Source organism: Stenotrophomonas sp. SMYL41, assembly GCF_036319965.1.
In the GTDB taxonomy this organism is placed as follows: domain Bacteria; phylum Pseudomonadota; class Gammaproteobacteria; order Xanthomonadales; family Xanthomonadaceae; genus Stenotrophomonas; species Stenotrophomonas maltophilia_R.
Genome location: NZ_JAWIRX010000020.1, coordinates 1 through 56561, shown reverse-complemented (window position 1 = coordinate 56561; position 56561 = coordinate 1). Strand labels below are relative to the sequence as shown.

The 56561-nt window shown below is 67.2% G+C and carries 48 protein-coding genes, 1 other RNA gene and 1 pseudogene; 19 read left to right on the top strand and 31 right to left on the bottom strand.

Annotated elements, in window-relative coordinates:
• Positions 1-107 precede the first annotated feature (107 nt).
• The 4 genes from V3B30_RS19270 to V3B30_RS19255 all read left to right on the top strand — a co-directional run bounded on the left by V3B30_RS19270 (position 108) and on the right by V3B30_RS19255 (position 3332).
• Positions 108-860, top strand: coding sequence for a lysozyme inhibitor LprI family protein (locus tag V3B30_RS19270; RefSeq protein ID WP_262083318.1), 753 nt, complete (start codon positions 108-110; stop codon positions 858-860).
• Positions 861-910: 50 nt separating this feature from the next.
• Positions 911-2245 (top strand): peptidoglycan-binding domain-containing protein, encoded by a 1335-nt coding sequence (locus V3B30_RS19265; RefSeq protein WP_262083319.1) that lies wholly within the window; start codon positions 911-913, stop codon positions 2243-2245.
• Between the two features lie 110 nt (positions 2246-2355).
• Positions 2356-2829: a Cys-tRNA(Pro) deacylase gene (gene ybaK, locus V3B30_RS19260; RefSeq protein ID WP_262083320.1), complete on the top strand. Its 474-nt coding sequence runs from the start codon at positions 2356-2358 to the stop codon at positions 2827-2829.
• Complete coding sequence (locus tag V3B30_RS19255; protein ID WP_262083321.1) at positions 2829-3332, top strand: hypothetical protein; 504 nt, start codon at positions 2829-2831, stop codon at positions 3330-3332. Before ybaK ends, V3B30_RS19255 begins: the two co-directional genes overlap by 1 nt.
• Here the strand turns inward: V3B30_RS19255 and V3B30_RS19250 are convergent.
• Both V3B30_RS19250 and V3B30_RS19245 read right to left on the bottom strand, forming a co-directional pair.
• Positions 3329-3961, bottom strand: coding sequence for an energy transducer TonB (locus tag V3B30_RS19250; RefSeq protein WP_262083322.1), 633 nt, complete (start codon positions 3959-3961; stop codon positions 3329-3331). The genes V3B30_RS19255 and V3B30_RS19250 overlap by 4 nt on opposite strands.
• A gap of 68 nt (positions 3962-4029) precedes the next feature.
• Positions 4030-4587, bottom strand: coding sequence for a DUF3228 family protein (locus tag V3B30_RS19245; RefSeq protein WP_262083323.1), 558 nt, complete (start codon positions 4585-4587; stop codon positions 4030-4032).
• Here V3B30_RS19245 and V3B30_RS19240 point away from each other — a divergent pair.
• The 3 genes from V3B30_RS19240 to V3B30_RS19230 are packed head-to-tail and all read left to right on the top strand — an operon-like array spanning position 4474 to position 7804.
• Positions 4474-5823, top strand: a complete 1350-nt coding sequence (locus V3B30_RS19240; protein WP_329809767.1) for a type 1 glutamine amidotransferase domain-containing protein — start codon at positions 4474-4476, stop codon at positions 5821-5823. The genes V3B30_RS19245 and V3B30_RS19240 overlap by 114 nt on opposite strands.
• Before the next feature lie 2 nt (positions 5824-5825).
• Positions 5826-6515: a response regulator transcription factor gene (locus V3B30_RS19235; RefSeq protein ID WP_032129701.1), complete on the top strand. Its 690-nt coding sequence runs from the start codon at positions 5826-5828 to the stop codon at positions 6513-6515.
• Positions 6512-7804 carry a HAMP domain-containing sensor histidine kinase gene (locus tag V3B30_RS19230; RefSeq protein WP_262083325.1) on the top strand — a complete coding sequence of 431 codons (1293 nt, stop codon included), beginning with the start codon at positions 6512-6514 and terminating at the stop codon, positions 7802-7804. Before V3B30_RS19235 ends, V3B30_RS19230 begins: the two co-directional genes overlap by 4 nt.
• 47 nt (positions 7805-7851) lie before the next feature.
• Here V3B30_RS19230 and V3B30_RS19225 read toward each other — a convergent pair whose 3' ends face one another.
• Genes V3B30_RS19225 through V3B30_RS19215 form a run of 3 tightly spaced genes read right to left on the bottom strand, consistent with a single transcriptional unit; the run spans position 7852 to position 10579 of the window.
• On the bottom strand, positions 7852-8583 hold the full coding sequence (locus V3B30_RS19225; protein WP_262083326.1) for a LytTR family DNA-binding domain-containing protein: 732 nt from the start codon (positions 8581-8583) through the stop codon (positions 7852-7854).
• Positions 8580-9626 (bottom strand): histidine kinase, encoded by a 1047-nt coding sequence (locus V3B30_RS19220; protein ID WP_262083327.1) that lies wholly within the window; start codon positions 9624-9626, stop codon positions 8580-8582. The genes V3B30_RS19225 and V3B30_RS19220 overlap by 4 nt, the downstream gene beginning before the upstream one ends.
• 26 nt (positions 9627-9652) lie before the next feature.
• On the bottom strand, positions 9653-10579 hold the full coding sequence (locus tag V3B30_RS19215; protein ID WP_262083328.1) for an alpha/beta hydrolase: 927 nt from the start codon (positions 10577-10579) through the stop codon (positions 9653-9655).
• A gap of 203 nt (positions 10580-10782) precedes the next feature.
• Here V3B30_RS19215 and metF point away from each other — a divergent pair, with 203 nt between their 5' ends.
• Both metF and V3B30_RS19205 read left to right on the top strand, forming a co-directional pair.
• On the top strand, positions 10783-11610 hold the full coding sequence (gene metF / locus V3B30_RS19210; RefSeq protein ID WP_262083329.1) for a methylenetetrahydrofolate reductase [NAD(P)H]: 828 nt from the start codon (positions 10783-10785) through the stop codon (positions 11608-11610).
• A 40-nt stretch (positions 11611-11650) separates the two neighbouring features.
• The gene (locus V3B30_RS19205; RefSeq protein WP_262083330.1) at positions 11651-12235 is read left to right on the top strand and encodes a DUF4124 domain-containing protein; all 585 of its coding nucleotides are present in this window, start codon (positions 11651-11653) and stop codon (positions 12233-12235) included.
• 105 nt (positions 12236-12340) lie between these two features.
• Here the strand turns inward: V3B30_RS19205 and V3B30_RS19200 are convergent, their stop codons facing one another.
• From V3B30_RS19200 to V3B30_RS19190, 3 genes are all read right to left on the bottom strand, one after another.
• A complete protein-coding gene (locus V3B30_RS19200; protein WP_262083331.1) occupies positions 12341-13294 on the bottom strand; it encodes a Nudix family hydrolase in 954 nt (317 codons plus the stop codon).
• Between the two features lie 102 nt (positions 13295-13396).
• Positions 13397-16129, bottom strand: coding sequence for a preprotein translocase subunit SecA (gene secA, locus V3B30_RS19195; protein WP_100471294.1), 2733 nt, complete (start codon positions 16127-16129; stop codon positions 13397-13399).
• A 287-nt stretch (positions 16130-16416) separates the two neighbouring features.
• Positions 16417-17373, bottom strand: a complete 957-nt coding sequence (locus tag V3B30_RS19190) for a M23 family metallopeptidase (RefSeq protein ID WP_100471293.1) — start codon at positions 17371-17373, stop codon at positions 16417-16419.
• A gap of 12 nt (positions 17374-17385) precedes the next feature.
• On the opposite strand from V3B30_RS19190, the gene V3B30_RS19185 reads away from it, so the two are divergent.
• Entirely contained in the window at positions 17386-17835 is a 450-nt protein-coding gene (locus V3B30_RS19185) for a DUF721 domain-containing protein (protein ID WP_014035989.1), read from the top strand.
• A gap of 280 nt (positions 17836-18115) precedes the next feature.
• On the opposite strand, the gene lpxC is transcribed toward V3B30_RS19185, so the two are convergent.
• The 15 genes and pseudogenes from lpxC to mraZ all read right to left on the bottom strand — a co-directional run bounded on the left by lpxC (position 18116) and on the right by mraZ (position 34978).
• Complete coding sequence (gene lpxC / locus V3B30_RS19180) at positions 18116-19027, bottom strand: UDP-3-O-acyl-N-acetylglucosamine deacetylase (RefSeq protein ID WP_008267619.1); 912 nt, start codon at positions 19025-19027, stop codon at positions 18116-18118.
• A gap of 205 nt (positions 19028-19232) precedes the next feature.
• On the bottom strand, positions 19233-20468 hold the full coding sequence (gene ftsZ / locus V3B30_RS19175; RefSeq protein WP_100471292.1) for a cell division protein FtsZ: 1236 nt from the start codon (positions 20466-20468) through the stop codon (positions 19233-19235).
• Between the two features lie 170 nt (positions 20469-20638).
• Positions 20639-21874 carry a cell division protein FtsA gene (ftsA, locus tag V3B30_RS19170; RefSeq protein ID WP_005408083.1) on the bottom strand — a complete coding sequence of 412 codons (1236 nt, stop codon included), beginning with the start codon at positions 21872-21874 and terminating at the stop codon, positions 20639-20641.
• 71 nt (positions 21875-21945) lie between these two features.
• Positions 21946-22620: pseudogene (locus V3B30_RS19165) on the bottom strand (cell division protein FtsQ/DivIB); the annotation flags it as partial.
• Entirely contained in the window at positions 22617-23579 is a 963-nt protein-coding gene (locus V3B30_RS19160; RefSeq protein ID WP_262083332.1) for a D-alanine--D-alanine ligase, read from the bottom strand. The gene V3B30_RS19160 and the pseudogene V3B30_RS19165, both read right to left, overlap by 4 nt.
• Positions 23576-25012 carry a UDP-N-acetylmuramate--L-alanine ligase gene (murC, locus tag V3B30_RS19155; RefSeq protein ID WP_014035986.1) on the bottom strand — a complete coding sequence of 479 codons (1437 nt, stop codon included), beginning with the start codon at positions 25010-25012 and terminating at the stop codon, positions 23576-23578. The genes V3B30_RS19160 and murC overlap by 4 nt, the downstream gene beginning before the upstream one ends.
• A 40-nt stretch (positions 25013-25052) precedes the next feature.
• Positions 25053-26141, bottom strand: a complete 1089-nt coding sequence (murG, locus tag V3B30_RS19150; RefSeq protein ID WP_262083333.1) for an undecaprenyldiphospho-muramoylpentapeptide beta-N-acetylglucosaminyltransferase — start codon at positions 26139-26141, stop codon at positions 25053-25055.
• Positions 26138-27475: a putative lipid II flippase FtsW gene (ftsW, locus tag V3B30_RS19145; protein WP_262083334.1), complete on the bottom strand. Its 1338-nt coding sequence runs from the start codon at positions 27473-27475 to the stop codon at positions 26138-26140. Before ftsW ends, murG begins: the two co-directional genes overlap by 4 nt.
• 1 nt (position 27476) lies before the next feature.
• On the bottom strand, positions 27477-28562 hold the full coding sequence (gene mraY / locus V3B30_RS19140) for a phospho-N-acetylmuramoyl-pentapeptide-transferase (RefSeq protein WP_100471288.1): 1086 nt from the start codon (positions 28560-28562) through the stop codon (positions 27477-27479).
• Positions 28552-29946 (bottom strand): UDP-N-acetylmuramoyl-tripeptide--D-alanyl-D-alanine ligase, encoded by a 1395-nt coding sequence (gene murF, locus V3B30_RS19135; protein WP_262083335.1) that lies wholly within the window; start codon positions 29944-29946, stop codon positions 28552-28554. Before murF ends, mraY begins: the two co-directional genes overlap by 11 nt.
• Positions 29943-31451, bottom strand: a complete 1509-nt coding sequence (locus V3B30_RS19130; RefSeq protein ID WP_262083336.1) for a UDP-N-acetylmuramoyl-L-alanyl-D-glutamate--2,6-diaminopimelate ligase — start codon at positions 31449-31451, stop codon at positions 29943-29945. The genes murF and V3B30_RS19130 overlap by 4 nt, the downstream gene beginning before the upstream one ends.
• Positions 31448-33292 carry a penicillin-binding protein 2 gene (locus tag V3B30_RS19125; RefSeq protein ID WP_100471285.1) on the bottom strand — a complete coding sequence of 615 codons (1845 nt, stop codon included), beginning with the start codon at positions 33290-33292 and terminating at the stop codon, positions 31448-31450. The genes V3B30_RS19130 and V3B30_RS19125 overlap by 4 nt, the downstream gene beginning before the upstream one ends.
• On the bottom strand, positions 33289-33552 hold the full coding sequence (gene ftsL, locus V3B30_RS19120; RefSeq protein ID WP_005415286.1) for a cell division protein FtsL: 264 nt from the start codon (positions 33550-33552) through the stop codon (positions 33289-33291). The genes V3B30_RS19125 and ftsL overlap by 4 nt, the downstream gene beginning before the upstream one ends.
• Positions 33549-34517 carry a 16S rRNA (cytosine(1402)-N(4))-methyltransferase RsmH gene (rsmH, locus tag V3B30_RS19115; RefSeq protein WP_262083337.1) on the bottom strand — a complete coding sequence of 323 codons (969 nt, stop codon included), beginning with the start codon at positions 34515-34517 and terminating at the stop codon, positions 33549-33551. Before rsmH ends, ftsL begins: the two co-directional genes overlap by 4 nt.
• Positions 34518-34531: 14 nt before the next feature.
• Positions 34532-34978, bottom strand: coding sequence for a division/cell wall cluster transcriptional repressor MraZ (gene mraZ, locus V3B30_RS19110; protein WP_004143635.1), 447 nt, complete (start codon positions 34976-34978; stop codon positions 34532-34534).
• Between the two features lie 324 nt (positions 34979-35302).
• On the opposite strand from mraZ, the gene V3B30_RS19105 reads away from it, so the two are divergent.
• Positions 35303-36079, top strand: a complete 777-nt coding sequence (locus tag V3B30_RS19105; RefSeq protein WP_100471283.1) for an NRDE family protein — start codon at positions 35303-35305, stop codon at positions 36077-36079.
• A gap of 247 nt (positions 36080-36326) precedes the next feature.
• Positions 36327-36806: a DM13 domain-containing protein gene (locus V3B30_RS19100; RefSeq protein ID WP_100471282.1), complete on the top strand. Its 480-nt coding sequence runs from the start codon at positions 36327-36329 to the stop codon at positions 36804-36806.
• Positions 36807-36894: 88 nt separating this feature from the next.
• On the opposite strand, the gene rnpB is transcribed toward V3B30_RS19100, so the two are convergent.
• Positions 36895-37246, bottom strand: an RNA gene (gene rnpB, locus V3B30_RS19095) — RNase P RNA component class A.
• Between the two features lie 155 nt (positions 37247-37401).
• Positions 37402-38220 (bottom strand): 16S rRNA (cytidine(1402)-2'-O)-methyltransferase, encoded by an 819-nt coding sequence (gene rsmI, locus V3B30_RS19090; RefSeq protein WP_262083338.1) that lies wholly within the window; start codon positions 38218-38220, stop codon positions 37402-37404.
• 81 nt (positions 38221-38301) lie between these two features.
• Here rsmI and V3B30_RS19085 point away from each other — a divergent pair, with 81 nt between their 5' ends.
• The 4 genes from V3B30_RS19085 to V3B30_RS19070 are packed head-to-tail and all read left to right on the top strand — an operon-like array spanning position 38302 to position 42412.
• Entirely contained in the window at positions 38302-40023 is a 1722-nt protein-coding gene (locus tag V3B30_RS19085; RefSeq protein WP_262083339.1) for a penicillin-binding protein activator, read from the top strand.
• A complete protein-coding gene (locus V3B30_RS19080; RefSeq protein ID WP_262083340.1) occupies positions 40013-40381 on the top strand; it encodes a YraN family protein in 369 nt (122 codons plus the stop codon). The genes V3B30_RS19085 and V3B30_RS19080 overlap by 11 nt, the downstream gene beginning before the upstream one ends.
• A 40-nt stretch (positions 40382-40421) precedes the next feature.
• Positions 40422-41030, top strand: coding sequence for a metal-dependent hydrolase (locus tag V3B30_RS19075; RefSeq protein WP_100471278.1), 609 nt, complete (start codon positions 40422-40424; stop codon positions 41028-41030).
• Positions 41027-42412, top strand: coding sequence for an FAD-linked oxidase C-terminal domain-containing protein (locus tag V3B30_RS19070; protein WP_262083341.1), 1386 nt, complete (start codon positions 41027-41029; stop codon positions 42410-42412). The genes V3B30_RS19075 and V3B30_RS19070 overlap by 4 nt, the downstream gene beginning before the upstream one ends.
• A 23-nt stretch (positions 42413-42435) precedes the next feature.
• Here the strand turns inward: V3B30_RS19070 and V3B30_RS19065 are convergent, their stop codons facing one another.
• Positions 42436-44457: an acyltransferase family protein gene (locus V3B30_RS19065; RefSeq protein ID WP_315973624.1), complete on the bottom strand. Its 2022-nt coding sequence runs from the start codon at positions 44455-44457 to the stop codon at positions 42436-42438.
• Between the two features lie 164 nt (positions 44458-44621).
• Entirely contained in the window at positions 44622-47861 is a 3240-nt protein-coding gene (locus V3B30_RS19060; RefSeq protein ID WP_262083343.1) for an autotransporter outer membrane beta-barrel domain-containing protein, read from the bottom strand.
• A gap of 330 nt (positions 47862-48191) precedes the next feature.
• Between V3B30_RS19060 and V3B30_RS19055 the strand changes: the two genes are divergently transcribed.
• Positions 48192-50603 carry an autotransporter outer membrane beta-barrel domain-containing protein gene (locus tag V3B30_RS19055; protein WP_329809766.1) on the top strand — a complete coding sequence of 804 codons (2412 nt, stop codon included), beginning with the start codon at positions 48192-48194 and terminating at the stop codon, positions 50601-50603.
• Positions 50604-50896: 293 nt separating this feature from the next.
• Here V3B30_RS19055 and V3B30_RS19050 read toward each other — a convergent pair whose 3' ends face one another.
• Entirely contained in the window at positions 50897-51154 is a 258-nt protein-coding gene (locus tag V3B30_RS19050) for a hypothetical protein (protein ID WP_262083450.1), read from the bottom strand.
• Positions 51155-51316: 162 nt separating this feature from the next.
• Here V3B30_RS19050 and V3B30_RS19045 point away from each other — a divergent pair, with 162 nt between their 5' ends.
• Positions 51317-53203 carry an autotransporter outer membrane beta-barrel domain-containing protein gene (locus V3B30_RS19045; RefSeq protein ID WP_329809765.1) on the top strand — a complete coding sequence of 629 codons (1887 nt, stop codon included), beginning with the start codon at positions 51317-51319 and terminating at the stop codon, positions 53201-53203.
• A 495-nt stretch (positions 53204-53698) separates the two neighbouring features.
• On the top strand, positions 53699-54109 hold the full coding sequence (locus V3B30_RS19040) for a hypothetical protein (protein ID WP_100471271.1): 411 nt from the start codon (positions 53699-53701) through the stop codon (positions 54107-54109).
• Between the two features lie 253 nt (positions 54110-54362).
• On the opposite strand, the gene thiL is transcribed toward V3B30_RS19040, so the two are convergent.
• The 3 genes from thiL to ribH form a co-directional block, all read right to left on the bottom strand.
• Entirely contained in the window at positions 54363-55325 is a 963-nt protein-coding gene (thiL, locus tag V3B30_RS19035) for a thiamine-phosphate kinase (RefSeq protein ID WP_262083105.1), read from the bottom strand.
• 120 nt (positions 55326-55445) lie between these two features.
• Positions 55446-55925 carry a transcription antitermination factor NusB gene (nusB, locus tag V3B30_RS19030; protein WP_005408062.1) on the bottom strand — a complete coding sequence of 160 codons (480 nt, stop codon included), beginning with the start codon at positions 55923-55925 and terminating at the stop codon, positions 55446-55448.
• Positions 55922-56389: a 6,7-dimethyl-8-ribityllumazine synthase gene (gene ribH / locus V3B30_RS19025; protein WP_100471269.1), complete on the bottom strand. Its 468-nt coding sequence runs from the start codon at positions 56387-56389 to the stop codon at positions 55922-55924. Before ribH ends, nusB begins: the two co-directional genes overlap by 4 nt.
• Positions 56390-56561: the final 172 nt, after the last annotated feature.

The following is a 56561-nucleotide window of genomic DNA, read 5'->3' as shown; positions in this document are numbered from 1 at the left end:
TTGCTAGGCTTTACGCCCCCATGGACTGCCAACGGCAGGCCATGCGCCGGGACGCAGACACCAAAGGACAGGACATGCCGCGCAACCGTGACCGAATGATCCGGGCGATGAAGCCCCTGATGACCCTGTGCTGGGTGGCCCTGCTGGCCGCCTGCACCCCTCCGGCCGGCGATGGTGGGGCCACCGCTCCGGCAGCGGCCACCGGACAGGCCAGCGCCGACAAGGCAGCCGACGCCCCGGCAGCGGCCACGGGCAGCAACACGGCCTGCACCGAGGGGGCATCGCCGGTGCAGACCCTGATCTGCAACGACCCCGCCCTGCTGCAGCAGGAAGGCGAGCTGGCCAAGGCCGAAGCCACTGCACGCGAAACCCTTGATGCCGCCGGCAAGGACAAGCTGCAGGCCGAGCAGCAGCGCTGGATCCAGCACACGCGCGACCTGTGCGGTGACGCGCACTGCCTGCAACAGGTATTTGCCGACCGCCTGAAGGTGTTGTCGGCCACGCGCGACGGCCTGGTCGACCAGGACGCCTGCGAAGTGCCCGACGGCCAGCAGCAGTGCGTGGACCTGCTGGTGCTGCGCGACCCCAACAGCCAGCTGGCGAACTTCAACACGCTGCTGCGGGAGAACGGCCAGGAAGGCCGCCTGCTGGGCTGCACCGCGGCCACCAACATGGGCGGCGGCCCCAACGCCCTGCTGGCCGCCCACTGCACCCAGGAAACCACCGCCGGCAAGCGCACCGTGCAGCTGTGCAGCAACCAGATGGTCGGCCAGTTCGCGCTCGAACCGGCAGCGGCCGCTTATGGCGCCCAGGCCACCCGCCAGCTGCTCGGCTTCACCCAGCAGCACTGCGCCGGTTGAGATCGGCTGGGCATGCCCGGCTCCTTTTTCCTCATTGAAGGACGATGACCATGGCAACGGATTCCACCCTCACCCGCGAGCAGCTGTCCACGCTGTTCCTGCATACCGAACTGGGCGGCAACACCCGCCACCTGGACCACTTCTCATACGCCCAGAAAGGCGCCAGCACCTATTCGTTCGGGCTGGTGCAGTTCGATGTCGGCGGCAACCCCCAGGCCAGGCGCTTCCTGCGCGACAACGGGTTCACCGCCGCTGACATCGAGCTGTTGTCGCAGCAGGGAGGGCTGAGCAGCCAGCAGCTTGCCGCGCTTGATGCCAAGTTGCAGGCCATTCCGCAGGCGAAGATGGACCAGCTCACCAACGCCAAGCTGGACGGCGCCATCGTGCGCGTCGATGAAGCCATCGCCAAGGTGCGTGCGACCAACCCGGCCGCTGCCGATGCCATCGTGGCCAACCCGGAACTGCAGCTGGCCATGGCCGACTATGACAACCAGTTCGGCAGCATGGGCCCGCAGTTCATCAACTACCTGGCCGGCAATGCGGAGAAGCTGCAGGGCGGTACCGTGCAGGCCGGCAATCCGCCGACCCGCGCCGACGTGCAGGCCTTCGTCGATGCCACCCAATACGGCATCCAGTCGCCGGCCGCCGTCACCAGCCGCGATGAGCGCTTCGACCGGGCCATGACCCAGCTGGGCATCACCCCCACTCACGCCCCCTCGCATGGCTCGCCCGGCGGCAACGGCGTCCTGGTCAGTGGCGCCAGGGGCGATGAGGTACAGGCGATGCAGCAGAAGCTGGCCGACCTGGGCTACCTGGGCAAGGACGGCAAACCGCTGGTGGCCGACAGCGATTTCGGGCCCGGCACCCTGGAAGCGGTCAAGCAGTTCCAGCGTGAGCACCAGCTCACCGTCGACGGCAAGGCCGGTGCCACCACGCTGGGTGCGCTCGACAAGGCCATCGCGCAACAGCAACAGCAGGCCGCCGAACCGACCATGGCCACCCCGGGCCACGCCGACAACCCGCGCTACCAGCAGGTCGTGGAGAAGCTGGAGACGCTGGAAGAACAGCGCCGCCAGGGCGGCCTGTCGCCGCTGTTCAATGACCGCGGCCAGCTCGAGAACGCCGCAGGCCAGGTGGCTTACGAGTCCAAGTTGGCCGGCATGAGCCAGGTCGATCTCGTGCTGGCACGGCCGGACAACCAGGGCGTCTTCGCGGTGCAGGGCCAGCTGGGCGATCCCGCCATGCACCGCACTTACGTCGATCTGTCGCAGGCGGTGAACCGCAACCTGCAGGACAGCACGCGGCAGAGCCAGGCGCTGGACAGCGAACTGTCGCAGCGGCAGACCCAGGAACAGATGCAGACACAGCAGTCGATGTCGCGCTGATCCTGGATGCCGACGATCACAGCCGGAACGGGCGCCTGCGGGGGCCCGTTCTGCGTTGATGCGCGAGTCTCGGTCAAGGCAACACCCCTGCCCCGCGCTAGGATGCGCCCATGACCCCGGCCATCAACCTGCTCAAGCGCGAAAAGATCGCCCACACCGTGCGCAGCTACGTGCACGACGCCCATGCCGAATCGTATGGCGGCGAAGCCGTCGACAAGCTCGGCCTCGACCCGGCCCAGGTGTTCAAGACCCTGCTGGCCAGCACTGAGGCGCACGAACTGCTGGTGGCGATCGTGCCGGTCGCCGGCCAGCTCGACCTGAAGGCGCTGGCCGAAGCCGCCCGCTGCAAGAAGTGCGAGATGGCCGCCGCCGATGCCGCACAGCGCGCGACCGGCTACCTGGTCGGTGGCATCAGCCCACTCGGGCAGAAGAAGCGCCTGCGTACCTTCCTGGACGCCAGCGCCGAAGCGCTGCCCGCGCTGCATGTCAGCGCCGGGCGCCGTGGCCTGGAGGTGGAACTGGCACCGGCCGACCTGCTGCGGCTGACTGCCGGCCACTACGCTGCCATCGGCAAGGCGCGCTGATGCGCTGGCCGTGGCCTGCAGCGCAGATACCCCGGCTCGAAGATGCACAGGCCGACGTGCTGCTGCAGGACCTGCTCTCGCGCGACGCAACGCGCATCACTGACGCCGCGCGCACCGTCGCGCGCCTGTTCGATGCCGCATCGTTGGACGCGTTGGCCGTGCATGTGGATCTGATCGAGCGCACCTGCCAGGGCATCGCCCTCGGCGGCATGCTGATCAGCAACCAGGCCCACCTGAAGGCGGCCCTGCGTCGGTTGCGCTACTGGCAGGCGCGCGAAGGTTGCCTGTGCGCGCTCAACCCCGGCTACCCGTTCTTTGATCCCCGTCGCCTGGTTGAACAGGGCCAGATGCAGCTGCGCTCGGTGGAAGAAGCCGAAGGCGGTTGGGGCGACTGCCATACGGTCTCGTGCGTACAGTGCGGCCGGCACTGGCAGGCCATCGACCGCGAGTACCACTACCCGTGGTGGGAGTGGACAGCGCTGACGTCGTCGCACGGCAGCTAGTTGGCGGCGAACGCCACCGTCGTCCGCACCAGGCTCATGCGCGTGGTGCTGAACGCCCACCACTCCCGCTTCGATCGCCATCCCAGCGCGGCCTTGCCCGCCGCTTCATCAAGCAACGGGTGGCCGCTGGACGTGGCCACGATGGCCGCCTTGACACGCCCCTCGTCGTCCAGCAGCAGGCGCAGGTGAGCGATGCCCTCCTGCCTGTCGGCACGCGCCGCCGCCGGGTAATCCGGCATCGAAGGACGATCAAGCGTCCAGCGTGGGTCGTCCTGGACGAACAGCGAGCTGCGGGCCGAGAGCGGGCAACGCGGCGGCATCTGCAGTTCGAACCCTGCTGTGCCCGCCACCGGCTGTACCTGCGCAGGCTGGCCACACGCGATGACGGCGAGGGCATCCAGCATGCGTTGCTGGCGCTGCAACGCTGCCGCATCGCGCCCCTGTGCGCGGAAGGTGCAGCGTCCGTCGTCCTGCGAAGCCTGCAACTGCTCGACACCGGCATCCCGGACCGGCGCCGGCTCGGCCAGGCTCCCGCATGCGGCGCCGGCATCGTATCCCGGCGAGCACCCGCCACCGGCAAGCAGCATCACTGCCAGTGCACTCCATCGCATCACGCGTTCCATCATCATCCGGCGCTCCGTGCATCGTTGTGCTGCCATGGTAGCGCGGTGCGCAACCGGCACGTTCACCTGTTGGATCACGGCCGCCAGTTGGCGTTGTTCTCCCAGAACGCCACCGAGCGCTGGTAGGCCTCCCGGTCCAGCGGCACGCCGGAACCGCCTTCCTCCACGCCCAGCGCATTGCGCATCATCGTGATCGGCGCCATCGGCACTTCTTCCGGTTCGGCGGTGTAGATGCAGCCGACGATGCCCCAGTCGGCCTCGATCGGCGAACCTTCCTTCGCCAGCTGCCCGGCGCTGTACAGGATCACCACCAGGTAGTTCGCGCGCGGCGATTCCACGCCCTCGAACCAGCGCACCAGCACCGGCAGTTCCTCGCGGTTGCGCGCCTCGTAAGCGCTGCGCAGATGGTGGCGGTTGGCCTCGGTGATCGGCAACGTCAGGCAGCGCGTGCTGGTCCAGTTCTCGTAGACGAACAATTTGCAGAACGGCGCGTAGCCGTCGAGCACCTTCAGCGGCGCGTGCGCATTGAGGTGTGCCTCGAACTGCTCGGCAGTGCAGTCCTGGATGGTATTGCCGCGCGGCACGCGCGGGAACAGGCGGGGACGGGCGAAATCGGTGAGGACGATGGACATGGCATGCACGAACGGGAACAGGCGCTCAGGGTAACGGTCGATGCGCTTGAAGTCTGCTTCACATTTGCCGGCCACAGTACGCGCACATCTCCCGGAGAGTCCTGCATGAACCGCTTCCGCTCCCCCCTGCTGTCCGGCCTGCTGGCCGTCTTTCTCCTCCCTGCCATGGCCCCATCTTCCGCGTCTGCCGCACCATCGCGCGTGCTGCTCGTCGTCAGCAGCGAAGGCCGGGACCAAGGGAAGACCCGTCCGGGCTTCGAGATGGACGAATTCGCCCAGGCATGGCTCATCCTCAAGCAGAACGGCTTCGACATCGACGTGGCAAGTCCCCGTGGCGGCGCCGTCGAGGCTGACAAGTACAGCCCCTCCGAGGCCTTCAACGCAGCCGTCCTTGCCGATTCCCAGGCCATGGGCAAGCTTGCCGCGACCGTGCCCACTGCACAACTGCGTGCCAGCGACTACCAGGGCGTCCTGGTGATCGGCGGTAAGGGTGCCATGTTCGACCTTCCTGCCGACAAGGCACTGCATGCCACGATTGCCGGAATCTGGCAGCAGGGTGGACTGGTCGCGGCGGTATGCCATGGTCCGGCCGCACTGGCGGGTGTTCGCCTTCCCGATGGCCGGGCCATGGTGGAAGGCCGCGCCATGACCGGATTCACGGAAGAGGAAGAAGCACTGTTCGGCAAACGTTGGGCGAAGGAGTTCGCGTTCCAGCTTGAACCGCGCATGCGCGAGCTGGGCGCACGCTGGCAGGAGGCACCGCTGATGATGCCCAAGGTCGTAGTCGATGGACGCCTGCTGACCGGTCAGAACCCGTTCTCGACTGCCGCACTGGCTGACGCCTTCGTGCGCGCCAGCGGGCGTGTGCCACTGGCACGCCAAGCATGGCGCGATGAGCGCAGCATGGCGCTGGTGGAGCAGCACCTGCAGCAGCGCGATGGGCAGGCGGCGCAGGTACTGGCGCAGCGCCCGTCCGACCATCACGTCGAGCTGATCGGCATGCTGGGTTTCTACCAGCTGAAAGCGGCAAAGGACGCCACTGCGACCGCCGACGCGCTATCCATCATGCAGTTGGCCAGCCCGCATATGGACGAGCCGAGGCTGCAGGTCGCGATGGCAGAAGCGCACTGGCGCCTGGGCCGGACCGACCTGGCCCGTTCGCAGGTACTGGCTGTGCTGGAAAAACAGCCCGGTCTGGACGAAGCTAACGCTCTCCTGGCCCGCATGCAGCCCTGACCATGGACGCCGAGCGCCTGCGCCTGCTGTTGATTGAAGACAACCTGCCGTTGGCCTCGGCCATCATCGACATGCTGCAGGCGCATGGCCATCTGGTCGATTTCGCCGCTGGCGGACACGTCGGGCTGCAGTTGGCGCTGGCGTCACCGCCGGATGTGCTGCTGCTCGATATCGGGTTGCCGGGCACCGATGGTACGACGGTCTGCCGTCGGTTGCGCGAGTGCAGTGATCGGCACGTCCCCATCCTGATGCTGACCGCACGCGATGCGATCGACGACAAGCTGCAGGGCTTCGCTGCGGGCGCGGATGACTATCTGGTCAAGCCCTTCGACGATGCCGAGCTGCTCGCCCGCTGTCTCGCCCTCGCCCGCCGCCATCGCGTGGGTCAACCGAACCTCCTGCAGATTGGACCGTTGAGCATCGACCGCCGCAGCGGCCAGGCCTGGCGCGCGGGATTGCTGCTGGAGCTGGCACAGGTTCCGCAGCGCATCCTGCTCGTGCTGGCCGAGGCCTGGCCGCGAACCGTCACCCGCAGCGAGCTCGTTCAACGCCTGTGGGGGGATGAAGCACCTCCTTCCGATCCGCTGCGCTCGCATCTGTACCTGTTGCGGCAGGTATTGGACAGGCCGTTCGAAGGCGAGATGCTGCGCACCGTCCACGGGGTCGGCTTCCGTCTGGAAGCTTCGCCATGAAACCGCGGCCCACCCAGCACCTGCGCCGTCGACTGCTGATCACATTCACAGCCTTCGCGCTGTTCACCGCCATGGTGTTCGGCACCTACTCGCTGGTGTTCATGTATGTGGTGGAAGACAGCATCTTCAATGCCCAACTGGACCGTGAAGCACGGGCTCAGCTCGCCCGGCGCGCGCACGAAGGGGACTGGCGGACACCTGCCGATGCCGCAATCCAGCTGCATCGTTCACCCTCTACCTTCCCCGACGATCTGCGCAGCGAGTTCGCAAAGGAACCTTGGCGCTCGGAGTTCGCAGGTGTCGATGGTCGGCACTACCATCTCAAGCGGATCGATCCCCCGGCCGGCGCCCGCCCTGCTTGGCTTGTGTCGGAGGTCAGTGCGCAACTGGTGGTCCGGCCGATCCGCGATCGGGTCGTAATGCTGCTTGCCGGCACAGCACTACTGGTCCTGATCGCGGCGATCGTCCTCGGCATCTGGCTCGCCCATCGCAGCACACGCTCGCTCTATGCGCTGGTCGAGGAGGTTGAAGCGCTGCAGCCGGAACCAGGCCCCGGCGTGCGCCTGGCAGCACGTTTCGACGATGACGAGATTGGCGTGCTCGCGCGCGCCCTGGATGGATTGTCCGCACGCGTCGCTGCCTTCGTTGCCCGCGAACACGCGTTCACGCGCGATGCCAGCCACGAACTGCGCACACCCTTGAGCGTCATCTCCAGTGCGGCAGGCCAGTTGGCCAGCGAGTCGGGCCTGTCCGGGCGTGGCCGCCAGCATGTGCAGCATATCCGTCTTTCGGCACTGCAGCTGCAGCAGGCCATTGCGGCGCTGCTGGCGCTGGCTCGCGAGGAAACCGCCAGCCACGGCGCTCCGCCGGTCAAACTTGTGCCGCTGCTGGAACGGGTGATCATCGAGCAGTCTCCGTTGCTGGCTGCACGGCCGGTCGAGGTACAGCTGACCGTGCCCGACGGGGCCACGCTGCGCGCGCCCGAGGCGGCCCTGCGCGTAGTCCTGGCCAATCTGGTCGGCAATGCGTTCGCGCATACCACGCAAGGCCAGGTCCTGATTGCATGGCAGGACGCTCAGCTGCTGGTGCACAACACGGCAGGTACTTCACCCTTCCTTGGCAACTGGCCCGAGCCGCGGCCATTCGACAAGCGTGATGGCAGCGAGGGCAACGGCCTGGGCCTGGATATCATGCGGCGACTGTGCAGCCACTACGGGCTCGAACTGGTCATCCAGCACGGCGGTGGCGGGGTGATGGCCCGCTTGAGGGGGCAGCCAGCCGAGGCATGAAGCGCCTCCGGCGGTCCAGCCCGGTCAGTGCCGAGCTGTAGCGGCAGCTACAACGCCATCCGTTCACGCAGTTCACGCGCCTGCCGCCTCGACACCTCCACCTCGCTGCCGTCGTCCAGCGCCAGGTCATAACCATCAGCGATGCTGGGCGTCACGCCACGGATGCGGCGCAGGTTGACCAGCGTATTGCGGTTGGCACGGAAGAACAGATCCTGCGGCAGGCGTGCTTCCAGCGCGCTCAGGCTGCGGGTCAGCAGCGCGTTCTGGTCGCGGAACCACAACCGCGTGTAGTTGCCGTCCACCACCAGCCGGCGGATCTCCGAGACCGCGACGAACCAGCAGCGCTCGCCCTCGCGCACGAACACTTGGTCCTGCGCACCCAGCGTGCTGCGCGGCTCCGGCGTTTCGCCCGCCACCACCTCGCGCTGGCGCGCCCGCTGCAACGCTTCCAGCAAGCGCGGTGCCTCGACCGGCTTCACCAGATAGTCCAGCGCATTGGCCTGGAACGCGCGCACCGCGTAGGTGTCGTAGGCAGTAACGAAGATCACCGCCGGCACTGTATCCAGACCGTCCAGCACATCGAAGCCACTGCCGGAGGGCATCTGCACATCCAGCAGCACCAGGTCCGGCGCCAGCGTGGCGATCGCCTCGCGTGCAGCGGGCACATCGTCGGCCTCGCCCACGCACTGCACCCAGGGCAGCGCCGACAACAGCGTGCGCAGCTCCTGGCGCGCCAGCCGTGCGTCATCGACGATCAACACGCGCAGCATGCCACTCATTGCGGAATCTCCAGCAGGGCCTGCATGCGGTCGCCGACCGGCTGCAGCACCAATCGGCCACGCGTGCCCAGCTGCGCACGCAGGTAGGCCAGGCCGACGCCATGCCCGTGGGTGGGCTCGCTGGCGCCGCCCAACGGGTTGTCCACCTGCAGGCGCAGCACATCATTGTCCAGCGTGGCTTGGATCTGCACGTCACCGCCGCCCGGGCGGCTGGCGATGCCGTGCTTGATCGTGTTTTCCACCAGCAGCTGCAGTGCCATCGCCGGCAACCGCGCCTGCATGGCATCGGCATCGATGTGCTGGCTTACCTGCAGGCGCTGCTCGAAGTGGATGGCCTCGATGGCCAGATAGTCGTCCACTACCGCCAGTTCCTCGGCCAGCGTGACCTGCTCGCTGCGGTTGTGCGCCAGCGCCTGGCGCAGCGTGCGCGACAGACGGGTGACCATGTCGCGCGCACGCTCGGGATCTTCCAGGATCAGCGCGCGCAGATTGTTCAGCGCATTGAACATGAAGTGCGGGTTGAGCCGGGCACGCAGCGCATCGCGCTCCAGGGCGCTGCGTTCGGCCTCCGCGCGCAGGCGTTCGAGTTCCGCGCGGCGCGCCTGGCGCAGGCTGTGCACCCCGGCCCACAGCGCGGTCCACAGGCCCAGCAGCAGCATGGTGTTGAGCAGATAGGCCAGCCGTGCCATTGGGCGGAAGTCACCCGGCCGTCCACCGAAATCCACCCAGCCCAGTGCCAGCGCCGGCTGCAGCACGGCCGTCAGCAGCAGCTGCGCCAGCAGCGCGCCCAGCAGCACTGCCAGCGCGAGCCGCAGCACCAGCGCGCCGAACTCCCGCTGCCACCAGCGGCGCCGCAGGGCCAGCGCACGCACGCCCGCACTGATGCACCACAGCAGCACGCCCAAGCCAACACTGATGAGCGTGCCACCACTGCTGGCGCCACCGCCGAAGGTGCGGCTCATCGCCAGGCTGAGCGCGCAGAACAGCGCCCAACCGAGGGTGTTGATCAACCAGAAGCGCAGTGAGGAAGTCGAATCGGGCATGGCCATGGCCGGAGCGGTCGGAAGGATCAGCGGTGGCTGTCCAGGAATGCCTGCACCTGCCCACGCAGCCACTGCGGATCATCCCACATCAGGAAGTGGTGGCCGGTCGCGCTCAGTTCGATGCGCACGCCGGGCAGCGCGGCGTACTGCGACTGGAAGATCGCACGCGCCGATGATTCGGTCGAACCGAGTGCCTGGTAGGACGCCCAGGCGCCCAGGACCAGCGTGGGCGAGCGGATGCCGGCCACCTCGCTGCGCAGGTCGGTCACCAGCAGCGAGTACATCGCATCGGCGGTGGTGGCGCGATCGCTGTCATGGCCCCAGCGCTTCAGGTCGGGCAGGCGCGCAGTGCTGTTGGTCAGCGGGGCCAGCGCCGCTTCGGCCTGCGCCTGGTACCTGGCCGGGTCTGCAGCCAGCATCGCAGCGCGCATCTGTTCGGCCATCGGCTGCACGCTCTGTGCGGTCGCCTGCGGGTTCTGCATGCCCGCATAGAACGGCAGCGAATCGACGATGACCAGCGGCCCCAGTGCGCCCGGTTCCCTCACCGCCATCTGCAGCGTCAGCACGCCGCCCAGGCTGTGGCCGATCACCGCCGGATGGTCCAGCTTCTGGTCATGCACATAGGCCAGCAGCCGGTCGCGCATGGCCGAAAGGAAATCCGCCGGGCGCGGCTCGGCGGCACCGGCGCCCGCAAAGCCCGGCAACTGCACCAGGTGGCACTGCACGGCCTTCAGGGCCAGGCAGGTCTCGCGCCAGACCTCGGCGCTGCTGTTGAGGCCGGGGATCATCAGCAGCGGGCGACCCTTGCCGACCACCTCGACCTGCACCTTGCCAGCGGTCGTGCCGGTGGCGGCGTGCGCGGAACCGGAGCCGAGCACGGCCATCGCCATGCCGATCATCGCCAGCCGGGCCAGGGCCTTCATCGCGTACCACAGTGCCAGGAAGATCTTCATTGTCTGCTCCTTCATCGGGTGGGTGGTGCCGGGATGGGAACAGCGTGCTGCCGGTCCAATGCGCCCGGTTGCGATTTCGGAGCAACGGCCGGACACCGGGGCGAACGGTCGCGTGCCACGGATGTCCTGTCCTCACGCCCCAATCGCACATCCATCTTGATGAAGCGATATACTGATCCGCACCCGCCGCTGCCGCCCGTGCCATGACTGCCATCAGCTTCGAGTTCTATCCGCCCAAGACCGACGAACAGCGCAGCCAGCTGGACCGCGCCGCAGCCAAGCTGAAGGACTATGTCCCCGAGTACGTGTCGTGCACCTTCGGTGCCGGTGGCTCGACCCTGAGCTATACCTCCGAGACCGTGCGCCACCTCAACCAGCACCACGGCTTCGATGCCGCGCCCCATCTGTCCTGTGTCGGCGGCACCCGCCAGGAAATCCGCGAGCTGCTCAAGCTATACCGCGCCATCGGCTGCCGCCGCCTGGTGGCCCTGCGTGGCGACCTGCCGTCGGGCATGGGTTTTCCCGGCGACATGCGCTATGCCGCCGAACTGATCGACTTCATCCGCGCCGAACATGGCGACGCCTTCCGCATCGAGGTGGGAGCCTACCCGGAGACCCATCCACAGGCCTCCGATGCACTGGCCGACCTGAAACACTTCAAGGCCAAGATCGATGCCGGCGCCGACGCGGCGATCACCCAGTATTTCTACAACCCGGATGCGTACTTCCACTTCGTCGATGCAGTGCGTCGGCTCGGTGTACAGGTACCGATCACGCCCGGCATCATGCCGATCGCCAACTTCAGCCAGCTGCGCCGCTTTTCCGAGCAGTGCGGTGCGGAAATCCCGCGCTGGATCAGCCGCAGGATGCAGGCCTATGGCGATGACGCCGAATCGGTGCGGGCGTTCGGTACCGAAGTGGTGGCCAAACTGTGCCAGCGCCTGATCGAGGGCGGCGCGCCGGGGCTGCACTTCTACACCTTGAACCTGGCCAGGCCGACCACCTCGGTACTGAAGCTGCTGCACGGCTGAAAGTACGCCATGCCACGGCGATCGGCGCTACCCTGCGTCGATGAACCGGCTTCCCTTCCTGCTGTTGCTGCTGGCGTTGTGTTCGGCCTCGGGCGTTGTCCATGCGCAGTCCCCACGCTTGAACCGCTGCACCGACGCGCAGGGGCAGAGCGTGTATACCGACCGCCCCTGCGACAGCGTCGGCGCCCGGTCGCGATTGCCTCCGCCCATGCCCACCGGCAGCACCCTGCCGCGCGACACCTTGGGTGCGCGCTGCCCACGGCGCCTGAGCGAGCTGGTGGAGGCACTGCGCGCCGGCATCGTCAGCAACGATGTGAACCGGCTGTCCTCGCTGTACCTATGGGGTGCGGTCTCCGATGCCGGTGCGCAGCGCATCCTCGGCCAGTTGGAATCGCTGGCGCGGCGGCCATTGGTGGACGTGGTACCGGTGTATCCCTCGCAGGCGCTGCCGCAATCGCAGGACGAGGGTCAGAGCCCTGCCGCGCAGGGATCGGACCCGGGACCGCCCGCGGCACGGCATCCGGTCGGCCTGCGCCTGGAGCAGACGCTGCCTGGCAGCGCGTCGCGCGCGTCGACGGTGCTGGGCCTGCGCCGTCAATACGGGTGTTTCTGGATCACGTTGTGATCGGGAGGGGTCGGAGCCCTTTCCAGCGGAAAGGGCGCTGACCCCGGATCTCGGCCATGGGGTCAGAGCACTGCTGCGCAGGGATCTGACCCCGCGTGAGCGGCATCACGCCGGCCACAACCCACGGATGGCAGCGATGCCCTGCCCTCCATGGCGACGCGCTTCGGCGATATGGCCGGCGGCCATCCCGCCCAATGCGTAGATCGGCAGTGACACCTGCGCGCGCAGTTCGGCGAAGGCCTCCCAGCCCAGTGGCGTCGCCTCGGGATGGCTGGCCGTGGCCTGCACCGGGCCGAGCACCGCGAAGTCGCAGCCCAGCCGCTGCGCTGCCTGCAGCTGCTCCAGGTCGTGGCAGGACGCGGCGACCAGCTGCCCTTCCGGCAAGGGCCGTTCCTGCAGGGCCAGCACTTGTTCGCTGCCCAGGTGCACGCCCACGCCCAGTGTGCGCGCCAAGGCGATGTCGCGGTTGAGCAGCCATTGCACGCCGCGGCGATGCGCGCGCAAGGCCTGTTCGATCATGGACTGCCGCTGCGGATGTTCCGGCGGCAGGCGTAGCTGGATGCGCTTCTGCCCGGCCGCCACCGCCCGGTGCAGCTGCTCGTGCCACTGCTGCACGCCTGCGGTGTCGTCAGCCGGTGCCGGCGTGATCAGGTAACAGTCCGGTTGGCGCAATGCGGCCACCACCGGCAGGTCGGCCGGTGGCATCGAATAGCGGGCCAGCTTGTCCTGCGCCACCCAGGTGATCGCCTGGCCTTCGCGCCCGCGCGGGGTGCCCTTCCAGCTGCGCACGTGACGCACCTCCAGGGTCAGGTGCTTGTCCGGATAGCGCTGCGGCACATCCATCAGCCAGGGCCCGACATCAGCCTCGATGCCCAGCTCTTCGCGCAGTTCACGCACCAGCGCCTGCTCGGAGGTCTCGCCGGATTCGCGCTTGCCGCCGGGGAACTCCCACAGGCCGGCCATGTCGCGGTTCTCGGTACGGCGGTTGAGCAGCACGCGGCCACGGGCGTCGGTGATGACGGCGGCCACGACATGGATCGATCGGGAGGGGGAAACCATGGGGCCAGCATGCCCAGAACAGGGCGGCCAGCGCAATCACGAATCCGGGCCGGATCCGCCGCTGCAAAACAAAAGGCCCCGCTTGCGCGGGGCCTTTCGGGATCAGCTCAGCTGGCCGTGGCAGTGCTTGTACTTCTTGCCACTGCCGCACGGGCATGGATCATTGCGGCCGATCTTCGGCTCGTCGCGCTGCAGCGTGGCCACACCCTGCTGCGCGGCTTGGACCTGCGCGGCTTCCTCGTCGGCGCTGTAACCACCCGCATCCTGGTGCTGGAACTGCGACTGGCTCAGGCGCGCCTGCGCCTGCTGGCGCTCGGCCGCTTCCAGGGCCTGCACTTCCTCGTCGCTGCGGATGCGCACGCGGGCCAGCAGGGTCACCACTTCGCGCTTGACGTTCTCCAGCATGTCCGAGAACAGTTCGAAGGCTTCCTTCTTGTATTCCTGCTTCGGCTGCTTCTGCGCGTAACCACGCAGGTAGATGCCCTGGCGCAGGTAATCCATGCGCGCCAGGTGCTCCTTCCAGCTCTGGTCCAGCACGGTCAGCATCACGTGCTTCTCCAGCGCACGCATGGTCTCTTCGCCCAGGCCAGCTTCCTTCTCGGCGAAATGCTGGTTGACCCGCTCCTGGACCTTGGTGGCGATGGCCTCGGCGTCCAGCTCTTCGTGTTCCTTGACCAGGTCGGTCAGCGACATCTGCAGGCCGAAGTCCGACTCCAGGGTCGCTTCCAGGCCGCGCAGGTCCCACTGTTCGTCGATCGAGTTCGGCGGCACGAAGCGCGCAACGATGTCGAAGATCACGTCGTCGCGGATGCCGTCGACATTTGCCTTCACCGACTCGGCATCCAGCAGCTCGTCGCGCTGGGCGTAGATCACCTTGCGCTGGTCGTTGTTGACGTCGTCGAAGTCCAGCAGGTTCTTGCGGATGTCGAAGTTGTGGGCCTCGACCTTGCGCTGCGCCTTCTCGATCTGGCGGCTGACCAGGCGGTCCTCGATGACGTCATCTTCCTTCATGCCCATCATGCGCATGGCCTTCTGCACCCAGTCGGAGGCGAAGATGCGCATCAGGTTGTCTTCCAGCGACAGGTAGAAGCGGGACGAACCCGGGTCACCCTGGCGGCCCGAACGGCCACGCAGCTGGTTGTCGATACGACGCGATTCATGCCGCTCGGTGCCGACGATGTGCAGGCCGCCCGCGGCCTTCACTGCATCGTGGCGCTTCTGCCATTCGGCCTTGACTGCGGCCTTCTGCTCGTCGGTCGCGTCCTCGCCCAAAGCGTGGATCTCGGCTTCCAGCGAGCCACCCAGCACGATGTCGGTACCACGGCCGGCCATGTTGGTGGCGATGGTCACGGCGGCCGGACGCCCGGCATTGGCGACGATGGTCGCTTCGCGGTCATGCTGCTTGGCGTTGAGCACTTCGTGCTTCACGCCGGCCTTGCTCAGGTGCTCGGACAGCATTTCCGAGGTTTCGATCGAGGTGGTACCCACCAGCACCGGCTGGCCGCGCTTGGCGCACTCTTCGATGTCGGCCAGCACCGCATTGAACTTGCCCTTGCGGTTGAGGAACACCTGGTCCGGGCTGTCCTTGCGGATGGTCGGGCGGTTGGTCGGGATCACCACCACTTCCAGGCCGTAGATGCTCTGGAATTCGAACGCTTCGGTATCGGCCGTACCGGTCATGCCGGACAGCTTCTTGTACATGCGGAACAGGTTCTGGAAGGTGATGCTCGCCAGCGTCTGGTTCTCGCGCTGGACCGGCACGCCTTCCTTCGCTTCCACCGCCTGGTGCAGGCCGTCGGACCAGCGGCGGCCGGCCAGGGTACGGCCGGTGAATTCGTCGACGATGACCACTTCGCCGTCGCGCACGATGTAGTCCACGTCACGCTGGTAGATCGCGTGCGCACGCAGGGCGGCATTGAGATGGTGCACGACGGTCAGGTTCTGCGCCGCGTACAGGCCTTCGGTCTCGCCGTCGAGGATGCCGGCCTCGACCAGCAGCTGCTCGGCGTGCTCCATGCCCGCTTCGGACAGGTGCACCTGCTTGCCCTTCTCGTCCACCCAGAAGTCACCCTCGCCGTCCTCCGCTTCCTGCTTGACCAGGTGCGGCACGACGCGGTTGACGCGGATGTACAGCTCCGGGGAATCATCGGCCGGGCCGGAGATGATCAGCGGGGTACGCGCTTCGTCGATCAGGATGGAGTCGACCTCGTCGACGATGGCGTAGTGCAGGCCGCGCTGGTAGCGGTCGGCCTTGGACAGCGCCATGTTGTCGCGCAGGTAGTCGAAGCCGAATTCGTTGTTGGTGCCGTAGGTGATGTCGGCCGCGTACGCTTCGCGCTTGTCGCTGTGCGGCATGCCCGGGTACACCACGCCCACGCTCAGGCCCAGCCAGTTGTACAGCTTGCCCATCTGCGCGGCATCGCGGCGGGCCAGGTAGTCGTTCACGGTGACCACGTGCACGCCCTTGCCTTCCAGCGCGTTGAGGTACACCGGCAGGGTCGCCACCAAGGTCTTGCCTTCACCGGTGCGCATTTCTGCGATCTTGCCCAGGTGAAGCACCATGCCGCCGATCAGCTGCACGTCGTAGTGGCGCATGCCCAGCACGCGGCGACCGGCTTCGCGGCAGACCGCGAACGCTTCCGGCAGCACCTTGTCCAGGGCTTCGCCGCCGGCGATGCGCTGCTTGAACTCCGGCGTCTTGGCCTGAAGCTGCTCGTCGGAAAGCTTCTCGATCTCCGGTTCCAGCGCATTGATCTTGGCGACGATGCGGTTGAGCTGGCGCAGCTGTCGTTCGTTACGACTGCCAAATACGCGGGTAAGCAGGCTGTTGATCATTGAAGGAACCGGGTTGGATGGACACGACGCCCGGCCTCCCCCTTGGGATCCGTCCGCCGCAAACGAAACAGGGCGCCTGGCGCCCTGTCGATGGCAACACCCATTGTAGCTTGGGACGGCCGGCTGAGGTTTCAAGCGCCAATCCGGTCGCAATCGCCCCGGATTCGGCAAAGAAACACGGATGCGGGGCCGGATCCCTTTCGCCGTGGCGAAAGGGCTCTGACCCCAGCCCTCAACCGCATCGGGTCAGAGCCCTTCCGCGGCGCGGAAGGGATCCGTCCCGGGGATCAGCCGCGGCGGATCCGGCCGACCGGCGTGTTGCCGCCGTCGCCGAGGAACTTGCGCGGGTTGACCACGTTGCCGTTTTCCCACACCTCGAAGTGCACGTGGGCACCGGTCGAGCGGCCGGTGGAACCGGCCTTGGCCACTTCCTGGCCGGCACGGACAAGATCACCGGCCTTCACCACCAGGCGCGAATTGTGCGCGTAGCGGGTGACATAGCCATTGCCGTGGTCGACATCGACGACATTGCCGTAGCCGCCCTTCACACCGGCGAAGCTGACCACGCCTTCGGCCACGGCCATCACCGGGTCACCGACCCTGGCGTGGAAGTCCATGCCCTTGTGGGTGGCGGCACCGCGGCCGAACGGGTCGGCACGGGTGCCGAAACCGGAGGTCACGTAGCTGTTGCGGATCGGCATGCGCGACGGCACGGCGTTCTGCTGCAGCTGGTGGTCGAACATCAGCGATTCCATCACCGACAACTGGCGGCCTGAAGCAGCGAAGCGCTGCTCCAGCACCTGTAAGTCAGCGTTGACGTCCTTGACCGGAATGTCGCTGGCCGGGCCGCCGGCGTCGCCGTCACCGAGACCGGGGGTCTCGTTGAAGTCGAACTCGCCGTCTTCCAGCTTGCCCATCTGGGTCAGCCGTTCGCCGAGGGCGTTGAGGCGGGTAGCCTGGGCCTGCAGTTCGCCGAGACGGGCAGCCAGCGCGTTGACCTGGGTCTGCGCATCGCGCTTGACCTTGGCCAACTCCGCGTCCTGGCGTTCGACCTTGGCCTGCAGGCGCGAATCATTCAGCGCACTGGCGCCAATGCCGCCGGCAAGGCCGATAATGCAGCCCACCCCGAGCACGCTGCCCAGCAGGGCGCGGGGGCGGTCCTCGAAATAGAACCGCAAACGCGCGATAGGCGACGCCTTGGCCTGTCCTTCACGCGTTTTGATTACGATCTTTTTGAATGCCATCAGTGAGTTTTCATGTCTGAGCCGAAATCCAGCGTTCGCCCCGCGTCAGTGCCGAAACCGGCGCTGGATGCGGTGATGGCGGACAAAAGCGGGAACCCGCTGCGGCGTGCCTTGTGGCTCGACGCGCTGGACCGTCAGTTGCGCCCCCAGTTGCCGCCACCTCTGCGCAGCCGTTGCCGGCTGGCCAATGTGGACGGGGAACACCTCGTTTTTCTCGTCGAATCCCCGGTCTGGCATGCCAAGTTGCGGCTTGCCGAAGCCCAGTTGCTCGACGCGGCCCGTTCCATCGGGCTGAAGGCCACCAGGGTGACCATCAAGACTGCGTCCACCACTCCCTCACGCTCCCCAGCGATCGACAACCGGAATGGCCCCCACGCAGTTTCAGCCGCCACGCACAAAGGGCTACGCGACGCCTTGGCTTGCCTGCAGGACATTCCCTCGAAGCCGAAGAAACGGTCCTGATGGCAACGGAGCATCCGGCTCCGCTCCCCGTCGCGCGTGTCACCACGGCGTGAAACATTTCGGGGCCGGGTCGCATCCTAGCTGCCATCCGGGGGCCTGTCGTTAGATTCGAGTTAAAACTTCGTTAAATTCAGGCTTCGGATCCAACAGGTTCACAAAACCGTGACCTTGAACCGGCCTTGACGCGTTTCAAGCATGCTGAAGGCGTCGCTGGCGCCGGAAACAGCGACGCCGCCCAGAGAGGCGGCGTTTTACTCTTGAAATTCAACAACCTACAGGATCAGGCGTAGGCCGGGGTGGCATATTCCACCGGATCCGGGGTAGCCGGCGAGTCGAAGCTGACCCATTCCCAGGCGCTGGCGTCGGCCATCAGGGCCCGCACCAGCTTGTTGTTGAGTGCATGGCCGGACTTGAAGCCTTCGTAGGCACCCAGCACCTGGCCACCGGCCAGGTAGAGGTCGCCGATGGCGTCAAGGATCTTGTGGCGCACGAATTCGTCGGCGTAGCGCAGGCCGTCTTCGTTCAGCACGCGGAACTCGTCCAGCACGATGGCGTTGTCCATCGAACCGCCCAGGCCCAGGTTGCGTTCGCGCATGTATTCCAGGTCGCGCATGAAACCGAAGGTGCGCGCGCGGGAGATTTCCTTGGTGTAGGCCAGCGTCGAGAACTCGATTTCCTGGCGCGACTGCTTGGCCGGGATCATCGGGTGGTCGAACTGGATGGTGAAGCCCAGCTTGTAGCCCTCGTACGGGGTGAAGCGGGCCACTTTGTCGCCCTCGGTCACTTCCACGGTCTTCAGCACGCGGATAAAGCGCTTGGGCGCATCCTGTTCCACGATGCCCGCCGACTGCAGCAGGAACACGAACGGGCCGGCCGAACCGTCCATGATCGGCAGCTCGGCCGAGGACAGTTCAACGATGATGTTGTCCACACCCAGGCCGGCCAGCGCCGACATCAGGTGTTCGACGGTCTGGATCTTGGCGTCGTTGCAGGTCAGGCCGGTGCACAGGGTCACTTCGGTGACCAGCTCGGCCTTGGCCGGCACTTCCACGACCGGGTCCAGGTCCACGCGGCGAAACACGATGCCATGGTTGACCGGTGCCGGGCGCAGGGTCATGTAGACCTTGTCACCACTGTGCAGGCCAACGCCGGTGGCGCGGATCGTGTTCTTGAGGGTGCGTTGCTGGATCATGGGGGATGGACCGGAAGTGACACATTAGATTAACACGCACGCTCCCCTACCCTGGCTGAAACGCCAGGCAACGCCGCCGGCAGGATACGCCGGCGCATCGGCAGGACGCGCGTGAAGCAGGGCGGCCGGGCCCATCCTGGCCCGGCGCCCGCGTTTTCAGGACATGGTGGCGCAACCCGGGGAGGACAACCCCGGGCCGCCCCGCTTAGTCCGCCTGGCGGCGCAGGAACGCCGGGATGTCCAGGTAGTCGTTCGGCAGTTCCGCGGCCGCCGGGGCCGAAGCGGCCGGGGCCGACGGAGCGGACGCCGCCGCGGTGTCGCTGCTGGCACGACGCAGGCCCAGGCCCATGCCGCCCACGGCCTTGGACACGGCGTCGCCACCGTTGTCGAAGTCACCGAACTCCGGCTGCCCGGTGGTGGCGTTGCGGACCAGCTTGATCGGAGCGCGCTCGCCCGGACGCTGGGTCTTGCTGGCCGACACGCGGTTCAGGCCGGTGGCGACCACGGTCACGCGCACTTCGTCCTGCATGTCCGGATCCAGCACGGTACCGACCACCACAGTGGCGTCTTCGGATGCGAAGCCATCGATGGTGCGGCCGATCTCGTCGAACTCGGCCATGGTGAAGTCTGCACCGGCGGTGATGTTGACCAGGATGCCGTTGGCGCCGGCCAGGTTCACATCGTCCAGCAGCGGGTTCTGGATCGCCGATTCGGCAGCGGCCTGGGCGCGGTCATCGCCACGGGCGGTGCCGGTACCCATCATCGCCAGGCCCATTTCGGACATGACGGTGCGCACGTCGGCGAAGTCGACGTTGATCAGGCCCGGACGCACGATCAGGTCGGCGATGCCCTGCACGGCGCCCTGCAGCACGTCGTTGGCAGCGCGGAAGGCCTGGATCATGGTCGCGTTGCGGCCCAGCACGGTGATCAGCTTCTCGTTCGGGATGGTGATCAGCGAGTCGCAGTGCTGGCTCAGTTCCTCGATGCCCTTCAGCGCCACCTGCATGCGGCGACGGCCTTCGAACGGGAACGGCTTGGTGACCACGGCCACGGTCAGGATGCCCATTTCCTTGGCCAGCTGTGCCACCACCGGCGCAGCGCCGGTACCGGTGCCACCGCCCATGCCGGCAGTGATGAACACCATGTCCGCGCCCTGCAGCGCGTCCATGATGCGCTCACGGTCTTCCAGCGCGGCCTGGCGGCCGACTTCCGGGTTCGCGCCTGCGCCCAGGCCCTTGGTCACGTTGGTACCCAGCTGCAGCTGCAGCTTGGCACCACAATTCTTGATGGCCTGCGAATCGGTGTTGGCGGTGATGAATTCCACGCCATCCACCGCCGAGTTGACCATGTGCGCCACGGCATTGCCGCCGCCGCCGCCCACGCCAACCACCTTGATCACCGCATTGGGTGCCATCTTTTCGATCAGTTCAAAATGCGCCATGTCCGTGTCCTCGTTGTATCCGCTTTGGCTGGCATGGGCATTCGGGCGTCCTGCCGTCCTGCTGCATGCCGACGTCGCGGCTGTGTGGGTTGTGTGTTGCCGGTGTTGCGTTGTGATGCGGGTACTGCGGGTGTTACGCCCGGGCGATGCCCGGGTTTACGGGCTCCGCGTCAGAACTCGCCGCGGAACCAGGTCTTGAGTTTCTTGAACATGCTTCCAGCACGCCCGGTCGGCAGCGACGGCCGCCGCGGGTGCTCGATCTGGCTGCCCATCAGCAGCAGACCCACGCCGGTGGCGTGCACCGGGTTGCCGACCACTTCGCCCAGGCCGGTGACGTGCTGCGGGATGCCCACGCGCACCGGCATCTGCAGCATTTCCTCGGCCAGTTCCACCACGCCTTCCATCTTCGAAGCACCACCGGTCAGCACCATGCCGGCGCGCACCAGTTCCTCGAAGCCGGAACGGCGCAGTTCGGCCTGCACCATCTCGAAGATTTCCTCGTAGCGGCCCTGCACGGCCTGCGCCAGCGAATGGCGCGGCATGCGGCGTGGCGGGCGATCGCCCACCGACGGTACCTGGATGCTCTCCTCGGCCGTGGCCAGCTGGGCCAGGGCGCAGGCGTAGCGCACCTTGATCTGCTCGGCTTCCGGGGTCGGGGTACGCAGCATGTGCGCGATGTCGTTGGTCACGTGGTCGCCGGCGATCGGCAGCGAGGCGGTGTGGCAGATCGCACCCTGCACGAACACGGCGATGTCGGTGGTGCCGGCGCCCATGTCGACCAGCACCACGCCCAGCTCGCGCTCGTCGGCGGTCAGCACCGCCACGCTGGAGGCCAGCGAGGACAGCACCAGATCGTCCACCTGCAGGCCGCAGCGCTGCACGCACTTGCTGATGTTGGCCGCGGCCGACTGCGCGCACACCACCAGGTGCGCATGCACTTCCAGGCGCACGCCGGTCATGCCGACCGGGTTGCGGATGCCTTCCTGCGAATCGTCCAGCACATACTCACGCGGGATCGCGTGCAGGATCTTCTGGTCGGCCGGGATTGCCACCGCCTTGGCCGCGTCGAGCACGCGATCCAGGTCGCCCCAGGTCACTTCGCCGTCGCGGATCGGCACGATGCCCGGCGAGTTCTTGCACTGCACGTGGTTGCCGGAGATCGAGGCGTACACCGAGCGGATCTCGCAGCCGGCCATCAGCTCGGCTTCTTCCACCGCGCGCTGGATCGACTGCACGGTCGATTCGATGTCCACCACCACGCCACGCTTCAGCCCGCGCGATTCGTGCGAGCCGATGCCGATCACTTCGATCGGGTTGCCCGGCGAATACTCGCCCACCAGCGCCACCACCTTGGAGGTGCCGATGTCCAGGCCAACGATCAGCGATTTGTCACCCTTGCGATTCATGTCCTTTCCTGCGTGCTTCTGGCCGGGGTCGCCGGCGTTTTCGCCGGCGTGGCCGGGGTACCCCAGCTCAGCGTGAAACCATTGGTGTAACGGAGGTCGGCGCGCTCGATCGGCGCGTCCTGGCGGTTGAGCTGCGGCAGCACCTTGACGAAGCGCTGCATGCGCGAGCGCGCGTCGTCGCGGCCGACCACCACTTCGGTGCCGTTGCTCAGCACCAGCGACCAGCTGCCGCGTGCGTCCATCGTCACCCGGCGCACATCGACGCCGGCCGGTGCGAACAATGCACGCGAGTCGCTGTACAGCTTCATCACTTCTGCGGTCTGGCTGTCCGGGCCATCCAGTTCGGGCAATGCCAGGTCGGACAGTTTCTTCGGCGTGGGGAACAGCTTGCCCTGCTCGGAGACCAGGCGATCAGTACCCCAGCGCGCGAACGGCTTGTGCTCGACCAGCGTCACTTCCAGCACGTCCGGCCACTGTTTGCGGACCTGCGCGCTTTCCACCCACGGCAGCTTTTCCAGGGCGTCCTGCGCGTCCTGCAGCTTGACCGCGAAGAAGCCAGCGCGCGCATACGGCAGCAGCACCTGCTGCAGCTGTTCGGCCGGCACCCGCTTGAACTCACCATGCACGCGCAGCTTCGCCAGCGGCCAGCGCTCGGCGCCGACCCAGCCATTGACAACGGCCACCACCGGCAGTGCAACCACCGACAGCGCCAACAGCCAGACGAAGATGCGCAGCACCGCGTTCATGCGTGCGAGGCCTCCAGGGTCTGTTCCAGCACGCGCCACACCAGTTCCTCGAAACCGATGCCGGCCTGGCGGGCCGCCTTGGGCACCAGCGAATGGCTGGTCATGCCCGGCGCGGTGTTCACTTCCAGCAGGAAGAAACGCCCGCTGGCACGATCGCGCATCACGTCCACGCGGCCCCAGCCGCGGCAGCCAGCGGCGCGGAACGCGGCCAGCGCGATGCGGCGGATCTCTTCTTCGTCGTCACCGTCCAGGCCCGGGCACAGGTACTGGGTGTCTTCGGCGATGTACTTGGCGTTGTAGTCGTACCACTGGCCCTTGGGCACGATGCGGATCGACGGCAATGCGACGTCGCCGAGGATGGCCACGGTCAGTTCGTCGCCGACCACCATCTGCTCCATCAGCAGCTGGCCGTCGTAGCGCGCGGCCAGGGCCACCGCTTCGTCCAGGCCGGCGTCATCGGTGACCCGGCTGATGCCCACGCTGGAGCCTTCGTTGGCCGGCTTCACCACCACCGGCAGGCCGAGTCCGGCGGCATTGGCGTGCACGTCTTCGGCAGTGACCTTGCGGTACTGCGGCGTCGGCAGGCCCAGCGACAGCCACACCTGCTTGGTGCGGATCTTGTCCATGCTCAGCGCCGAACCCAGCACGTTGGAGCCGGTATACGGCACGCCGAAGGCGTCCATCAGGCCCTGCACGATGCCGTCCTCGCCGCCACCGTTGTGGCCGTGCAGGATGTTGAACACGCGGTCGATGCCACCAGCGGCGAGCGCCTTTGCCAGCGCCGGAATGCCGTCCACCGCGAACGCATCGACGCCACGCGACTGCAGGGCTTCGAGCACATTGCGGCCTGAGTCCAGCGACACCTCGCGTTCGCTGGAACTGCCGCCGAGCAGCACGGCGACGCGGCCGAACCCGGCCGGGTCGGTCACGCGCAGCGGCGGGAAGGTCAGCGTGCTCACGCCTGGCCCTCCCCCTTGAAACCTTCCACCGCGATATGGGTGGCCACGGCACCGATGTCACCGGCGCCCATCATCAACAGCAGGTCACCGTCCTGCAGCACGTCGGGCAACACGCTGGCCAGCTCGGCAGCCTTGCCCACCACCACCGGCTCGCTGCGGCCGCGCGCGCGGATGGCACGGGCCAGCGCATGCGAGTCGGCACCGGCAATCGGTTCCTCGCCGGCCGGGTAGACCTCGCTCAGCACCAGCGCATCGACGCTGGACAACACTGCGGCGAACTTGTCGAACTGGTCGCGGGTACGGCTGTAGCGGTGCGGCTGGAAGGCCACCACCAGGCGCTTGTCGGCCCAGCCACCACGGGCGGCGGCGAACACCGCTTCCAGCTCACTCGGGTGATGGCCGTAGTCGTCGATGATGCGGACCTTGGCGCCGCTGGCGGTGGTCACCTCGCCCAGATCGTTGAAGCGACGGCCGACACCGGCAAACCCTTCCAGCGCGCGTGCGATGGCATCCGGTGCCACGCCCAGCTGCCAGCCCACCGCAGCGGCGGCCAGCGCATTGAGTACGTTGTGCTTGCCCGGCAGCGCCAGCACCACTTCCTGGCTGGTGCCCTGCGGCAGGCGCAGGGTGAAACGCATGCGCGAACCTTCCTGCACCACGTTCTCGGCGCGTACGTCGGCCTGCGGGCTCATGCCGTAGCTCATCACGTGGCGCGGGGTCTTGGCAGCCAGTGCCGCCACTTCCGGATCGTCGATGCACAGCACCGCCAGGCCATAGAACGGCAGGCGCTGCAGGAACTCGGCGAACGCCGCCTGCACGCGGGCGAAGTCGTTGCCGTAGTTTTCCAGGTGGTCGGCATCAATGTTCGTGATGATCGACATCAGCGGGTTCAGGCGCAGGAAGCTGCCATCGCTTTCGTCGGCCTCGGCCACCAGCCACTGCCCACCGCCCAGCTTGGCGTTGGCACCGGCGGCCAGCAGCTGGCCACCGATCACGAAGGTCGGGTCCAGGCCACCTTCGCTCAGCACCGCAGCGGTCAGGCTGGTGGTGGTGGTCTTGCCATGGGTACCGGCCACGGCGATGCCGCGGCGGAAGCGCATCAGCTCGGCCAGCATCGCCGCACGCGGCATGATCGGAATGCGCTGGCTGCGCGCTTCCATCAGTTCCGGGTTGTCTTCGCGGATGGCACTGGAGACCACCACGCAGTCGGTGCCCAGCACGTTGGCCGCGGAGTGGCCGCGCATGATGCGCGCACCCAGGCTGGCCAGGCGGCGGGTCGCCACGTTGTCGGCGTTGTCCGAGCCGGACACTTCATAGCCCAGCGTCAGCATCACTTCGGCGATACCGCTCATGCCGGTGCCGCCGATGCCGACGAAATGCACGCGCGGGAACGCGCGCACCAGGTCGTTGGTGTCGTGCAGGCGACGGATCATGCGCGGCCTCGCGCAGGGCAGGCGCGGTGGCATGCCTTCTTCATACAGCTTCCTCGAGAATGATATCGGCGATGCGCTCGGCGGCATCGACCTTGGCCAGGGCACGCGCGGCTTGCGCCATCTGCATGCGGCGGGCGGGATTTTCGGACAGATCGCGCAGCAGTGCGGCAATGCCGTCGGCCAGCGTTCCGTCCTGCTTCAGCAAAACCGCCGCGCCACGCTCGACCAGGTACTCCGCATTGCGGGTCTGGTGATCGTCAACGGCGGCAGGGAATGGCACCAGCACGCTGCCGACACCGGCCGCGCACAGCTCGGCCAGCGTGGACGCGCCGGAGCGGCATACGACCAGGTCGGCCCAGGCAAAGGCCTCGGCCATGTCCGCGATGAACGGCGTGATTTCCGCCTGCACACCCGCCTTGGCGTAAGCCTCGACCGCTTCGGCATGCATTTTCTCGCCGCACTGGTGGCGCACCTGCACCGGCACGTCGGTGCCCAGCGCGGCAATCGCCTGGGGCACGCCGGTGTTGAGCGCACGTGCACCCTGGCTGCCGCCCACCACCAGCACGCGCAGCGGACCGTGACGGTCGGCGAAGCGGCGTTCCGGCGGCGCGATGGCGGCGATCTCGGCACGCACCGGGTTGCCGACGAACTCCTCGCGCTTGGCGAAGGTGCCCGGGAAACCGGTCAGCAGGCGGCGCGCATAGCGCGACAGGATACGGTTGGTCAGGCCCGGTGCACGGTTCTGCTCATGCACGATCAGCGGCAGGCCATGCAGGCGCGTGGCCATGCCACCGGGGCCGGAGGCGAAGCCACCAAACGCGACCACCGCACGCGGCTGGCGCTTGCGGATGATCATCCCCGCAGCCCGCAGCGCACGCATCAGCCGCCACGGTGCGGCCAACAGGGCCAGCTTGCCCTTGCCGCGCAGCCCGGTGATGGCCAGCGTATCGATGGCAATGTCGTGCTGCGGCACCAGGCGGGTTTCCATCGCGCCGTCGGCGCCCATCCAGGTCACCGGCACGCCGCGCTGGCGCAGCACACGTGCCACAGCCAGGCCGGGGAAGATATGGCCGCCGGTGCCACCGGCCAGGATCATCACCGGCCGCTCGCTATGGTTGGCTGCGCTCATGACAGCCTCCCGAAGGTCGGTTCGATGCGTGACTGCAGGCGGCTGGTGCCACGTGCGGCGTTCGCTGCAGCGGATGCGGATGCGGATGCGGATGCGGCAGGCTCGGCACTCTTCGGCACGCCGGTGCCCACCGCAGCGCCGGGCTCGTCCATCGGCCCGGCAGCGGCGTCTTCGGCGCCACCGATGCGCACGGCCTGGCGGCGCTCGGCACGCTTGAGTTCATACGACACGCGCAGCAGCAGGCCCATCGCCACGCAGGTCATCAGCACCGACGAACCGCCGGACGAGATCAGCGGCAGGGTCAGGCCCTTGGTCGGCAGGATGCCCAGGTTCACGCCGATCGAGACGAAGGTCTGCATGCTGATCCACAGGCCGATGCCGAACGCGATGTAACCGGAGAAGTGGCGCTTCATTTCCACGCAGCGCATGCCCAGCCAGAAGGTGCGGCCGACCAGCAGCGCGTACAGCGCCACGATCACGCAGGTACCCAGGAAGCCGAACTCCTCGGCAGTGACCGAGAAAATGAAGTCGGTATGTGCTTCCGGCAGGTAGTAGAGCTTCTGCACGGAGTTGCCCAGGCCGACGCCGGTCCATTCACCACGGCCGACCGCCATCAGCGCGTTGGACAGCTGGTAGCCGTCGCCCTGCTGGTCGGCCCACGGGTCCAGGAAGGAGGTGATGCGGCGCATGCGGTACGGCTCGATGATCGCCAGCGCGCTCATGCCGACCAGGCCGATGATCACCGGCATCGACATGCGTGGCATGTTCACCCCACCCAGCACCAGCATGCCGGCGGTGATCGCCAGCAGCAGGGTCGACGAACCGAAGTCCGGCTGCAGCAGCAGCAGCACCACCAGCGCACCGGCCACGCCCAGTGGCTTGAGCATCGCCGGCCAGGTCGCGTTGACCTCGTCGCGGAAGCGCACCAGGTAGCTGGACAGCCAGACGATGTAGAGCACCTTCACCGCTTCGACCGTCTGGAACTTGGAAATGCCCAGGTTGATCCAGCGGCGCGCACCGTTGACCGTGCTGCCCAGGCCCGGCGCGAACACCGCCAGCAGCAGCACGAAGCAGCCCAGCAGCAGCATCTGGTTGTACTGCTCGATCGACTTCAGCTCGGTGCGGGCGGCAATGACCGCCAGCACGATGCCCACCGCCAGGAAGATCAGGTGGCGGTTGAGGTAGTAGAACGGGCTGCTCATCAGTGCGATCGAGCTGGACGCCACCATCACCACGCCGACACCGGTGAGCGCGATGATCGCGCCCAGCAGCCACTTGTCGTAGCTGCCTTCGATGGCTTCAAGGCGTGTTGCCTGGCGGGACAGGTCGTTCATCTCAGCGCACCTTCAACGTGGCCAGGCCGATCAGCACGAGCACGACGGAGATGATCCAGAAGCGCACGATCACGCGCGGCTCCGGCCAGCCCTTCAGTTCGAAATGGTGGTGGATCGGCGCCATGCGGAACACGCGCTTGCCGGTCAGCTTGAACGAAGCGACCTGGATCATCACCGACAGCGTTTCGACGACGAACACGCCGCCCATGATCACCAGCACCAGCTCCTGGCGGGTGATCACCGCGATCGTGCCCAGTACTGCGCCCAGCGCCAGCGCGCCGATGTCGCCCATGAACACCATGGCCGGATAGGTGTTGAACCACAGGAAGCCCAGGCCCGCACCGGCGATGGCCGCGCAGATGATGACCAGCTCGCCGGCGCCCGGAATCTGCGGGATCTGCAGGTAGTTGGCGAACACCACGTTGCCCGAGGCGTAGGCGAACACGCCCAGCGCGCAGGCCACCAGCACGGTCGGCATGATCGCCAGGCCGTCCAGGCCGTCGGTCAGGTTCACCGCGTTGGAGAAGCCGACGATCCAGAAGTAGGCGATGGCCACGAAGCCGATGCCGGCCAGCGGCAATGCAATCGACTTGAACATCGGGATGTAGAAGGTCAGCGCCGCCGGCACGTCGGCGGTGTAGAACAGGAACAGGCCCGCGGCCAGGCCGAAGATCGACTGCAGCAGGTACTTCCAGCGCGACTTCAGGCCGTTCGGGTCGCGGCGGACGATCTTGATCCAGTCGTCATACCAACCGATGGCGCCGAAGCACAGCATCACCGCCAGCACCAGCCACACGTAGCGGTTGCGCAGGTCGGCCCACATCAGCACCGACAGGGTGATGGTGAGCAGGATCAGCGAACCACCCATGGTCGGCGTGCCGGCCTTGGAGAAATGGGTCTGCGGACCGTCCTTGCGGATCGGCTGGCCGCCCTTGAACTGGGCAAGCTTGCGGATCATCGCCGGGCCGAGCCACAGCGACAGGAACAGGGCCGTCAGCGCGGCGAGGATGGCGCGGAACGTCTGGTAGTTGAACAGCCCGAACAGGCTCTCCAACTGCTGCAACCATCGAGCCAGTTCATACAACATGCGGGGATTCCTCTCCTTGCGCCAGCAGCGCTTTGACGATCAGGTCCATGGCACTGCCACGGGAACCCTTGACCAGGCAGCGCACACCAGCGTGCAACTCATCCTGCAGCGCCTGTGACAGCGCACCATGGGTAGCGAAATGGCGACCACCGGCACCGAAGGCGGCGGCAGCAGCGGCGCTGAGCGGACCCAGCGCATACAGGCGCTTCAGGCCAGCGGCGCGCGCGCGGAGTCCGGCCTGCGCATGCAGCGCCTCGGCATCCTGGCCCAGCTCGCGCATGTCGCCCAGCACCAGCCAGCCCTCTTCCGGGGCAGCGGCCAGCGCATCGATGGCCGCCGCCAGCGAACCGGGGTTGGCGTTGTAGCTGTCGTCCACCAGCACCGCGCCGTTGCGCAGCTGATGGGCAATCTGGCGACCCGGCACCGGCTGCGCTTCGGCCAGGCCAGCGGCAATCAGCGCCAGGTCGACACCAGCGGCCAACGCCAGGCTGGCAGCGGCCAGCGCGTTGCTGACGTTGTGGCGCCCCGGCAGGCCCAGCACCACGCGGGCTTCGCCGGTCGGTGCGACCAGGGTGAACTGGCTGCCCTGCGCACCGGCGCGGATATCGCGCGCGGTCACGTCCGCCGAGTGTTCCAGGCCGTAGCGCAGTACGCGGCAGCGCGCCGGAGTGCTGATGAAATGCTGTTCGAACCAGCGGCCATAGGCATCGTCGGCATTGATCACCGCAACGCCATCGGCCGGCAGCGCGGCATAGATCGCGCCCTTGGTCACCGCCACGCCGAGCAGGCTGCCCATGCGTTCCAGGTGTGCCGGAGCGATGTTGTTGACCAGTGCATACCGCGGGCGGGCGATGTCGGTCAGGTAGGCGATGTCGCCCGGCTTGCCAGCACCCATCTCGTAGACGGCGTAGTCGGCATCTTCCGGCGCATCGATCACTGCCAGCGGCAGGCCGATCTCGTTGTTGCGGTTGCCCGGGTTGGCATAGACCACCCTGTGCGCCTGCTGGGCCACCTGCTGCAGGATCGACAGCAGCAGGCTCTTCACGCTGGTCTTGCCATTGCTGCCGGTGACCGCGAACACCTCGGTACCGCGGTCACGCTGCATGCCGGTGGCGATCTTCGCCAGTGCCAGTTCGCTGTCGGCCACCAGCACCTGCGGCAGTTCGATCGGCAGCAGGCGCTCGACCAGCAGTGCACTGGCACCGCGCGCCTGCGCGTCGGCGGCGAAGTCATGGCCGTCGAAGCGCTCGCCGCGCAGCGCCACATACAGGCTGCCCGGGCCCAGGTTGCGGGTGTCATTGCTGACCGCATCGATGGCCACGTCATCGCCATGGATCTCGCCGCCGGCCCAGTGCGCGATCAGCGAAAGCAGGGTGCGCTTCATGCGATGCCCTCCCCGGCCTGCGCAGCCAGGACACCGGTCTTGGCAGCCAGTGCGGCAGCGGCCACTTCGGTGTCGTCGAAGTCATGGCGCACGCCATTCACTTCCTGGTACGGCTCGTGGCCCTTGCCGGCGATCAGGATGATGTCGCCGGCGCCGGCACGCTTCACCGCCAGGCCGATCGCACGCGCGCGGCTGCGCTGCACGGTCACGGCATCGGCGTTCTGGAAGCCGGCCAGGATGTCGGCCACGATCACGTCGCCATCCTCGCCACGCGGGTTGTCGTCGGTGACGATGACCTGGTTGGCAAGGCGCTCGGCGATCGCCGCCATCTGCGGGCGCTTGCCGGTATCGCGCTCGCCACCGCAGCCGAACACGCAGAACAGCGCGCCGTGCAGGTGGCCCTGCAGGCTGTCCAGCGCCTGTTCCAGCGCATCCGGGGTATGTGCGTAATCGACCACCACGGTCGGCAGGCCGTCTTCGCCGCCCAGGCGGTTCATGCGGCCGCGGATCGGCTGCAGCGCCGACAGCACTTCGGCGATGCGCGGCAGCGGCTGGCCCTGCGCATGCAGGGTTCCGGCCACCGCCAGCAGGTTGTCCACGTTGAAGCGGCCCAGCAGCGGCGACTGCACCGCCGTGCGCTGGCCGTCGATGACCAGCTCGAAGGCAATGCCACGGCCGTCCAGCTGCAGCGCCTCGGCGCGCACGCTGGCGTCGCTGGCACCGCGCGAGCTCAGGCCGACCGGCTGCACGCCCGCCGGCAGGCCGGCGAACAGCTGGCGACCGAACGCGTCGTCAAGATTGATCACGGCAGCCTTCAGGCCCGGACGATGGAACAGCCGCGCCTTGGCCGCGCCGTAGCTGGCCATGTCACCGTGGTAATCCAGATGGTCGCGGGTGAGGTTGGTGAACACCGCCACGTCGTAGTGCACGGCATCCACGCGGCCCTGGTCCAGCGCGTGCGAGCTGACTTCCATTGCCACCGCGCGCGCACCGGCGTCGCGCAGCTGCGCCAGCAGCGCATGCATCTGCAGCACCAGCGGCGTGGTGAAGCCGGTCGGTTCGACCGAGCCATAAAGTCCGGCGCCCAGCGTGCCGATACTGCCACTGGGCGTTCCGAGCAGGTGCCAGGCCTGGGCCAGCAGCTGCACGGTGGAGGTCTTGCCGTTGGTGCCGGTCACGCCCACCATCGCCATCGCGCGCGACGGTGCGCCATGGAACTGGTCGGCCATCGCGCCCATGCGCGCGCGCAGCCCCGGCACGGCGATCGCATCGGCCGGTGCCGGCAGCTCGGCAGGTGCCGGCGGTTCGAACAGGATGGCACTGGCCCCCGCGGCGCGCGCCTGCTCGACAAAGCCCAGGCCATGCGCGCCAAAACCGGCGATAGCAACGAAGGCATTGCCGGGGCGCACGGCACGGCTGTCCAGCACCAGGCCGGTCAGAACGGGGTCATGGCCCGCCAGGGCCACGTCCGGAAGCAACTGCGAAAGCAACATCGAAGGACTCATTGCGTGCCTCCCGTAGCGGGCGGCGTCTGGGCTTGCGCGCTCGGCAGCGCAGCGTCGAATTCGGCAGCAGCATCGACCGGCAGTGCGGTCTCGGCCGGCGGCGCCGGCAGGATCGAGGCCGAATGGCCGACCTTGCCCGACTGCTGTGCGGCCAGCCACGACTGCAGGTCGTCCAGCGGCACGTCCATCAGGCGCAGGGTGCCTTCCATCACGTTGTGATAGACCGGCGCCGACACCAGGCCGCCGTAGAACTTGCCGGCCTGCGGGTCGTTGATGACGATGACGGTGGCGAAACGCGGGTTGGTGGCCGGCACCACGCCGGCGAACAGCGCGTTGTAATGGCCGCGCTCATAGCCGCCCGGGCCGGCCTTGCGCGCGGTGCCTGTCTTACCGGCCACGCGGTAACCCAGCACCGCCGCCTGCTTGGCGCCGCCCTGGGTGACCACCGTTTCCATCATCGCCACCACCTGCCGGGCGACGTTCTCGTCGATGATCTGCTGGCCTTCGTTGCGCTGGCCCTTGACGAAGGTCGGCGCGATCAACTTGCCGCCGTTGGCCAGCGCCGAGTACGCCGTGGCGATCTGCAGCGGCGTGACCGACAGGCCGTAGCCATAGGACATCGTGGTCTTGGTGGTGCCCGACCAGCGTGCCGGACGCATCACCACACCGGCCGATTCACCCGGGAAACCGCTGTGCGGCGCCGAGCCATAGCCGAAGCGGCGCACGCCGTCATAGAAGGTCTGGTCCGGCATCTTCGCCGCGACCTTGGCTGCACCCACGTTCGAGCTGCGGGTGATCACGCCGGTCACGTTCAGCACACCGTTGTTGCGCGGCACGTCGCGGATGGTGAAACGACCCAGGGTCATGTAACCCGGGTTGGTGTCGATGATGGTGTCCTTGGTCACCGCACCGGCCTGCAGCGCGGTGGCGATGGTCAGCGGCTTCATCGTCGAACCCGGCTCGACCAGGTCGGTCACCGCACGGTTTCGGCGCGTATCGGGGAGCGCGCCGGTCAGCGAATTCGGGTTGTAGGTCGGCAGGTTGACCATGGCCAGGATCTCGCCGGTGGTCACGTCCATGATCACCATCGAACCGCCGGCTGCCTTGTTGGCCACCAGCGCGTTGCGCAGTTCCTTGAAGGCCAGGTACTGGATGCGGCGATCGATGCTGAGGGTCAGGTCCTTGCCCGGTTCGGCGGCGCGCAGCAGATCGCTCTCGACCGTCTCGCCCTTGCGGTTGCGGATCACCCGCTTGGCACCGGCCTTGCCGCGCAGCCATTCGTCGAACGCCAGCTCCAGGCCTTCCTGGCCGCGGTCGTCGATGTTGGTGAAGCCCAGCACGTGTGCCATCGCTTCGCCCTGCGGGTAGAAGCGGCGGAACTCGCGCTGCGCGGCCACGCCCGGAATCTTCAGCGCGACCACCTTCTCTGCCTCGTCCGGATTGATCCGGCGGCGCAGGTACATGAATTCCTTGTCCGACTTCTGCGACAGGCGGCTGCTCAGCTCATCCACCGACATGCCGACCGCCTGGGCCAGCTCCGGGATGCGCTCGGGCGAACGCAGCAGGTCCTGCGGGTTGACCCAGATCGAGGCGACCGGCGTGGACACCGCCAGCGGCTCGCCGTTGCGGTCGGTGATCATGCCGCGCGAGGTCTTGATCGGCAGCTCGCGCAGGTAACGGGCCTCGCCCTGGCGCTGGTAGAAATCGCTGTTGATGATCTGCACGTAAGCCGCACGGCCAACCAGCGACACCGAGCACAGGCCGAGCGCCAGCGCCACCCAGCGCAGGCGCTGGCGCAGGTTGAAGGCATTGCGCGGGCGGTTGCGGCCGGTCTTGCTCATGGCCGCACCACCACGATGTCGGCGGCCTCGGGGAACTTCATGCCCAGCTTCTCGCGGGCGATGCGGTCCACGCGGTTGGCTTCGGCCAGGGTCGCCTGTTCCAGCTGCAGGCGGCCGAATTCGAGATTGATGTCATCGCGCTTGCGTTCAGCGCGCGAGAGCTCGATGAACGTCTGCCGATGGCGGTGACGCACGAACACGACGCCGATCGCCGAGGCCACGGTGCAGGCCAGCAGGATGATCAGCAGCAGCCGGCTCATGCGTCGGCCTCCCGCTTCTGTGCCACGCGCAGCACGGCGCTGCGGGCACGCGGGTTGGCCGCCAGTTCTTCGTCGGTGGCCTTGATGGCCCCGCCGATCAGATGCAGGGTCGGCACGAACACCGCCGCCTCGGGCAGGCGGCGGTTGGCCGGCGGCGCCTTGGCCAGGCGGTTCATGTACTGCTTGACGATGCGATCTTCCAGCGAGTGGAAGCTGATGATCGCCAGGCGGCCACCGGGCTTGAGCCGCTCCACCGCCGCATCCAGCCCGGCTTCCAGATCGGCCAGCTCGCGGTTGATGTGGATGCGGATGGCCTGGAAGCTGCGCGTGGCGGGGTGGATCTTGTCTTTGCCACGCGGCATCACCGAGGCGATCAGCTCGGCCAGCTCGGCGGTACGCGAGAACGGCTGCTTCTCGCGGCGGGCCACGATGGCGCGGGCGATGCGCCGGCTCTGCCGCTCTTCGCCGTAGGTCCACAGCACATCGGCGATCTCGCGCTCTTCAACGCGGTTGATCCACTGCGCGGCACTTTCACCACTGTCCGGATCCATGCGCATGTCCAGCGGGCCGTCCTTGCCGAAGCTGAAACCACGTTCGGCCACATCCAGCTGCGGCGAGGACACGCCGAGGTCGAACAGCACGCCGTCCAGGCCCTCAGCCGTCGCATCCCACTGCAGCAGCTGGGCGAAGCTGCCACGGAAGATGGACACGCGCGGGTCCGGCGCGAAATCGCGCTCGGCAACGGCGATGGCTTCCGGATCCTTGTCCATGACCAGCAGGCGCCCCTCGGGACCGAGCTGGGTAAGCACGCCACGTGCATGACCGCCACGACCGAACGTGCCATCCAGATAACGTCCGTTTTCGATCACCCTCAGGCCTTCAAGGACCTGGGTGTACAGGACCGGCAGATGCACCGCCGGCGACTGCGACACCGGAAGGTGACCGGCCTGCGCTTCTGGGCGCATCCGGGCACCCCGGCTCACAACTTCAGGTCGAGCAACCCATCACCCAGATCCTCGTCAGACAACGTCTGCTGGATCAGGGCCCGATGCGCCTGCTCGCTCCACAATTCGAACTTGTCGCCCATACCGAGCAATACCGCCTTCTTTTCAATGCCCACCGCACCGCGGTGGCTGGCGGGGATGCTGATGCGACCGTTGCCGTCCAGCTCCAGATGGGCGGCCGAGCCGACCAGCTTCTGCTGCAACAGGCGCACGACGCGCTGGGTGTTGGGCTTGGACATCACATCGTCGCGGACCCGCTCCCATTCCGACTCTGCGTACAGCCACAGGCAGCCGGCTTCGAACGGGTTGTAGGTCAACACGAGACGGTTGTTGCTGGCGCGCGCGACGAGGTCGCGATAAGCGGTGGGAACCGCCATGCGCCCTTTGTCGTCAACTGTGATGGCCGTCTCGCCCTGGAACACGACGCCTGCACCTTGTCCTTCGCCCGGTGAAACATTGAACCACGAAAACCCACAAAACACCCGGATTTCCCTCTGATGCCCACCTTAGCAGCGGCCCAAGGGTTGTCAACAACTTTTCCGCAGGGAAATCGCCAGCCGCATCAATGGCTTGCAACAACCTTTAGAGAATTGTTCAAGGCTTATCCACAAGTTGCTGATCCGTCTCAATTTTTGAGATTGAACGGAAGTTCAGGGGCGTGGACGGGGCGTGAAACATCGGCCGCGCATTCATCCGGAACGGGCCAGAAACGGCGCCAGACTGCGCAAACCGTGCACAATGAGCCCATGTGCCTGCTCGCTCTTGGCTGGATGCACCATCCGCGCTGGCGGCTGGTGATGACCGGCAACCGTGATGAGTTCCACGCCCGCCCGACGGCGGCGCTGGCCCCCTGGCAGGATGAGACCTCCGTCATCGGCGGACGCGATCTGCGCTCCGGCGGTGGCTGGGCCGGGGTCGGCGCCTCGGGCCGGATGGCGGTGGTCACCAACGTCCGCGACCCGCTGGCTGCCCAGACCGGCCCGTCGCGGGGCGCGCTGGTGGCCGACTTCCTGCGCGGCCGCGACCCGGCTGCCGTGCATATCGAGCGACTGGCGACCGTGGCCGGCGCCTATGCCCCGTTCAATCTCCTGCTGGCCGATGGCGACAGCCTGGAGTACCTGGGCAACCACCCCGCCGAGCGGCAGACCCTCGGCCCGGGCGTGCACGGCATGTCCAATGGTGCGCTGGACGCACCGTGGCCGAAGACCCGGCGGTTGATGGCCGCGCTGTCGGCGTGGCTGCAGGAAGACGGGGTCAGATCCCTTTCCCAAGGGGAAAGGGATCTGACCCCGCTCTGGAACGCCCTCGCCGACGAACACCGCCCCGCCGACAGCGACCTGCCCGACACCGGCATCGGCCTGGAGCGCGAGCGCTGGCTCAGCCCGGCCTTCATCCGCGGCGACGATTACGGCACACGCGCCAGCACCGTGCTGCTGATCGACGCCGACGGCCACGGCGAAATCCACGAACGCCGCTTCGGGCCGCAGGGTGCACCCAACGGACAGAGCCGCGTCATTTTCTGACCCCGTAGTGCCGGCCACGTTGTCGCGATCCACGCGGCGGCATTCGTCATCGCAACATGCCTGAAACGTCATTCAGGTTCCAACCGCGACCGTGATCCGCCCGCGCCGCAGGGGCTCCAGCATCGCGGTCCGCCCACTGTGCCCTTTTCGCATTCGGCACTGTGTCTATAAATGTCGGCCCTGACCTCCCAGGGTGGTCGCGCCCGGCACCACGCCGCGCGATCGACCACCACTACACGGAGGCCCCATGCGCCGCATCCTGATCCTGCTCGCCACCCACCTGCTCACCTTCGGCCTTGGCTTCGGCCTGGGCGTTTACCTCCTGCCCATCCTGATCGCCCCCGATGACCCGCCGGTCGCGCAAGTGCAGGCCGCCATGAAAGACGCCACCTACCGCACCACCTTCCGCCGCGATCTCAAAGGCAGCGACGCGGTGCACTGGGCCGAAGGCAAGGTCAGCGTCAGCGCTACCCAGGTCGCCTTCGACGGAAAGATGGGTCCGGGCCCGGACTACAAGGTCTACCTGGCCCGCGGTTTCGTCGACAACAAGGCCGACTTCCTGAAGATCAAGGCGCAGGCCCAGCGCATCGGCGAGGTGAAGACCTTCAATCGCTTCCTGGTGGAGGTGCCCGCGAACGTGGATGTGGACGACTACACCACGGTGGTGGTGTGGTGCGAGCGCTTCTCGCAGTTCATTTCCGCCGGGCAGTACCGTACGCCGGGCTGATCAGGGCATGGGGCCGGGTTCCTTTCCTCCGGAAAGGAATGCGGCCCCGCAATCACGGTAGATCCACGCCATGCGTGGAAGAAGAAGGAGGCGGAGCCGGCCGATAAGCCGGGTTCTGTCGTGGACAGTCATTCCTCTAGGCGTTACGTCACCGCAACGCTCAAGCAACCTACCCGGATCCAACGCGGGCCGCGCCAAAGGATCCCTATTTGGTCTTGCTCCAGGTGGGGTTTGCCGTGCCGGTCTGTTGCCAGACTCGCGGTGCGCTCTTACCGCACCATTTCACCCTTACCGGCCTTCCGAAGAAGACGTAGGCGGTATCTTTCTGTTGCACTTTCCGTCGGCTTGCGCCGCCCAGGCGTTACCTGGCACCTTGCCCTATGGAGCCCGGACTTTCCTCGGCACCCCCGAAGGGATGACGCGACTGTCTGGCCGGCTCCGCCAGCGCGTATTCTAGCGTACGCACGCCCTTCCTGCCGTGCTGATCGCGGCGTCCGGTTCATCCATCCACGCATGGCGTGGATCTACCGATTCCGCTGCTCTGGTGGGTGCGGAGTCCGCTTTGGTGGGTGCGGACCTTGGTCCGCACGATCCATCAACTGCCGTACAACGCCTTGCGCGGCGCGCCGGTCAACTCGGCGGCCAGCTTGGCGGCGGTCGACGGCGGCAGATGCTCGCTCAATTTGGCATACACACGGCGGCCGTGCACCAGCTGCGCCTCCTCGTCGTCGCCAGCACCCTGCACCATCACCACGAACTCGCCCTTGCGCTGGTTGTCGTCGGCCTCGACCCTGGCCAACAAGCCGGCCAGGTCGCCATCGAGCACGGTCTCGAACAGCTTGGTCAGCTCGCGGGCCAGCACCGCCGGGCGCTCGCCACCGAAGATCGCCGCCATGTCGGCCAGCGATTCGGCAATGCGATGCGAGGATTCGTAGAACACCATCGTGCGCACTTCGCCGGCCAGCGCCAGCAGCCGGTCGCGGCGGCCGCTGGCCTTGGCCGGCAGGAAGCCCTCGAAACTGAAACGGTCGCTGGGCAGGCCGGCCACGCTCAGTGCGGCGATGGCGGCGCAGGCGCCGGGAACCGGGCTGACCTTGATACCCGCCGCACGCGCGGCGCGCACCAGGCGGAAACCGGGATCGCTGACCAGCGGGGTGCCCGCATCGCTGACCAGTGCCAGCGACTCGCCGGCCTGCAGGCGCGAAACCAGGCGCTGCGCCAGGGCCTCTTCATTGTGTTCGTGCAGGGCCACCAGCGGCTGCTGGATGCCGAAATGGGACAGCAGCTGGCCGCTGCGACGGGTGTCCTCGGCACAGATGGCCGCCACCGAACGCAGCACCTCCTGCGCGCGCGGGCTCAGATCGGCCAGGTTGCCGATCGGGGTGGCGACGACGTACAGGGTTGGGACACTCATTTCAGCGGTACTCACGGGGCAAGGGTAGAATCGTAGCGTGTACCCGGCCAAGGCCGCTGCCCTCATCGCATGGACCCGATCATGAACAAGCCCGCCGCACGGATCTCCGCCCTGTCGTTGTCGCTGATGCTGCTGGCCGGCTGTGCCACCACCAGCCTGACCAGCACGCCCGATTCGCCGGCCCAGAGCCAGGCGCTGGCGCTGATCGAACAGGGCAAGCCGCGCGACGCCGCACTGCAGCTGGAAGGCCTGGCCGCCACCCTGCGCGGCGGCGCCCGCAGCAACGCACTGGCCGACGCGGCCTGGGCCTGGCACCTCGCCGGCGACAGTGCCCGCGCGCGCAGCCTGCTGGGCCAGCTCACCGCACGCCAGCTGTCCGGCGCCAGCCTGCAGCGCTATCAGCTGACCGGTGCCGAGCTGGCCTTGGCCGACAAGCAGCCGGCGCAGGCGCTGGCCCTGCTGAAGGATCATGCCGACAGCGTTGCGGTCGGCCTGCGCACCCGCTGGCTGCTGGCCCGCGCCCAGGCCCTGCAGGGCACCGGCGATGCCTTCGGCGCCGCCACCGAGCGCGCCCGCGCCCATGCCAGCCTGACCGGCAGCGCACGCAGCGAGAACCAGGCCGCCATTGCCGGCCTGCTCGGCACCCTCGACGACGCCACCCTGCGCAGCCGTGCCGCCGCGCTGCCGGCCAACGACCCGCTGTACAACTTCGCCGGTCGTGCGCTGATCGCGCGTGGCCTGCCGCTGCCGCGCCCGTTCGACCGCGATGGCGCGGCCCAGTTCGACACCAGCAAGCGCCCGCCGGCGATGAGTGACGGCTACCGGCCGCCGGCCAAGCTGGCCGTGCTGCTGCCGCTCAGCGGCCGCCTGGCCACCGCCGCACAGCCGGTGCGCGATGGCCTGCTGAGCGCCTATTACGGTGAAAGCCGCCGCCGCCCGGACATCAACTTCTTCGACACCGCCGGCACCGCGGCCGGTGCCCTCGCCGCCTACGACAAGGCCGTCGCCTCCGGCGCCGACTTCGTGGTGGGACCGCTGGGCCGCGACGAAGTGGACGCCGTGTACGGCCGCCAGCAGCTGCAGGTGCCGGTGCTGGCCCTGAACCGCGGCAAGGACGCACCGCCGGCCGGCAGCGCCGGTTTCTCGCTGGCGCCGGAAGACGACGGCATCGTCGCCGCCGAGTACCTGCGTGGACGCGAGCGCAGCCGCGCACTGGTGATCAGCAGCAACGACGACACTGGCCGCCGTTCCGCCGCCGCCTTCGCGCAGCGCTTCGCACAACGCGGCGGCCAGGTCGTGGGTACCTTCAACGTCAGCGATGCCGTTGGCGATGTCGGCGCGCAGGTGCGCAATGCCGGCCAGGTCGATGCGGTATTCCTTGCCGTGCGTGCGCCGCAGGCCCGCCTGCTGGCGCCGCAGCTGGCGCTGGCCGGTGCCGGTGGCGCCACCCGCGTCGGCACCTCGCAGCTGACCGTCGGCAGCGGCAAGGTCGAAGAAGACGTGGCCCTGGACGGCATCGTCTACCCGAATGAAGCCTGGAACGTACGCAGCGTGTCCGGCCTGCCCTCGGCCAGCCAGGTGGCCAGCACCCTGCCGAGCGCACGCGGTGCGGCCGGCCGCCTGTTCGCCTTCGGTGCCGACGCCTGGAAGATCACCGCCTACCTGGAAAAGCTGTCCAACGAAGGCGGCCTGGACGGTGCCACCGGCACCCTGTTCCTGGACAGCAACGGCAACATCCTGCGCCAGCCGGCATGGTCGACCTTCAATGGCGGCCGGCCGATGCCGATCGTCGGTGGTCGCTGAGCGCAGCCAACGTGGCTCGGCGGTGGAAGCCGCCGCCGAGCAGCATCTGCAACAGGCCGGACTGCAGCCGCGCGCGCGCAACGTGCGCTATCGCGGCGGTGAACTGGACCTGGTGATGGACGATGCCGGCACCGTGGTGTTCGTGGAAGTGCGCTATCGCGCACGCTCCGATTTCGGTGGCGGCGCCGCATCGGTGGATGCGCGCAAATGCCGGCGCCTGGCCCATGCCGCCCAACTCTTCCTGCAGGACAACCCCACGCTGGCCAATGCGCCGTGCCGTTTCGATGTGGTCGATGCCACCGGAGATCCGCCGCAGCTGCGGTGGCTGCGTGACGCATTCCGGCTGGATGATTGCTGATGTGTGCCTGCGCGGACGGCACTACCACGGTGCGTGACTGATGCCTTCGATCATCACCCATGCCGCCGTGCCGCTGGCGCTGTGGTGCGCCGCTGACCGTGGCCGCATCCCGCCGCGCCTGCTGGCGGCCGGCGTGATCGCGGCGATGCTGCCCGATGCCGATGTGCTGGCCTTTGCCCTGCACATTCCCTACGCCGATGCCTTCGGCCATCGCGGTGCCAGCCATTCGTTGCTGTTTGCCTGCGCGCTGGCCGTATTGGCGGCGTTATTGCTGAGCCTTGGTAGAGGCCGACCTTGGTCGGCGCCATTGAGCCAACCAAGGTTGGCACCTACCAGGGCGCGGCCAACGGTGGCATCGACCGTACAAGCCGCGGTGTTCGTCTTCGTCTGTGCCGCCAGCCATCCGCTGCTCGATGCGATGACCTCCGGCGGCCTCGGTGTCGCCCTGGCCTGGCCGTGGAGCGAACACCGCTTCTTCGCGCCGTGGCGACCCATCCGCGTTTCACCGTTCGCGCCGCAGTTCTTCAGCGCACGCGGCGTTGCCACCCTGCTCTCTGAACTGCGCTGGGTGTGGCTGCCGCTGGCTACCGCCGTCGTCGCCTGGAAACTGATCCAACCCGCGCCTGCTGCCCCACGAGATCCGTCATGAGTCCTGCCCTGCCCGCCTCCCTGGTTGCCGAACTGTCCGCCCTGCTGGGCGCGGAGGGCTGGCGCATGGATGACAGCGCGCTGGAGGCCAACGCGCAGGACAACTCATGGCGCCACCAGCGGCCGGCGGCCGTAGCGCTGCCGGCCGACATCGAACAGGTACAGGCACTGGTGCGTGCCTGCCGCGCACACGGCGTCGCGCTGGTCGCGCGTGGTGCCGGTACCGGCACCACCGGCGCCGCCGTCCCACAACCGGGCAGCATCGTGCTGTCGTTTACCCGCATGGACCGCATCGTCGAGCTCCGCGCCGGTGACCGTTGCGCGGTCGTGCAGCCGGGTGTGCTCAACGGCACCCTGCAGCAGACACTGGCGCCGCATGGCCTGTTCTGGGCACCGGACCCTTCCAGCGCCGAGATCTGCAGCATCGGAGGCAACCTCGCCTGCAATGCCGGTGGCCCGCGCGCGGTGAAGTACGGCACCAGCCGCGACAACGTACTGGGCCTGGTGGCGGTGACCGGCACCGGCGACGTGATCCGCTGCGGCGGTGCCTACACCAAGGACGCCACTGGCTACGACCTCACGCATCTGCTGGTGGGCAGCGAAGGAACGCTGGCACTGATCGTGGAAGCCACGCTGAAGCTGACCCCGTTGCCGGTCAGCCAGGCCGGCCTGCGCGTGCTGTACCGCGATGCCGATGCCGCCGCTGCGGCGGTATCGCGATTGATGTCGCAGCCGGTGGTGCCTACCCGCCTGGAGTTCATGGACGCGCGCAGCCTGGAGCTGCTGCGGCTGAACGGTGCCGACGTGCCCGAGGCCGGTGCGATGCTGCTGGTCGAGGCCGATGGTGACCACGACACCCTGCCCTACCTGCTGCAGGCACTGGCCAGCGCTGCCGAGGGTGACGGCATGATCGAACTGGACGTCGCAATGGAAGGTCGCGCACGTGACCAGTTGTGGGCGGCGCGCAAGGCGCTGTCGCCGGCGCTGCGCAGCGTTGCGCCGGGCAAGATCAACGAAGACGTGGTGGTGCCGGTGTCGCGCATTCCGGAACTGGTGGCCGGCGTACAGGCGTTGGCACGCGACTACACGCTGACCATCGTCACCTTCGGCCATGCCGGCAACGGCAACCTGCACGTCAACATCCTCTATCACCCCGACGATGCCGACGAGAACGCACGCGCGCATGCCGCGCTGCCGAAGATCTTCGAACTGACGCTGGCACTGGGTGGCACGCTGTCCGGCGAGCACGGCATCGGCTTGGCCAAGCGCGATTTCATGGCGCAGGCGTTCACCGCGGAAACGCTGGCGACAATGCGCGCGATCAAGGCCGCACTGGACCCGGATGGCATCCTCAATCCGGGCAAAGTGCTGCCGTCGGCGTAACCACCGCCGGGCATGGCCCGGCGCTACAGGGGCTTGCCGCCCACGATATCGATCAGGGTCTGGCGGAAGCTTGGCAGCAGCACGCGGTTGCCGTGCCCGCTCAGATGATCATTGTCGAAGAACAGCGGTTCACCCTCTTCCACCGCCGAACAGGTCTGCGGCCCGCACAGTAGCGGCAACGGGTCCCACACCGTCAACGCGGGATAGCGCGCTGCCAGCTCGGCCAGCAATGCCATCTGTGGCGCGCGCAGCCTGTCCAGGTCAGTGCGCGGCATGCTCAGGCCACCGGCACACGCGGGGTTGCGGCGGTTGAACCAGTCCGAGCAGCGATAGGCTCCGGCTTTGAACAACGGCAGCGGTGCATCCACCACCACGTGTACACCCAGCTTCTGCAAACGCCCAAGAACACGATCGGCCTCATCGCCCGCCGCCTGCGCATGGGCCGGCGTGCGCTCGGCCAGTAGTTGTTGATAGATCTGCTGTGCGTCCTGCTGCTGCCAGTCGAAGCCACGCAGCTCCGGCATGCGCAGTGCCGCCAGCAGCACGATGTCACCGGGGCGTGCCTCGTTCTCGATGGTCGACAGCGCCTCTTCGATGAAGCCCTGGCAATCGGCCGGGCTGGCCCGTAGCAGGTTGACGAAGCCGCAGCCGCCACGATCCTGCTGGTGCACCTCCATGCCGGTCTGCCGCGCGACCATGCTGGTCATGGTGCGGTAGGCCGCCGCGTGTGAATCGCCCACCACGAACAGGCGCCGCCCCTCCAATGCCGGTGCACTCACTGGCTCAAGCGGGCGCCACGCGGGGTAGCGACGCGCCTGCCACGCATAGCCGTCGCGGGTGACGCTCAGCGAGACCTGCTCGTGGTACTCCACCGTGGCCCAGGCGCCAGCGCCGCACAGCGCCACCACCGGCAACGCCATGGCCAGCACCTTGGCCGGTGCCAAACGCAGCAGAGGTACGGCACTGCGCAGCGGACGCTCGATGAAGTGGTAGGACGCAGCGGATACCGCCAACAGCAGTACCGGATACAGCCACAGCGCAGCGCCGTGCAGGCCGTAGGTCCAACGCAGCAGCACCAGCAGCGGCCAATGCCACAGGTACAACGAATAGGACAGCCGTCCGAGATACGCCAACGGCATGCACCCCAAGGCGCGGCCGACGCGCGATGTACCCGGCGACGACACGCTCGCCAACAGCATCAACGTGCCGGCCACGGTGGCCAGTACACCCGGCACCGGCATCGCCAGCTGGGGCGCGATCATCACGCCTGCGACCAGCAACACCAGGCCGGCACCTGCAACCGCGTCCCCCCGCTGGGCGGGCACGCGCGTACGCATCGACTGGTACAGCAGTGCGCCTGCAGCCAACTCCCAGAACCGAGCGGGCAAAAGATAGAACGCCGCCGCCGGCGCCGTCTTTGCCTGCCAGGCCGCCCACGCCAGCGACAGCACGGTGAGCACCGGCAACAGCCAACGCGACCACGGCCAGCGCTCACGCCCACGCAGCCAGACGAAGAACAGCAGCGGGAAGACCAGATAGAACTGTTCCTCCACGCCCAGCGTCCACGTGTGCAGGAACGGGTTGAGTTCCGCACCGGGCGAGAAGTAGTCGTCCTGCTGGCCGGCCAGCACGATGTTGCTGAAGCCGACCAGCGCGGCCCAGCCGGTCTGGTCGAACTGCTCGTTGCGCCACGCGCGGGGAATGAACAGCGCCGACAGCACGAAGGTGGCCATCAACATCACCAGCAATGCCGGCAACAGGCGCAGCACGCGGCGGCGATAGAAGTCGAGCAGCAGCGCGCCCAGCGACGCATGGGTGCGCGAGGCCAGCGACTGGCTGATCACGAAGCCGGACACCACGAAGAACAGGTCGACGCCGGTGAAGCCACCAGGCAGCCACGCCGCGTTGGTGTGGAAGAGGACGACGGCCAGCACCGCCAGTGCGCGCAGGCCGTCGATGGCGGCGTTGTGGGAACGTTCGGGAGGGGACATGCAAGCGACCGGCAGCAGGCAATCCGGCAGCATCGCCAGCGTTGGCGCAGTCATTCAATGGACAATCGCGACAGACATGGACATCGTTCAGGTCCAGTCCCCGCTCAACGCGGTTGTAGTGCCGAGCCATGCTCGACTCTACAGAAGCCTGCGTGCCGGGCGGCTGGGGTCAGAGCCCATTGCCGTGGCAATGGGATCCGACCCCGCTGCACGTCCGCTTACCAGGCCATGCGCAGGCCCAGCTGGCCACCCACGTTGCGGTAGCCGTGGTCACCGCGCTGCACGCTCATGCCGCCCCACGCACTACAGCGCTGGCCCAGCTTTACCTCGGCACCGGCCAGCACTTCATAGCGGTTGCGCGGTACGTCCGCACCCAGCGTGTCACCGTTGAACTGCAACGTGCTGGTGCCGCTGGCACGCAGCCAGTTCACGCCAAGGTAAGGCTGCACGGTGTTGCCCGCTGCAGTGCCATGCCCAAACACACGCACGCCCGCACGACCGCTCAGGCCACCGGCATCGGCATGGTCGATCACCGTACCGTTGGCTTCCACATGACGATCGGCGCTGAAGTTGACGTAGCTCAGCTGCAGCTGCGGCTGCACGTACAACACGCTGGCGGTGCCCTGCCACGCGTTGAAGGTATAGCCGGTCTCCAGCGACGCGCTGGCCATGCGCGAGTCGTAGTGCTCCGGCTCCAAGCCGATGCCCTGCACGCGGTTGTCGAAACGGCCGTACTGCACGCTGCCATCCACGTAGGCACCCGTGAGCCCCCCGGCGTCCTGCAGCCAGGTGCCGTACGCGCCCACGGCGCTACCACGCACCCGCCCCTTGGCGCTGTAACCGGTCAGCCCAGACACCGCGCTGCTATCAGTGCGGCCACTGCCGAGCATCACGCCGAACGCAGCATTGCCGCGGCGGAACAGGTCGCTGCCGATCTGCAACACCGAGGTATTGCCATCGATCGACAACTGGCCACCCACAGCATTGAAGTCGGCATTGCTGCGGCCCACACGCGCCCAGGCTTGGCGCTCGCCACCCGGCATTGCCGCCCTGCCTCGATCGTTCAGACGATGGGAGAACATGTTGATGGCCGCCGACTGGTTGGCCAGGTACGCACCCGCTTCCGGGCGCAGCACCGGCGGCGGCGTGACCGGATTCCCCGGATCAAGCGGACCACCTTCACCGCCTTCGCCCGGGTCTGGGCCCGGGCCCGGGTCGACCGCGCATCCCGGCGCTGCCGGATCATCCTTGCAGACGTCGAACCACTGCGAACGCAGATACCAGTTGCCATCGGCGGGATCGGCCAACCCGCCCTGGAACAGGAAGTACTCGTACGATCCTCCCACCGCGCGTCCGCTCAGCGCGTAGCTCGCCAGCGATGCACCTTCAACTTCGATCAGCGGGATGCCATCCACCGTCGGTGCGCCCACGCCACCGATGTTCTTCACTGCCACCAGCGCATCACCGGAGGTATCACCGCGTACGTGCAGGCGATCAACGGCGCTGTCATCGCCACCCAGTGCGCCCTGGAACAGGAACGTCGCCCCCTCGCTGTGCAGATCACCGTCCACGGTGAGCGTGTTGAAGCGACCACTGCCGTCTGACAGCGCCACGCCGCTGTTGAGTACCTGCAGCTCGCCCACCGTGGCGTCACCGGTCAGCGTCCATTGGCTGCCGCCTTCAATGGCCATCGTCTGCACCAGAGCTGACGACCCCTGCCAGAGCGAACCATCCGCCAGCCGCACATGCACGTCCGACTGTGGCACCAGCCCCGCATCCTCGTCCTCCGGAGTGATGACGATGTCGCCGACGATCTGCGAGCGCCCCTCCAGCAGCACGTCGAAACGCCCGGCCACCGCCGCATCCAACGCGAGCGCGATGCCGTTGCCGCCGGAAACCAGCGCGCCGTTGGACAAGGTCAGGCCCGGATCACGACTGCTGCGCAACCAGACCCCGCCATGCTTCTCGCTGACCAGGCTTCCCCCGTTTATCTGCAGTCTGCCACCGTCAATGATCGCCGCTGCCCAGGCACCTTCACCTTCAGTGATCACGTGACTATTTGCCAGGGTCAACTCGCCCCGTCCATCTGCCAGCACACCGTGGGCTTTCTGCCCTCGCGTGCGCAGGACGCTGTCCACCAGGTGGACGCTGCCACCTTTGCGCGCGGTGGCACCATAAGCACTCTCACCCTCGGTCAGCACATCGACGTTCCAAGCTGAGATGGCCGGCGTGGTGATGTCGTTTCCAAAAGTATGCAGCGCATGGGCATTCATGCCCGTGGTATGCAGCCGGGTCTCGCTCAGTGTGGCGTCACCCTGGTACACGGCGACGGCGGGATTGTGGTCGCCACCGGTAGTGATCGCTGATGCGTGCACGGTCGCCTTGCTGTTCCCCTGCACCGACACGCCCACGCCATTGCGCACGGTGATGCTTGAGTTCTCGACCCTGGCCTCACCATCCGCAAGACCAAGATCGATACCGCTCTTCTCGGCCTCGAGCTGGCTGTTGCGCATGTCCAGATACGATCCTTTGCGAAGCCCGATGCCCCAGGTTCCGTCCATCACCACGCCATCCAGCAGCAGCGATCCACCACCACCCGTGGCGAAGCTGATGACGCTTCCGTTGGCACCCGCCGTGTGGATACGGCCGCCCCGGAACTCAACATCGCCACCCACATACAGGCCCGCGCCTGCGCGCTCGTGGGTCAGGTTGACATCCACATTCTCCAGCAGCAGCTGACTGCCCAGGCCACTGGAAACGCCCGATGCACCGGCACCGGTTCCATTGATCTGCACATTGCGCAGGGTCGCCCGCGCGTTGCCGCCATACTCCAGCGTCACCGCGCTGCCAGAGGTGTTCTGTTCAAAGCGCACCCGCTCGATCAGTGCACTGCCATCGTTGACGAACAAGCCATTGGCCTGGTTGTGCGTTTCGACCACGCTGTCGCGAAGCTGCACATCGCCGCCGCGCACCGACACCCCGTGCCCGAGCCCACCGCGGGTAATGATGTTGACATTGCTGGCCTCCAGCGTTCCGCCTTCAATGCCGATACCAAAACTGGCCTGGCCCTCGGTTTCAATACGCGTACCGGTCAACGTTGCGGCGCCGCCACCTGCAATCGAAACACCGGCAGCACCGTAGCCGGTGGTGATGATGCTGCCACCGGTCAATGCAACGAGGCTGCTGGCTCCCTCCACGCGCACAGCTGCGGCGCGCATGCCCTCGGTGCGCAGATTCACCTCGCCCGCAGGCACGATCGTGCCACCGTTGAGTGCATGGAAGGCGTAGCCCGCAGGGTTGCCCGGCTCGACCGGATCAGTGGTCGTGTAATCCCCTGCGGCTGGGATCTGGTCATCACCATCGGCAACGACCTGCTGCGCAAGCGCAGGCTGCGCCGGAAAGAGCAGCATGGACAGCGCAATGGACAGTGCACGGCGCGGTGGAAGGGATGCATGCATGGTGTATCTCCTGATAACTGCGGCACATGCTCCACGTGCTGCGTCCAGGCAGATATCGAATCTCTTGCAGACAGGGTGCGACCTGCGGTCGCAGTCGTAACTGATGGATGAACCACGCGCAGGGTCAAGCAAGCTTTGCAACTAGTTGCATGGGACGGACAGAGCCGCTGGCGGAAACTGCAGGCCAATCGAGACACACGACTTCGCAGAAGCCCTCATGATCACCCCGTCTTCACCGAAATCTGGCGTATACGTCACCAGGCTGAACAGGGGCCAGCAAGGCAGGGTCGATGTCGTTACTACCGATTTCCCCAGCAAAGGACCATTCCTATGAGCCGTTCCCTCTCCACCATTACGCCCCCCGCGCTGCGCCCGCTGGCACGGGGGCTGCTGCTGGCCCTGGCCACGCTTGCCGCCGGCCCCGCGCTGGCGGGTGATCTGGACAACCAGGTTGCCGAAGTTCGAGCCGGTGACCCGGTTGAGGCTTGGACGCTGATCAATGGATCCCGCTTGGGCGTCAACGGTGGCGCAACGTTTCAGATCGCTGCCGCCGACGACTCCGAGCTCAACCTGATGAACGCGGTGGTGACCCAAAGTGTCAGCGGTCGTCCGGCGATCATGCTTGAGGACTCTGCTTACCTCGCCATGGACCAGAGCCGTGTGCTCGGTCGCATCGCACTACTTGGCGGTACCACGCAAGCGGTGCTGGCGCGAAGCTCGATCTCCATTACTACGGCAGGACTCGCTCCAAGCGAAGCCCTTTCGATCGGCGTCGATCTGCTTGCCCCGGCAACGGGCAGTGGCGCCGCGAGCCCACGGGCAACCATCGATAACACCACCATCTACGTAGAGGACGCGCCTGCTGCCATCCGCGATGTGTTCAATGGTGTTGGCGTGCGCATGCAGTTCGGCCAGATGGATATCGTCAATGGCTCGCGCGTGGATGCGTCCAACATCGGCGCGGTGCTTTGGGGTGAAGTCAATCCGGATCAACGCATGCGTCTGAACATCGACAACTCCACGGTCACGTCTGGCCGAGGTGCCGCCATCCGGGTCAATGCGGCGTCGGACAACACCTACAACATCACCGTCGCCAATGGTGCGCAGCTTTCCGGCGGCGACGGCAACCTATTGCTGGTCGCTCGCGATAACGGCGTGGTGAATACACGCACCGACGTCAACTTCAATGTGGACAACGCCCGGCTGGCCGGCAACGTTACCTCCGACCCCACCAGCGCCCCCACCGCACAGGTCAATGTCTTCCTGCGCAACAAGGCACAGATCGATGGCCGCTTCCTCAACGTCACCTCGGCCAGCATCGACAGCGACAGCACCTGGCTGATGACCGGCGACAGCAACGTCGGCCACCTGGCGCTGGGCAACACCGGCACCGTGGCGCTGGGCAATGGCACCACCTTCAACACCCTCAACGTCGATAGCTTCACCGGCGCCGGTGGCACCCTGCTGTTCAACACCCAGCTGGGCGACGACGCGTCGGCTACCGACAAGCTGATCATCAAGGGCGATTCGAACGGCCACGCCAACGTGCGCGTGCTCAACGCTGGCGGTGCCGGTGCGAAGACCGACAAGGGCATCGAGCTGATCCGCGTGGGCGGTGCGTCCAATGCACAGTTCGACCTGCAGGGCCGTGCGGTGGGCGGGCAGTACGAGTATTTCCTGTTCAAGGACGCGACCAATGGCGGCTGGTACCTGCGCTCGGAACTGGCCGGTGCGCCGGACCCGTGCGTGGTGGATCCCACGCTGCCGGAGTGCACGCCGATTGATCCGGTGGACCCGGTTGATCCCATCGATCCGATCGAGCCCACCCCGGTACTGCGCCCGGAGGCCGGCGCCTACCTGGCCAACCAGTTCGCGATGGACCAGCTGCTGCGCCACGGCTGGCGCGACCGCCAAGGCAGCATCTCCGCCGTGGATGGCGTGCGTGGTTGGGCCCGTGTGGATGCCACGCAGAGCAAACTGTCGGCGGTGGAAGACCAGCTGGACCTGCGCGTGGATCGCTCGCGCCTGCAGCTGGGTGCAGATATCGGCGTGTTCGACAACGGCCAGGGCCGCGTGGGTGTGATGGGTACGCTGGCCAAGTCCGATGCCACCTCGCGTTCGCAGCTGACCGGCTACAGCGCACGCGGCAAGGTCAACGGCGGCGCGCTGGGTGTGTACGGCAACTGGAGCAGCGACGCGCTGTATGTGGATGCCAGCGTACAACGCGGCCAGTTCCGCAACCGCGTGCAGGGCGAAGGCCTGGCCGAGGAACGCTACGACTCGGACATCTGGCAGAGCTCGCTGGAAGCCGGCTATCGCTTTGGTATCGGCCAGATCGGCAGCACCGCGCTGAGCCTGCAGCCGGAGCTGCAGCTGGTCTATATCGATGCCAACACCGACCGCCACCAGGAAACCAACGGCACGGTGGTTCGCAGCCTGGGCGACAGCGGCCTGTCCGGCCGCATGGGCCTGCGCCTGCAGGGCGAAGGCCGCAGTACAGCCGGTGCGTCGGTCAGCCCGTATGTGGTGGCCAACTGGTACCGCGACGGTGCCAGCAACGGCATGGCGTTTGACGATGAAGCCCTGAAGGCCAGCGTGCCGCGCAACCGTTATGAGTTGAATGCCGGTGCGCGCGTGGACTTCCGTTCCGGGCTGAGTGCGTGGGGTGGGTTTGGTGTGATGCGCGGTGACCATGGGTACCGCGAAGCCACTGCCAATCTCAGCGTGGCGTACAAGTGGTGAAAGAGGTAGCGCCGGATATCATCTGGCGCCGCTTCGGTTCTCACGTCACCGCAAGTTGCTGCTTATTCGATGCCAAGCACACATTGCATTTCCGCACACTCGCGCAACTGAGGCGAGCGCTTCATCAGCCAGGACGGTGGCGATGTGGCACGAGTATATGGGACCGCAATCCTATTTTCCTCAAAGAGAAACAAACAATGCACCGTAGCCGACACTGCACCGCCATTCTCTGCCTGCACCCGCTGGTACACGGCTTGATGCTGACTCTGACCACACTTGCCGCCGGCCCCGCGCTAGCGGGTGATCTGGACAACCAGGTTGCCGAAGTCCGAACCGGTGACCCGGTTGAGGCTTGGACGCTGATCAATGGATCCCGCTTGGGTGTGGACGGTGGCCAGACGCTTCAGATCGTGGCAGATGACAGTTCCGAGCTGAACATCTGGGACGCCGTTGTGACCCGAAGCGGAACCAGTCAACGCGCGATCACGCTGAACGACTCGGCCTATCTCGCCCTGGCGAGGACGCAGGTCCACGGTGGCATTGGTTTGCATGGAGGAACCACTCAGGCAGTTCTGGCGCAGAGCTCGATCGCAGTGACGACGGCGGGGCTTGCACCCAGCGAGCGTCTTGCGGTCGGCGTTGACCTCGCGTCTGCAGCCACAGGGATCGGCGCTGCAAGTCCCCGCGCAACCCTGGATGCGACGTCCGTTTATGTGGAAGACGCCCCCAATCCCAGCCTCGACCTCGCCAGTGGTATTGGCGTGCGCATGCAGTTCGGTCAAATGGATATCGTCAACGGCTCGCACATCCAGGCATCCAACTTCGGCGCGGTGCTCTGGGGCACATCCAACCCGGACGAACGCATCCGCCTGAACATCGATGATTCCACGCTGAAGTCGGGGCGCGGGGCGGCGATCCGGGTCAATGCGGCCGTTGACAACACTTACGACATCACCGTCGCCAATGGTGCGCAGCTGTTCGGCGGCGACGGCAACCTGCTGCTCGTTGGCCGCGACAACGGCGTGGCCAACACACGCACCGACGTCAACTTCAATGTGGACAACGCACGGCTGGCCGGCAACGTTACCTCCGACCCCACCAGCGCCCCCACCGCACAGGTCAGTGTCTTCCTGCGCAACAAGGCCCAGATCGACGGCCGCTTCATCAACGTCACCTCGGCCAGCATCGACAGCGACAGCACCTGGCTGATGACCGGCGACAGCACTGTCGGCCACCTGGCGCTGGGCGCTACCGGCACCGTGGCACTGGGCAATGGCAGCACGTTCAACACGCTCACCGTGGATACCTTCGACGGCGCTGGTGGCACCCTGCTGTTCAACACGCAGCTGGGCGACGACAGCTCGGCTACCGACAAGCTGATCATCAAGGGCGATGCCAACGGCCAGGCCAACGTGCGCGTGCTCAACGCTGGCGGTGCCGGTGCGAAGACCGACAAGGGCATCGAGCTGATCCGCGTGGGCGGTGCGTCCAATGCACAGTTCGACCTGCAGGGTCGCGCGGTGGGCGGGCAGTACGAGTACTTCCTGTTCAAGGATGCGACCAATGGCGGCTGGTACCTGCGCTCGGAACTGGCCGGTGCACCGGACCCGTGCGTGATCGATCCGTCGCTACCGGAGTGCCAGCCGGTCGATCCGGTGGACCCGGTTGATCCGGTCGACCCCACCCCGGTGCTGCGCCCGGAAGCCGGCGCCTACTTGGCCAACCAGTTCGCGATGGACCAGCTGCTGCGCCACGGCTGGCGCGACCGCCAAGGCAGCATCTCCGCCGTGGATGGCGTGCGTGGTTGGGCCCGTGTGGATGCCACGCAGAGCAAGCTCTCGGCGGTGGAAGACCAGCTGGACCTGCGCGTGGACCGCTCGCGCCTGCAGCTGGGTGCGGACGTGGGCGTGTTCGACAACGGCCAGGGCCGCGTGGGCGTGATGGGTACGCTGGCCAAGTCCGATGCCACCTCGCGTTCGCAGCTGACCGGCTACAGCGCACGCGGCAAGGTCAACGGCGGCGCGCTGGGTGTGTACGGCAACTGGAGCAACGATGCACTGTACGTGGATGCCAGCGTGCAGCGCGGCCAGTTCCGCAACCGCGTGCAGGGCGAAGGCCTGGCCGAGGAACGCTACGACTCGGACATCTGGCAGTCGTCGCTGGAAGCGGGTTACCGCATTGGTATCGGCCAGATCGGCAGCACCGCGCTGAGCCTGCAGCCGGAACTGCAGCTGGTCTACACCGACGCCAACACCGACCGCCACCAGGAAACCAATGGCACGGTGGTGCGCAGCCTGGGCGACAGCGGCCTGTCCGGCCGCATGGGCCTGCGCCTGCAGGGCGAAGGCCGCAGTGCAGCGGGTGCCTCGGTCAGCCCGTATGTGGTGGCCAACTGGTACCGCGATGGTGCCAGCAACGGCATGGCGTTCGACGATGAAGCGCTGAAGGCCAGCGTGCCGCGCAACCGCTACGAATTGAATGCTGGTGCGCGCGTGGACTTCCGTTCCGGGCTGAGTGCCTGGGGTGGGTTTGGTGTGATGCGCGGTGACCATGGGTACCGCGAAGCCACCGCGACCCTCAGCGTCTCGTACAAGTGGTGAAGTAGTTGAAAGAACGGCGCCGGAGAGATCCGGCGCCGTTCTGCGTTCTGTAGCGTCGAGCCATGCTCGACTGGCTCCTTGCGACCGTGGCCGACAACGGTCGAGCATGGCTCGACTACAGAGAATGTCGCATTCGGCAGGCATTGCCATCTGCTGCCTGCCAGCCACGAAATTCCAAGGCTTTCGAAGTTTCCAACAATTCTCATTGGCAGCACTGGCGCTTCATGCAAATCATGTGGCGCCACCGACAACGGGTGGCACGGGCTTCCAATCCCGTTTGATTAATGTCGTTTACGCTTGCCTGCCGGCGTCGCTCTTTCCTTGTTGGGTGGCGTCGGCAGGCAATCTGTCCGTGCATCTATGGCGGGCGGTGCGTGGGGGCCTCGTGCCCGCCGGCATTTGACGACATTAACCACCGGTATTGGAACCACGCACCGTCCGCCACCCTCGCTGTTAAGCGGGGTGGCGCCTTGCCGCTTGCACAAGGACGCCGCCATGACCGCTTCCCCCTACCCCCACCTGTTCGCCACCCTGGGCGACGCCGCCACGCGCCTGCCGGATGACCTGGCGCGCACACTGGAAGACACGTTCGTATCGCTGCAGGCCGGCAACAGCGCCGGGGCCATCACGTTGCAGGCCTGCCTGCAGTACATCCGCCAGGGCGATGCGGCCGATGGCCAGCCGTGGCCGGGCAACAACCACACACCCGGGCAGCGCCTGGCATTGGCGCGTATCGACCGCGCCAATGCGGGGCTGAGTTTCCTGCTGGAACTGCTGCACGCCACCGAACGCGTGCGTGTGGACGGTGATATCGACCAGCAGATGGGCGATGGTGCGCGCGAGGGCCTGCTGCTGGCCTGCCGTGGGCTGGCCGAGTATGTGGACGTGCAGTTGCGCGCGGCGTAACGCCGGGCGATGCCGATGCGCGTGCGCTTCGGTAGGTGTCGACCTTGGTCGACACATTCGTGCCAACCAAGGTTGGCACCTACCAGGGCAACGCCGAGGTGCTTCACTGGGGGTCAGATCCCTTTGCGCCGCAAAGGGATCTGTCCCCACCGGCCCCGCGCGGGGGCCGGCGGGGGGCCCCCCCGCCCCCCCCCCCCCCCCCGCCCCCCCCCCCCACCCCGAAGGTTGACCCAGCAGGGCAGTACCGCTGCTGCTACGCGAAGTGCTGGTAGCCGCCGTCGGCGGCTTCGCCGTCCACGTGCACGCCCTGCCCTTCGGCGATGCGGCCGATGCGGGTGAGCGGCACGTCCAGCGATTCGGCCAGGTAGTGCAGCGCGTCGCGCTGGTCGGCGGCGGCGGTGAAGCACAGCTCGTAGTCGTCGCCACCGCGCAATGCGCAGTCACGCGCACCGTCGCGGCCGAGCAGCTCGCGCAGCGCGTGCGAGATCGGCAGCGAATCGGCATCCACATGCGCGGCCACGTTGCTGCGCGTGGCGATGTGGCCCAGATCAGCCAGCAGGCCGTCGGACACATCCACCGCGGCATGCGCGAAGGCACGCAGGCGCAGGCCCAGGGTCACGCGCGGCGTCGGCCGCAGCAGACGCAGGCGCAGGCCTTCGTAGTCGGCCAGCAGCGTGGCGGTGGTTACGCTCAGCGCCCCCTGCTGCCACAGGCGCAGCGCACCGGCGGCATCGCCGAGCGTGCCGCTCACCCAGATGTCATCGCCTGCCTGTGCGCGGTCGCGGCGCAGGGCCTGGCCGCGCCCGACCTGGCCCATCGCGGTCACCGACAGCGACAGCGGGCCACGCGTGGTGTCGCCACCGATCAGCGCGATGTCGTGCTGGTCGGCCAAGGCAAAGAAGCCATCGGCGAAGGCCTCGATCCAGTCTTCAGAGGCCTCCGGCAATGACAGTGCCAGCGTGCACCACGCCGGGCGCGCGCCCATCGCCGCCAGATCGGAGAGGTTGACTGCCAGGGTCTTCCAGCCGATGTCGAAGGCCGGTGTTTCCACCGGGAAGTGCACGCCGCTGTTGAGCGTGTCGGCGGTGACCACCAGTTGTTCGTTGGCACGCGGCTGCAGCAGCGCGGCGTCGTCACCGATGCCGAGCAGGATGTCGTCGCGCTCGAGGGTGCGGGCGCGGATGCGGTCGATGAGGGCGAATTCGGCCAGGGACATGGGGCGTTCCCGCTGTTGTACGTGCCGCGCAGGGCGCGGTGGGCGGTAGTGCCGGCCGCTGGCCGGCAACCTCAGGATCCCTGCAGCTGCCGGCCACCGGCCGGCACCACCACAGGTGGGTCAGTGACCCGATTCGACCTTGCGCCATTCCACGGCGGCACGATCCAGCACGCCGTTGACGTAGGTGTGGCCATGTTCGGAACCGAAGCGCTTGGCCGATTCGATGGCTTCGTTGATCACCACGCGGTACGGCACGTCCAGGCGGTAGCGCAGTTCGTAAGCGGCCAGGCGCAGCACCGCGCGTTCGATCGCGTCCACTTCCTCGATGCCACGGTCCAGGTACGGGCCGAGCGCTTCGTCGATGTCGCGGCGGTTGTCGAGCACGCCGTGCAGCAGCGCCTCGAAGTACGCCAGGTCGGCGATTTCACGGGCCTGCTCGTGGGCGAACTGGGCGATCAGCGACTGGGCGTTGCCGCCGGAAATCTGCCAGGCGTAGATGGCCTGCACGGCACGACGGCGGGCGCGCGAGCGCAGCACCGGGTCGACGCCATCGCGGCGGACGGGTTTACCGGAGGGCTTGCCCTGGGTGTTCTTGTTCATGGCAGCTGCTCCAGAAGATTGACCATTTCCAATGCGGCGAGTGCGACTTCCTCGCCCTTGTTGCCGTGGCTGCCGCCGGCACGTGCCTCGGCATCCTCGGCGCGTTCGACCGCCAGCACGCCGTTCAGCACCGGCACGCCGAAATCCAGCTGCACGCGCATCAGGCCTTCGGCGCAGCGGTCGGCCACGTGTTCGTAGTGGCGGGTATCGCCACGGATCACGCAGCCCAGGGTGAGGATGGCGGCGTGTTCATGGGCGGCGGCCAGGCGTGCGGCCACCAGCGGCAGTTCCCAGGCACCCGGCACGCGGATCACGTCGATGTTGGCTTCGGTGATGCCGTTGCCGGCCAGGCTCAGGCGGGCGCCTGCGACCAGCGCGTCGGTGATGCGGGCGTTCCAGCGGCTGGCCAGGATGGCGAAGCGCGCCGATTCGGGAGTGCGAAGATCGCCTTCGAAGTGGCTCATATGCGGCTTGGGGGACTCGATAAGGGGGTAATTCTAGCGTGGATGGGCCCCAGCCGTGGCTGGCGGGGGCCCAGGGCTGTGCCGACCAACGGTCGGCACCCACCGGTGGCATGGGGTCGGCACCCACCGGTAGTGCCGGCCGCGGGGCGGCACACCCCCAGACAAGGTCACC

What these genes read in the sequence shown, in the direction of transcription:
- V3B30_RS19270 (WP_262083318.1), top strand. Translation starts at nt 108, where the DNA reads ATGAAGCCCCTGATGACCCTGTGCTGGGTGGCCCTGCTGGCCGCCTGC.
- V3B30_RS19265 (WP_262083319.1), top strand. Translation starts at nt 911, where the DNA reads ATGGCAACGGATTCCACCCTCACCCGCGAGCAGCTGTCCACGCTGTTC.
- ybaK (WP_262083320.1), top strand. Translation starts at nt 2,356, where the DNA reads ATGACCCCGGCCATCAACCTGCTCAAGCGCGAAAAGATCGCCCACACC.
- V3B30_RS19255 (WP_262083321.1), top strand. Translation starts at nt 2,829, where the DNA reads ATGCGCTGGCCGTGGCCTGCAGCGCAGATACCCCGGCTCGAAGATGCA.
- V3B30_RS19250 (WP_262083322.1), bottom strand. Translation starts at nt 3,961, where the DNA reads ATGATGATGGAACGCGTGATGCGATGGAGTGCACTGGCAGTGATGCTG.
- V3B30_RS19245 (WP_262083323.1), bottom strand. Translation starts at nt 4,587, where the DNA reads ATGTCCATCGTCCTCACCGATTTCGCCCGTCCCCGCCTGTTCCCGCGC.
- V3B30_RS19235 (WP_032129701.1), top strand. Translation starts at nt 5,826, where the DNA reads ATGGACGCCGAGCGCCTGCGCCTGCTGTTGATTGAAGACAACCTGCCG.
- V3B30_RS19230 (WP_262083325.1), top strand. Translation starts at nt 6,512, where the DNA reads ATGAAACCGCGGCCCACCCAGCACCTGCGCCGTCGACTGCTGATCACA.
- V3B30_RS19225 (WP_262083326.1), bottom strand. Translation starts at nt 8,583, where the DNA reads ATGAGTGGCATGCTGCGCGTGTTGATCGTCGATGACGCACGGCTGGCG.
- V3B30_RS19220 (WP_262083327.1), bottom strand. Translation starts at nt 9,626, where the DNA reads ATGCCCGATTCGACTTCCTCACTGCGCTTCTGGTTGATCAACACCCTC.
- V3B30_RS19215 (WP_262083328.1), bottom strand. Translation starts at nt 10,579, where the DNA reads ATGAAGATCTTCCTGGCACTGTGGTACGCGATGAAGGCCCTGGCCCGG.
- metF (WP_262083329.1), top strand. Translation starts at nt 10,783, where the DNA reads ATGACTGCCATCAGCTTCGAGTTCTATCCGCCCAAGACCGACGAACAG.
- V3B30_RS19205 (WP_262083330.1), top strand. Translation starts at nt 11,651, where the DNA reads ATGAACCGGCTTCCCTTCCTGCTGTTGCTGCTGGCGTTGTGTTCGGCC.
- V3B30_RS19200 (WP_262083331.1), bottom strand. Translation starts at nt 13,294, where the DNA reads ATGGTTTCCCCCTCCCGATCGATCCATGTCGTGGCCGCCGTCATCACC.
- secA (WP_100471294.1), bottom strand. Translation starts at nt 16,129, where the DNA reads ATGATCAACAGCCTGCTTACCCGCGTATTTGGCAGTCGTAACGAACGA.
- V3B30_RS19190 (WP_100471293.1), bottom strand. Translation starts at nt 17,373, where the DNA reads ATGGCATTCAAAAAGATCGTAATCAAAACGCGTGAAGGACAGGCCAAG.
- V3B30_RS19185 (WP_014035989.1), top strand. Translation starts at nt 17,386, where the DNA reads ATGTCTGAGCCGAAATCCAGCGTTCGCCCCGCGTCAGTGCCGAAACCG.
- lpxC (WP_008267619.1), bottom strand. Translation starts at nt 19,027, where the DNA reads ATGATCCAGCAACGCACCCTCAAGAACACGATCCGCGCCACCGGCGTT.
- ftsZ (WP_100471292.1), bottom strand. Translation starts at nt 20,468, where the DNA reads ATGGCGCATTTTGAACTGATCGAAAAGATGGCACCCAATGCGGTGATC.
- ftsA (WP_005408083.1), bottom strand. Translation starts at nt 21,874, where the DNA reads ATGAATCGCAAGGGTGACAAATCGCTGATCGTTGGCCTGGACATCGGC.
- murC (WP_014035986.1), bottom strand. Translation starts at nt 25,012, where the DNA reads ATGATCCGTCGCCTGCACGACACCAACGACCTGGTGCGCGCGTTCCCG.
- murG (WP_262083333.1), bottom strand. Translation starts at nt 26,141, where the DNA reads ATGAGCGCAGCCAACCATAGCGAGCGGCCGGTGATGATCCTGGCCGGT.
- ftsW (WP_262083334.1), bottom strand. Translation starts at nt 27,475, where the DNA reads ATGAACGACCTGTCCCGCCAGGCAACACGCCTTGAAGCCATCGAAGGC.
- mraY (WP_100471288.1), bottom strand. Translation starts at nt 28,562, where the DNA reads ATGTTGTATGAACTGGCTCGATGGTTGCAGCAGTTGGAGAGCCTGTTC.
- murF (WP_262083335.1), bottom strand. Translation starts at nt 29,946, where the DNA reads ATGAAGCGCACCCTGCTTTCGCTGATCGCGCACTGGGCCGGCGGCGAG.
- V3B30_RS19130 (WP_262083336.1), bottom strand. Translation starts at nt 31,451, where the DNA reads ATGAGTCCTTCGATGTTGCTTTCGCAGTTGCTTCCGGACGTGGCCCTG.
- V3B30_RS19125 (WP_100471285.1), bottom strand. Translation starts at nt 33,292, where the DNA reads ATGAGCAAGACCGGCCGCAACCGCCCGCGCAATGCCTTCAACCTGCGC.
- ftsL (WP_005415286.1), bottom strand. Translation starts at nt 33,552, where the DNA reads ATGAGCCGGCTGCTGCTGATCATCCTGCTGGCCTGCACCGTGGCCTCG.
- rsmH (WP_262083337.1), bottom strand. Translation starts at nt 34,517, where the DNA reads ATGCGCCCAGAAGCGCAGGCCGGTCACCTTCCGGTGTCGCAGTCGCCG.
- V3B30_RS19105 (WP_100471283.1), top strand. Translation starts at nt 35,303, where the DNA reads ATGTGCCTGCTCGCTCTTGGCTGGATGCACCATCCGCGCTGGCGGCTG.
- V3B30_RS19100 (WP_100471282.1), top strand. Translation starts at nt 36,327, where the DNA reads ATGCGCCGCATCCTGATCCTGCTCGCCACCCACCTGCTCACCTTCGGC.
- rsmI (WP_262083338.1), bottom strand. Translation starts at nt 38,220, where the DNA reads ATGAGTGTCCCAACCCTGTACGTCGTCGCCACCCCGATCGGCAACCTG.
- V3B30_RS19085 (WP_262083339.1), top strand. Translation starts at nt 38,302, where the DNA reads ATGAACAAGCCCGCCGCACGGATCTCCGCCCTGTCGTTGTCGCTGATG.
- V3B30_RS19075 (WP_100471278.1), top strand. Translation starts at nt 40,422, where the DNA reads ATGCCTTCGATCATCACCCATGCCGCCGTGCCGCTGGCGCTGTGGTGC.
- V3B30_RS19070 (WP_262083341.1), top strand. Translation starts at nt 41,027, where the DNA reads ATGAGTCCTGCCCTGCCCGCCTCCCTGGTTGCCGAACTGTCCGCCCTG.
- V3B30_RS19065 (WP_315973624.1), bottom strand. Translation starts at nt 44,457, where the DNA reads ATGACTGCGCCAACGCTGGCGATGCTGCCGGATTGCCTGCTGCCGGTC.
- V3B30_RS19060 (WP_262083343.1), bottom strand. Translation starts at nt 47,861, where the DNA reads ATGCATGCATCCCTTCCACCGCGCCGTGCACTGTCCATTGCGCTGTCC.
- V3B30_RS19055 (WP_329809766.1), top strand. Translation starts at nt 48,192, where the DNA reads ATGAGCCGTTCCCTCTCCACCATTACGCCCCCCGCGCTGCGCCCGCTG.
- V3B30_RS19050 (WP_262083450.1), bottom strand. Translation starts at nt 51,154, where the DNA reads ATGCAAACCAATGCCACCGTGGACCTGCGTCCTCGCCAGGGCGAGATA.
- V3B30_RS19040 (WP_100471271.1), top strand. Translation starts at nt 53,699, where the DNA reads ATGACCGCTTCCCCCTACCCCCACCTGTTCGCCACCCTGGGCGACGCC.
- thiL (WP_262083105.1), bottom strand. Translation starts at nt 55,325, where the DNA reads ATGTCCCTGGCCGAATTCGCCCTCATCGACCGCATCCGCGCCCGCACC.
- nusB (WP_005408062.1), bottom strand. Translation starts at nt 55,925, where the DNA reads ATGAACAAGAACACCCAGGGCAAGCCCTCCGGTAAACCCGTCCGCCGC.
- ribH (WP_100471269.1), bottom strand. Translation starts at nt 56,389, where the DNA reads ATGAGCCACTTCGAAGGCGATCTTCGCACTCCCGAATCGGCGCGCTTC.